Genomic DNA, 53,324 nt, shown 5'->3' on the forward strand with positions numbered 1-53,324 from the left:
AAAGACACGTTCAGTGGCCTGGGAAGGTATGACGAAAGCGGAACGGGGTTAGCATCGTTGATACAGGCAGCATGGCTGAGTGGGTTAGGCCTGAGTAACCAGTCCGATTACCGGACGTTGGTACACTTCCCTGAAAACCCGCTCTATTATCTGGATATCAACGCTGAAGATTATCGAACGATTTATGATCGACTGACGTTCAGGGTTAGCTACTTCGCCAAAGAGCGAACCAAATCGTATTGCAGGGAAGAACGGTCGTTTGGGTGTAGTCAGCGTTGATGAGTTCAATGATTCGAAACTGTGTTTCTGATCGTGAAGTAAAATGTTGGTATGTGTAAAAATGCTTACACATCCTTGTTATTGATGAATTCTGTTATGGCTGGTGTAAACAGGATTCATCTGACTGAAACGAACATTATCACCCAGTCGATCCTGCCTTCGGTGACATCAAGTCTTATTGTTACCAACGGTGCAAAAAACGAAAGCGTTACTAATTTTCCTGTGCATTATAAGTTGAGTGTCCTTCAATCGCGTATTGGAAAAACTACTCTTTAATGTGCAGTAATGGGGATCGAAGTCGATGATGCACTAGTGCTTTGGGGAGCAGAGGGAAGAGCAATGTTTACTCTCTATCGCGCTATATAATCGTCCCATATGTTAACTATTCGATTCAGAGCGAACGCAAGGACTTAATATCTAATTCCCCGTTGCAGGGGATAGGGAGTTAATGTGCGAATTAAATTCGTTGAAATTACGAATTTTCGAAAACTGAAGTGCATGCATTTAAACTTCGATAAAAAAACGACGATTCTTGTTGGCGCTAATAATAGTGGCAAAACTTCGGCAATGCTGGCACTACGCATTTTTCTACTTTCACCGAATAGTCTGGCACTACGTGATGTAACGATTGCCAACTGGACAAAAATTGATCTCTTGGGTGATGAGTGGGAGGTAGATAGGGAGCCAACAGTCGATCTGAATGCGCTTCTTCCTTCACTCGATGTATGGCTCGATGTACCGCTTAGCGAGATCCAACATGTTGTGAATATTCTCCCTACGCTGGATTGGTCCGGCGGCATGCTGGGTGTGCGGCTTTCTTATCGGGTTAAAGACCTAGACGAACTCAAAACTGAGTATCTCATACAGCGTTCAGCTGCGCGGGATGCATCAATATCTGGACCGGATGGTAAAAGAACCAAGATCGCGTTATGGCCGGGCAGTCTGACTGAGTTTCTAGACCGTAGGTTACGGGCACATCTTGAACTCGTGGCCTATCCTCTCGACCCAACTGCGGTAACGCTGCCAGGGCATGATGGCCTTGCGACACCACAAATACTGCCAGCGAATGTGCTTGCGTTCGACCATCCTCCATTTAAAAATCTTATCAAGATCGATGAAATTGCCGCACAGCGTGACTTCGCAGATGCTGGGAGCAAGGATGGTGGTGAAGATAAGAGCGAGACTGCTAATCGCAGATTCAAGCGCCGCCTATCAGACCAGCTTCGTTCTTATTACGATCGCCATCTCGACCCGTCGAAAACGCCTTCGGAAAAAGACTACGAGGCGCTGGGAGCGATCCAAGCTGCTGAGCGTAGTTTTGACGCCCGTCTGGAAGCCGGGTTCGCCGCAGCCTTCGAAGAACTCGAAGACTTGGGTTATCCCGGCATGAATAATCCCAAACTAAAAATCTCGACGCTTCTTCGTGCGACGGATGGGATGAAACATGGCTCCTCGGTACAGTATCAAGTTGCTGACCCCTTGGGCGATGGAACCAAGACGCTCAAACTCCCAGAAGACTATTCTGGGCTTGGTTATCAGAACTTGATCGCCATGGTGTTTATGCTGATGGGGTTCCGTGACGAATGGATGCGAGTCAAAAAGGCTGGCCTCCTCGAAGGTTCGGATGTGTCACATGAGATTCAGCCTCTGCACCTCGTGCTCGTTGAAGAGCCTGAGGCACATCTTCACGCTCAGGTTCAGCAGGTCTTCATTAACAAAGCATATGGTCTCCTCAGGAAACATGACGATCTTGGTGATATCGATACCTATTGCACTCAACTGATTGTTAGTACCCATTCGAGTCATGTCGCTCATGAAGCTGATTTCGCCAATTTGCGGTATTTCCGTCGTCGACCTGCTGCGAGTCAGGGAGAAACACCAACAACAACGGTCGCTAATCTTTCACATATTTTTGGTAACGGTGACGATACTAAGCGCTTTGTAAAGCGGTATCTCAAGGCTACGCATTGCGATCTGTTTTTTGCTGATGGAGTTATATTTGTTGAAGGGCAGGCTGAGCGCATCCTTGTACCTCATTTCATTCGTCATCATTTCCCTGAGCTATCAAGACGCTATATCACATTACTTGAACTCGGTGGCAGCCACGCGCATAAATTTCGCGATCTGGTTGATGTGCTCGGTGTTGCAACGTTGATTATCAGCGATCTTGACGCGACGATGGCAGTCAAGATAACCGACAAGAACGGTAAGAAAACGACGCGCTGGAGATCAGCTCGTCCCGAGAAGGGTAAAGAGCAACAGACAGCAAACTCTGTGCTGAAAGAGTGGCATCCCGGAAAGGTTTCGATCGACGAACTAATCGCATTGCCTCCAGAGGGACATGCATCGACGACGGGCAGTGGCTATGAACTTTACGTCGCTTACCAAAAGCCTGTTAAGGTTCCATGTGATGGGGATACTTTGATCATACCCCGGACATTTGAGGATGCCCTGATCATTGAAAACCTTGCCATGCTGGCGAATCTCGAAGGCTCAGTCACATCAAAAAAGATCCGTGAAATAGTGACACAAGATCTTGCGGGTGATGATCTTGAAAGTGAACTGTTCGATTTGCTAAAAACCGCTGAGAAGGCGGCGTTTGCGCTCGATTGTTTGATGCTCGAAGATCCCAAAGCATTGATACCACCTAGCTATATCGCTGCTGGTCTTAAATGGTTTGAAAGCGCTGTTGGTAACGATGTAGTGAATAACGAAATCAAGGCGGGGCCAGTTCATGATAACGATTGAGACGGCACCACATGATTTTGACGACGGAGCTGACACGCAAATTCGTGCTTGCCTAAATCCTTCCGCCCCTAGAAGTTTTTTCCTCTATGCAAGTGCTGGCTCTGGAAAAACACGTTCGTTGAAAAATGCGCTTGATGCGTTTCGCGCCGAACATGGCGCGTTGTTTCGACGTTGGGGCAAGAAAATTGCGGTGATCACGTATACGAATGCGGCAGCCGATGAGATAGCTGAACGTGTAGGTGAGGATTCTTTATTTCCGATTTCGACGATCCATAGTTTTTGCTGGCGGCATATTGAAACCTACCATAGGGATATCCAAGAATGGCTTCTCAACACGCTCCCGACCAATCTTGCTGAACTACGCGAGAAGCAAGCGAAAGGGCGTGCCGGTAAAGCATCTATGGATCGCGAACGCGCGATTGCTTCAATAATGCGACGCCTTGAATGGCTCAGTGTGCCAAGACGTTTCACCTACAACCCTAACGGCGACAATTATGGACAGGATTCACTATCGCATACTGAGGTGTTAAAGATAACGGCTTCGTTCATTGAGACAAAACCATCAATGCAGGCGGTTCTTGTCAATAAATATCCTTTTCTGCTTATCGATGAGAGCCAGGATACCAATAAGGGATTACTTGAAGCATTCTTTACGCTCGCAACTGCGAATAAAGGAAAATTCGGTCTGGGGTTGTTCGGTGATACCATGCAGCGGATCTTCCTTGACGGCCATCCCGAGTTGGAGCGCCTAGTACCAGCGGATTGGGCGCGTCCGGTCAAACGGTTGAACCATCGCTCGCCTCAGCGTGTCATTGCGCTAGGCAACGTATTGCGAGCACCGATTGATAGCCAAAGCCAGGTGGCGCGTGATGACAGCGAAGTTGGCTTTGTCCGTCTTTTCGTCGCCCCCAATGATATTTTAGACAAACCAGAATTTGAGCTGCATGTCCGTGAGCGGATGGCAACTCTATGCAACGATTCTGATTGGAGCAACGGAGCTGCGATCAAATCACTCACTCTAGAACACCACATGGCGGCATCAAGATGTGGTTTCCTTGACATGTTCCAAGCCTTGGATCGGGATTCTAGCTTGTCGACAGGACTACGAACCGGGGAGTTAGCTGGCATTAGGTTGTTCACTGAACGTGTTGCTCCACTTGTCGCTGCGGCGCGTGCCGATGACAGATTCGCGGTTATGGCCCATCTGCGGGCAACATCTCCGCTTCTTAAGCGTGCAGTCATTGCCAATAGCCCTACTCCAGAAGATCCGCTACAACCGATACGCTCTGCTGTGGATGCGCTGCTTGCCCTCAACACTGAACAATCCAGTACTACCTTCCTCTCAGTGTTGAAATGCATTGCTGAACACCAGTTATTCGAAATCCCATCGGCATTGCGCCCCTTTGTCCTCGGTGATCTCACAATGGAGGAGAACGAGCAGATCAACGATGATGATGAGTCAGATAGCGAAGAGGAGTCAGTAGGGCAGTCACCTTCGAGTCTTGAGGCTTGGAGAGAATTTTTAGAAACTCCGTACAACCAGACGATTCCATTCTCAGAATATGTCAGTGACCGTGGGCCGTTCGGAACCCACCAGGGCGTGAAAGGCCTTGAGTTTGAACGCGTGCTAGTGATCTTAGATGACAGCGATGCGCGTGGGTTTTTATTTTCATATGACAAACTATTTGAGGCCAAACCTTTATCGGATACGGATCGCAAACATCTTTCTGATGCAACGGATAGCGGAATCATACGCACACGCCGCCTCTTGTATGTCACGTGTACTCGCGCAAAAAAAAGCTTGGCTCTGGTCGCTTATACCGAAAATCCTGATGCTCTTATCGCTGCGGCGGTTCGTAACCACTGGTTCACTGTCGATGAGATTGAGCGATTGTGATAAACAGTCTTCAGCTTGCAGCGTCACTGGACTATAGAAATTTGAATGACTGAAACGGGACAAAATAGTCAATCATGGACAGTTGCGTTTGGTCGGTTGCTGCTGAAGTGATTTTTAGTGCTGTTCTGTGCCAGAAGTGGAAGTAACTAACATCAGTCTGTGTTGATCAACGTGGAGCAGGTCAGATGTTCGCAATCAGACTCCAGCCGCAGCCCCGAAACGCAACTTGCGATGGTCCGGCGGAGCTTATCGGCCCTTCGGCCCAGCCGGTAGGCACCGTAGGGCTGACGGCCCGGCTCCCCGCTGTAGCCGGGCCGTCAGTATGTTGAAACGGATGTCAGCGATGTGTAATAACCAGATTTTCTTTTACATGCGGGATGATCCATTACTCAAAACCAGCTCTGGATTGATGATAGTGACCAGGCGGATTGAAACTAACGACCTGTTTCATCGTGAATTGAGAAACATGCCAGTTATTCGTCCTCCCCTTCATCGAATTCTTCATCATGCCCATGGTAGAAATCGTCATCATTAGGCGTTTGCGAAGCCTTAATGACTTCTTCTGCACTTACATCTTGAAGAGTGCCTTCAATACTGTTCAGGTCTTCAACTACTTCCTGGAATTTTTCAACAACATCAGCCGCAGGTATTTTGCCTTCAGCGATGTCTTCCAGCAGCTGGATTGCGGTATCGATATTTGACTGTTCCTCCTTTACCCGGAGGGCTTCCTCGCCCAATGGAATATCATCCAGAGATACCCAACGATTGCTATCGGGGCCGATATCACGCTCTTCCTCCAGTCTGTCACGCGTCGTGTTGTTGATGCCTTCGGCAATATCTATGAACTCCTCTGCGGTCTGTTTCAACAACTGAGCCCGCTCCAGTTCATCACCAATTTCTTGTTGCGTTACGTCACACATATTTGTTCCCTCGAACATGATGCGGAGCGACATTGCTCCGGTAAAACAAGCATAGGGATAATGAATAAAATAAATCAAGTTATTTATTAATTTATAACAAGTTGATGTTTTTGTGATTTTTTTATGATTAAAAAATCAAAATAATTTTTAATATCTAATTTATTTTTAAATTTTAGTTTTTTACCATCATATTAGTGAATTATTCCTACATAAATATCTATTTAATGATTATTATGAACAACGGTAAACGAACGATTTGATGTAAAAAGGCGGTTTTTTCAAATTCTTTCTGAGCTGAAAGCTAAAAATCGATAACAAATATGTGATATGCATCACAAAAATGGACACTTCATGCACCTTTCTGAACATAAAAAAAATATCTTTTGCACGCTTCTCTCTGGTGCTATCTCTCCATTTCCGATCATTTACGATGCTGTTAGCGAGCAGGTTCTTCTCCTCATCCTCAAGGCCCGGCAGCTTAATAAAGATCCGAAATTTAGCCAGTGGTTTGCTGAGCAGCACATGGTGCTGACAAAACTGCGAGCTCTAAGCAAAAAAATTGAGGAAATTTATCAGAATAATAACTATCCTTATGATTTTAATGAAAAAAATACAGATAGTCTCATGAGTGCGCTCATTTTCATGAATCAGCTGTATGCAGGTTTTGATAAGGGCAACGTCAGCCTGAAGACTTGGAGGGAGATGAACCGGCATCCAACAGAGCAGGGGAGCCGCTTTGCTCAACACAGTAAACTCCTAGAGGAATTTATTCAGGACGACATGTTTGCTATTCTTGAGGACTTGAAAAATTGTTCCCCAATTCCACCTGAGGCTCGAAAAGGCTACTGCCATCAAGACCTTTCAATCGCACACTCATGCAGCAATGAGCTGCTTTCCCGGTTAAACCATTTTCATGAAATAGACTCGTTACCTATACTCGCTGAGGCAATTTACGACTTAATTACCGAGTTGCGTAATCACAATATTGCTATTCCCGCATGGCTCATCGAATTTGAAAAAGTATATACAAATTTCTTGCTACCGAATAAGAGGGAAACCCCCATTTTCCATGTCTACATAAAATTAATTAACGATGAGGGGCTTAACAACTTCATAGAAAGAATTGTTGAACAGTGTGAACCACATTATGCTGACTATCTGATAAACCAGTTTAAAGGCATCTATGCCTCTGAGATCATGCAGTGGTTGTCGCATGTTCAAATGTATTTTAAATACGCGCAATCAACACCGTTTATATGGAAATTCAATACAGTTAAGCATGGAATCAGCACCGTCTCAGAAGAGGAAGAGCAGCAAACGTTCCTGGCATGGGATAGCGATTATTGCCAAATTTCCATCAAGCGAGAGACTCTTTTGCAACTCATTCAATCTGCTACGTTGTATGATGCAGCCGACTCCCTAGCAGACTGCTTGATGAGCATTTATCGCTGTCCTGCCGAACAGATGCTAAGAAATAAAGGTGCTATTCCGGCTGTTACTGACACAGAATGTGAAGTCAAGAGTTCAGACGACTGGTTATTTAACACGACTTATCAAGGTAATTTCCTGAAGATAATACATAGTTTACAATCCTTTGAAGAATGGCATGAGAAAAATAAAACGTTGTTAATCAGTCGTAAAAATACACGTACAGAGCGTGTCAGTGTTGAGGTCCGACAGGCAGGATTAAAATCTTATGACCTATATATGGGCATCCCTGACGGCAACAAAATTAAAATTAAAGATGGTGTTTACGATCTTGTGAAAAAAGATCCTACTCTTCGCATTGAAGATACAATCAGTAACGTCTCACTTCAACGATATCACTCTCAAGTCAGAAAAATAATAGAAAAAGATATTGATAGTCTGTTGCTTCAACAGCAGAACTATAATTCTAAACATCCGTATAGTGGCTCATATCACTCTATAAAGCCTCTATGGGGAAAGAGTCCAAAACATGAAGAAAAATAAATGTACGGCTGGAAGCTAATCCTTGTTGGATTAGCTTCCAGTTGATTAAGGTATCGCAGTGTTAAAAATTCTTCACGATCTTATACAGTCAGTTCATGGTAGACATGCGTCATGCTGGCTATTGATCATCCTGGGTGTCAATTCCAGATAACGAGCTTTCTCCGACGATTTAGTTGTGACTTCTTAGATTTATTTTATGACAATAGTTAGTCCCATTCAAATTACCAAATTGTTATGAGCTATGACCGTTGATCTAGAAACCAGATGCTGCCACCTTTTTTGCAAATTATCAGTCATTTTTGGTTGGCGGATTGAATTGCACATTACTGCACGTAAAGGTGACATCAATGTTTTTACCTTCATTGTGTACAGTACATTTTTACTAACTATTTGATTAAGGCGTTTTAGTGCACTGTCCCGCTGTTCCCTACTTTCAAATGTCCATACGAACTCTTTATTTGCTTGGAAGAAATTGTCAGTAAGTCCTTTATTTCCAGCAAATCCCCTAGGATTAACACTCATATTAATGAACCGTATATTATTCCCCAAATCCTTCATGACGTCGGCTTCGATAATATTTCGAGTGGCAAAAATAATAGAGTAATACCGGTTTTTCATTATTTTTCCTCTCCCTGAATTGCAGATAAAAGTTGATCACTACTCAGCTTGCGAAACTTCGAGGCAGACTCGTGGCGGATCAGGCTATAGCTAGTATGACTGACTTGGAACATACACCAACCACGTGTAATCAATTCCGTTGAGAGCAACATTAAATAACCTTGATCAACAAAGTCGCGTTGAGCGAGCACTCCGATGCCTTTTAGTGACATCTGAAAACGAGTGATAACTTTTTGTCTGTTCAATTTTTCCATAGCAGTGCAAATCAATTCTGCTGTCTCTGAAGGGTCTATGGCCATGTTGCATTCCTGATTTCTTATCATGCAATCATACTATGTGATCTGCAGCCAACACGCAACAAAAAATACAATAATAAGTGTACATGAAACACTTATAACTGCATTAACCCAAAGGTAATTGTTATTGTCCGATCTATAGGTTGACCTGCTTCCTGTTGATTCACACAGAATGGTGCTAGCAATGTTCGCTGAACTCACAGCTCATAGCCGACAGTGAGATTTAGCCTTACTCTGTCGTAGATCAGTGTCCTGTTGAGTAATGTCTAATCCATCTGATATTTCAGTATTATATTCTGATATGAGTTTGGATATTTCTGCTACACAGAACCTCTCTAGTATGAAACCGGTAAAATTAGTGAGTGATATACACATCATGCAAAAGCCGGAATAATTCCGGCCAATCGTCCTCTTGCCTACTTCCGCTTACCCATCACCACAACCTTCTTCACATCTTCATGTTCCAGCCCATCAATAAAATCCCCATACCACTGCAACATCCCCCTTCGCTGCTCCAAATACTGCGCATGGTTATACGTTCCACGAATCGTGTTCTTATCCACATGGGCAAGCTGCAATTCGATCCAGGCGGTGTTATAGCCCTGTTCGTGTAGTATGGTGCTCATTGTGTGGCGAAAGCCGTGGCCTGTCGCTTTACCGTGATAACCAATTCGTTTCAGTACCTGATTAATACTGGCTTCACTCATTGGTTTGGTAATGTCGTTACGTCCAGGGAAAACCAGATTGTAGCGTCCGGTAACGGCGTAGAGCTGTTGCAGAGCATCGATCACTTGATCGGAAAGTGGAACGAGGTGAGGACGGCGCATTTTCATGCGTTCTTTCGGCACTTCCCAGAGCCCTTTTTCAAAATCAAACTCTTTCCATTCTGCTTGTCGTAATTCGATGGTGCGAACGCCGGTAAGCATCAGGATACGAGTTGCCAGTTGCGTGACCTTACTCCCCGAATACGTTGATAACGCGCGTAGAAAATCCGGCAGTTCATCTGGCAGAAGGTGAGGATAGTGTGTGGCTTTGGGTGGAGGAAGGGCGCTTGCCAGTTCTGATGCTGGGTTGTTCTCCGCTCGGCCAGTGACGATCGCGTAACGGAATACTTGATTACAGGCTTGGCGGATTTTACGCAATTTGTCGAGAACGCCGCGTTTTTCCAGTTTTCGCAGTGAGGTTAGCATTTCCAGCGGCTTGATCTCAGCAACAGGCCGCTTGCCGATATCAGGGAAGATGTCGTTCTCAAAGGCTTCCATCAGGTCTTCAGCGTAGCCCTTAGACCAGTTGGGGCGTTTGTATTCATGCCATTCCAATGCGATAGCTTTGAAGGTGTTATCGATGTTGATTTTCTTAGCCTGTCTTTCAACCTGCTTTTGTTCACTAGGATCGCCACCAGAAGCGACGATTTTTCGAGCCTCTTCCCGTTTTAATCTCGCTTCTGCAAGCGAGATATCAGGATATACGCCGATAGATAATTTTTTCTCTTTCCCTGCAACGCGGTACTTCAAACGCCAATATTTGGCTCCGTTCGGCTTTATCAGAAGATAAAGGCCTGCGCCGTCAGTGAGTTTGTATTCTTTATCTTGTGGCTTGGCGGTTTCTATCTGTCGAGCATTAAGTGGCATGATGGGGGCCCCTAATAGTCATTGAACAAGAAGAGCCCCCATAGAGGCCCCCAACATCGACTTGATTTCCGGTATGCTGGGTTGACCTCGGTCGAGCTCAGCGACAGAAAATCCTAGTGGTATCAATGAATATAACGGGGTTTTGTTGAATTCGGTAGAGTCTGGGAGAACTTAAAATGGTACGCCCTACAGGGCTCGAACCTGTGACCTACGGCTTAGAAGGCCGTTGCTCTATCCAACTGAGCTAAGGGCGCATTTCAAAAAAGAAATGGCTGTTGCTTGTCACAACAGTGGGCTGGATTATACCCACACATCCCAGTGAGTCAACGGGTTGGCGCTGGATTTACGCTATACGGTGAATCCCTGTACAACTTTTGTGACTATCGCTTTCTCTGGTGTGACTTTTTTGCACAATTGCGAGCCTCGTCCACATGAACTACACATAGCAATGAACATTTCAGTTTTATCTGCTAGATGCTTCCAGTAATTCTTTTCAAGTTATGATCGGGCGTATTCTGCATCCTGCGCTATTGGTACACTATGCCCGCATTCGTTGGGTTTTGGATGAGTGTGGGCTACTTTCACGTGCTAGGCTTATCGCTCAGTCATTTGTGGATCCGCTATTTTGTCGAACTTTGGAACCTTTTGATTTATGAACATTCTTTCATCCGCATTTTTGCGCGTTTGTCTGCTGGCGATGTTGCTGCTGCCTGTTGGATATGCATCGGCGGCGAGTGCGGATTCTGATCCTGACCCACAGCCCGCGCAGACCGATGCACCCGTAAAAATTAATGTTGATGCCGAGTTGATCAAGCTGCAAAAACAGTTAGATAACATCAAGCAGCAGGTTTCAGGCACAAATAACGACAGCAAATTTGGCGCGTTGAATGACACAACGCAGGAACTGGTCAATAACGCTAACGAGCTTGCTAATGCTGTGGCACCGCAGCGGGCTCAAATTCAGGCTCAGTTGGATGTATTAGGGCCAGCGCCAGAGTCCGGCTCCAGTATTAATGAAACCAGCGAAGTGACGCGTAAGCGAAACAGTCTGAATACGCAAAAAGCAAAAATGGATGCGCAGATCGAGCAGATTCAGGCTTTACGCACTGGGGTGGCCAATTTGTCCGCGCAAATTGTTACTCTGCGCCGTAGTGCGTTGAAAACGCAGCTGGCATTGAATTCCGGCAGTATTCTGGGAGGGCGCTTCTGGGCACCGCTTGTGGCTCCGCAGGCTGAAGATGTCCGTCGCCTGAGCACCTTTCAGGATCAATTAAGTGATGCCTTTACGGTGGTCTGGGAGCCGGACTGGCGTTACGGTTCTGCACTCCTGATTTTGATCGCCATGGCCATGAGTTCGGCGGGGCGTCGGTATCTCGAGAAATGTCTGGCCTGGGCGGGAATTCACTGGCTGCCGGAAGGGCGTCTGCGGCGGAGTTTTTTAGCCACTGCGTCAGTTATTTCAACCGTGGTCACGATCGGTATCGCGGTGAATCTGATCGACTTTACGTTTACGCGTCATGGTGAGGCTTCAGAACGTGTCGTGTCGTTCCTTGATGCGCTGGTGCGGCAGGCAATTTTCTGTTCGATGATCGCTGGGTTGGGGCGCGCATTCCTTTCGAATCAGCGCCCTTCATGGCGCTTGCCCGCGATTGCTAACCCTGTCGCAAAAGCGATGAAGCCGTTTCCCGTGGTTTCTGCTGGCATTATTCTGATCTTCGGTTTTATTGAACAAGTCACGGCGACGGTAGGGACATCGGTCGCGGCAACCATTATGGTGAACGGCTTATCTGCACTGTTCCTGGCCTTTACTGCGGGGACGATAACGCTGAAAAGCGATCAGATCCGTCGGCAGATGGTGCACTCAGGGGAACAACCGGAAGCGCGTTCGACATTATCTGGCATTATTCATCTTGCGGTATTGGCGACAGCGTTTGCTATTTTGGTGTCGCTGGTCATCGGTTATATCTCACTGGCTCGCTTCCTGGCGTTCGAACTGGTGTGGATCGGCATGGTGTTCTCCTGCCTGTATTTGTTCTCAACGTTTATTACCGATATCTGCGAAAGCCTCTTTTCTCCCAACAATGCCTGCGGCAAGCGAATGAAAAATTCGCTTAATCTGGACGATCGGCATTTGGCTCAGGCCACATTGATTCTGTCGGCCGGTAGTAAAGTCCTGTTAATTTTAATGGCAGCCGTCGCCTTACTTAACGGAACGTTTGGTACGACGACCCCGCTGGAACTCGTGCAAAAAGCCGTTGAAATCTGGGGTGGGAAAGGGCTGGAAACCTTGAGCATCGTGCCGGCGCATCTGGTCAATGCTGTTCTCTTTCTGGTGGTGGGGGTTTATGTTTTACGCTCATCAAAACGCTGGCTGGAAGATGAATTCCTTCCTAAAACAACGTTAGAACGCGGGATCCGGGCGTCGCTGGTGACGCTGTTCAGCAATATCGGCTACATTCTGATTATCCTGCTGACTCTGGCGACATTAGGGATTGAATGGAACAAGCTGGCATGGATTGTCAGCGCGCTGTCGGTGGGTATCGGTTTTGGTTTACAGGAGATCGTGAAGAACTTTATCTCTGGCCTGATTTTGTTGACGGAGCGCCCGGTGAAAGTAGGCGACTCGGTCAGTATCAGCGGGGTTGAAGGGGATATCCGACGGATTAATGTGCGTGCAACGGAAATTCAGCTGGGCGATCGTTCGACGGTGATCGTGCCTAACTCCCAATTTATTTCGCAGAATGTGCGCAATATTACGATGGGGAACCCGTTTGGGGTTGCCACGCTGGCGCTGACGTTCCCGCTGGATATCGACCCTGAAGAAGTTCGGACGCTTTTGCTGGATGCTTACATCAGCCATGAGGCGATTCTGGAAACACCCGCACCGTCAGTGAAGTTTAGTCAGTTAAACCCAACGGGCATGGTGCTGAGTGTCACCGGCTATGTCAGCAGCCCGAGAATGGTATCGGAAGCGAAGAGCGATCTGCTGTTTGAGATTATCAAGCGGCTACGGGCCTCAAACATTCCGCTGGCCGTACCGCAGAAGATGGTGCTGGAAAACTCAGGGCTTGCGCTGCCTGATAGCATTTCGGGTGAGGATAAATAATGTGCTCAGCCATCCGTTATCCGGCAGTGAACGGGTAACGGATGAACATCGAAGCCGTGCTTACAGGATGTGAAGTGCGGCTATCTTTCCTGTTGTTTGATCATATCGAGATAAATTTCACGCAACCGCTGAGTAATTTTTCCAGGCTTGCCGTCGCCGATCGTTTTTCCATCCAGCATCACGACGGGGAGAACAAGCATGGTGGCTGAACTGACAAAAATCTCTTTGGCGTGATACGCCTCTTCCGGCGTAAAAAAGCGTTCCTCCAGCGCAATGCCATCCTTTTCTGCCAGCTTGAGCAGTGACTGACGCGTAATGCCGTGCAGAATAGCGTTGCTCAATGGGCGGGTCACAACCGTGTTGTCATGCAGGACGATATAGCAGTTGCAGGAGCTGCCTTCGGTAATGAAACCTTCTTCAACAAAGAAAGCATCGTCGGCCTGATTGGCATGGGCATACTCTTTTGCCAGGCTGGCGGCGAGCAGGCTGACGGTTTTGATGTCCCGACGCTGCCAGCGAATATCCTCGGTGGTGACAACGTGCAGGCCCGTTGTGGCTTTCGGGTTACCGACCAGCGAACGTGCCTGAGTGAATAAAACCAGCGTGGATTTGACGTCGGCAGAAGGGAAATAGAAGTCACGATCGCCGGCATTGCCGCGGCTAAGCTGTAAATAGATCGCGCCTTCTTTCAGATCATTTTTATTGATCAGCTCATCGTGAATCTCTTTGAGCGCCTCAGGAGTGACAGGCAACGTGAGCGATAGCTCACGGCAAGAGCGTTGCAGACGAGTGATATGATCGGCGAAATCAACCAGCTTGCCATCGATGACCGCCGTCACTTCATAGACAGCATCGGCAAATAGGAAACCACGGTCAAATACAGAAATTTTTGCTTCATTTTCTTCTAAATACTGTCCATCAACATAAACAAGACGTTGCATCACAACACTCCTTAATAGTTGCTCAATGCAGGTTAACGCGCGTCATCCCCACAATAATGCGTTGGGCGGTAATATTTCGCTACCGTTATAGTGCAGCCTGTTAGTGCGATCGCGCTGCAAGAGCAGCGGGCCATCCAAATCGACCACTGCGGCACCTTGCGCCACGACAAAAGCGGGTGCCATCGAAAGCGATGTACTCACCATGCAGCCGACCATAATTTTTAAGCCTTGCGCCTGTGCGTATTTTCGCAGGCGCAGAGCTTCAGTTAGTCCGCCAGTTTTATCCAGCTTGATGTTGATCATGTCATAGCGGCCGACCAGAGCAGCCAGCGACTGACTGTCATAGCAGGACTCATCGGCACAGACAGGAATCGGGCGGGGCAAGTCTGCCAGCACATCGTCTTTGCCTGCTGGGAAAGGTTGCTCGATCATCGTTACGCCAAGCGCGGCGAGTTTAGGAACCAGTGCCAGATAGCGCTCGATATCCCATCCTTCATTGGCGTCCACAATCAGACGTGCCAATGGCGCACCTTCGCGCACGGCAGCAACTCTGGCCAGATCGTCTGCGTCTGCCAGTTTTAGTTTGAGAAGAGGGCGAGTGGCATGATGTATTGCGGCGTGGCGCATGCGGTCTGGCGTATCCAGCGATAGCGTATAGGCCGTTTCCAACGCCGTAGGCGAAGGAAGATCCAAACGCTGCCAAATGCGCTGCTGATGTTGTTTGCACTCCAAATCCCAGAATGCGCAATCGAGCGCATTGCGTGCCGCGCCAGCAGGCAGGATGGTTTGCAGCGTCTCCCGATCTAAACCGTTACGAAAGTCGCTATGCAGTGAGGCAATCTGTTCCATCACGCTGTCGAGGGACTCGCCGTAGCGTGAATAAGGAACGCATTCGCCGTAGCCTGCCACGTTGCCGGACTGGAGCGCTACCACAACGACATCCGCCTGACGCTTGCTGCCGCGTGAAATGGTAAAGGCGCCTTCTATTGGCCAACTCTCAGTGAAATATCGCATCTCAGTCATAAGCTTACTCTCGGATTAACTATCCTGTGTCTCATTGGCATAAATGTCTTATTTACAAGGCCTGAGCGGGTCATCAAGTGTAATGCTTCTTCCTGTGTGTATTCTTCATTTTTCGCGATTTTAGCCAGAAATTGATGAGGCTTAATTCCGGGCTGGAAAAATTTATGAGCACGGTATCGACAGGACGAATTATCTGAGATAGCTTGAATAAGCTCATCACACTTCAGGTCGCCTGTACCCTTGTAGTTAACGAAAGCTGTCGTCAACGAAAACGGGTTCCTGCTATTTGAATGATGTTGAGTAGAGTGCCTCTACAGGCACTGCGTCGCTCGGATGGTCCGGGCGCTCACGTTAATTCGAGGATGTTATGGCTGATTCTACTTCTCCGCGCCGTTTTACGCGCATCGATCGTCTTCCCCCGTATGTATTTAATATTACTGCTGAATTAAAAATGGCTGCGCGTCGTCGCGGCGAAGACATTATTGATTTCAGCATGGGTAACCCTGACGGCCCGACCCCTCCTCATATCGTGGAAAAACTCTGTACGGTTGCACAACGCGAAGATACTCACGGGTATTCGACATCCCGAGGCATTCCGCGCTTACGTCGTGCTATCTCCCGCTGGTACGCCGATCGCTATGAGGTTGATATCGATCCTGAAAGCGAAGCTATCGTCACGATTGGCTCCAAAGAGGGGCTGGCGCACCTGATGCTGGCAACGTTGGATCATGGCGATACGGTGCTGGTGCCTAACCCCAGTTACCCGATTCACATTTATGGTGCGGTGATTGCTGGAGCGCAGGTGCGTTCTGTGCCGCTGGTAGACGGTGTCGATTTCTTTAATGAATTAGAGCGCGCTATCCGCGAGAGTATTCCTAAGCCGAAAATGATGATTCTCGGTTTTCCGTCGAACCCGACAGCACAGTGTGTCGAGCTGGATTTCTTTGAACGCGTTGTGGCGTTGGCGAAACAGTACGGCGTGTTGGTGATCCACGATCTGGCTTATGCCGATATCGTGTATGACGGCTGGAAAGCGCCGTCGATCATGCAGGTTCCCGGCGCGAAGGACATCGCGGTAGAATTCTTCACGTTGTCAAAAAGCTACAACATGGCGGGCTGGCGCATCGGCTTTATGGTCGGTAACCCGGAGTTGGTCAACGCGCTGGCGCGAATTAAGAGCTACCACGATTACGGCACGTTTACGCCGTTGCAGGTGGCGGCGATTGCTGCATTGGAAGGCGATCAGCAATGTGTGCGGGACATCGCCGAGCAGTATCGCCAGCGCCGTAACGTTTTGGTGCGTGGTCTGCACGAGGCAGGCTGGATGGTTGATGAGCCAAAAGCGTCAATGTACGTCTGGGCGAAAATTCCTGAAGCCTATGCGCATTTGGGGTCGCTGGAGTTTGCCAAGCGACTGCTGTCGGAAGCGAAGGTTTGCGTCTCCCCCGGTATTGGCTTTGGCGATTATGGCGATACCCATGTGCGGTTCGCCTTAATTGAGAATCAGGATCGTATTCGGCAAGCGGTGCGCGGTATTAAGGCCATGTTCCGTGCTGACGGTCTCTTACCGACCACCAAATCCTTACCCGGCAAGGGCACGGCTGCCTGATGTCCACCGCTCCCGGTTGTCTGACCGGGAGCACATAAACATGCCGTGACAGCGGCTTATCATTTGCTAGAATGCCTACCGTTAATCTCAATCAGGATGAGTTTGTCATGTCATTATCACTGTCTAAAATTTCTGCGTTAACGCTGCTTTGCGTCACGCTGGCCGGGTGCCAACAAACAGGAACGTCTGCCCAAAAAGGAACGGTGGCAGGTCAGTCTTCTGCGGTAACGGTTTCTCCTAACGATCAAATGAATCAACTGGCGTCGCTGGTGGCGGCTACCCGCTATCTCAAATCGAAGTGTAACCGCAGCGATCTGCCCGATGATGCGACAGTTGCTAATGTCGCGTTGGCTGTAGCAAAACAGCGAGGCTGGAATGTCGCGAGCTATCAGGCTTTACCGCAGCGCAGTGAAAGCCTGTATCAAGGGTTATTGAAAGACAGTACGCCAAAAGAGGCGCAGTGTTCGGAATTTAACCGTACGTTGACGCCGTTTATTGATGCCATTCGCAGCCGAGGCTAAGGCGTAGCGTTTCCACTTTCATCGTCGGCGGAACGTTCATTCTCGTTGAATTTTCCGCCCGGCCAATCTTCCAGTGCTTCCAGAATAAACACTTCACCTTCTACGCTAAAAATGGTCATATCCTGCTGAATTTGCTCTATGGTCAGCCCTTCTATTGGCGAATCCCCTTCGCGGAATTGCAGGCCGTTGAGCGTGATGCTGCGCTTGGTTTCATCCGACGTATAAACATGTGCGCTGTAGGTCAGTGGTGGAATCTCACCGTTGCTGATGGCGGGTAACGACAGTGTGGTCCTTTTCTCTGGGGGAACTGGCGTATCGGTATGGGGCGCTTCTTGATGAGGCGTTGCTGTGGGAACGGCTGGCGTTTGCTCTTCTACCGTAGGCAAGGTAGCAGCTTGAGCAGCCAAAGTGAGCTCAGGAGAAGCGGGGCTCCCCCAGCGCTGGTGGCTGAACCAGCCGAGAGCGATAAAAAGCAGAGCATAAATAACCATCAGATAACCGGGCATCGGGTATCTGGCAAGCAGTGCTGGCTGTGAGTGTGTCGTTGCGTCCGGTGCGTTGTCCACGCGCTCATCCTTAAGTGTTTAGGGGGTACTTAGGTCGTGTAGCACCACATCATAAACCAAAGTCGGGTGCGTAGGATGGTGCCGTCTGCCTTATTTTGCAAAAAATAGAAAGAGCCAGAAAACTGAATCTCTCGGTTATGTGACAGTTCCTCCATTTTGATTAAAAACTATTACAGTCATAATAATCACAGATGGAATCTTGATGCGGGTCGCAAAAAAAACGTGTGAATTTGCTTTAATGAAACCATGTTTTACCATTGTAGGTATAACGTTTCTTTTTGGTGTTCGATAATCAATCAGCGTGGGGTGGTGCCATCATCATTTAATTAACAGTCCCGAGTGCTGAATGGGCAGTATTATTATGTGGTTTTTTACTACAGAGAGTGTGCTGCTTTTTTATCAATAAGGGACGTGTCAATCTGCCACGACATTAAGAATAAAAGTACTTTTAAAGTATGCGATTAATATCGCAGGGTTTTGTGCGGATTTATTTTGTTATTTTAATAATTAAAAAATACTGAGGGATGAAATGTTTAGAATGGTTATTGGGACTGGTCGTTTACGCACCTGTGCGGTAGCTATTGCCTTTTCCGGGCTCGTGCTTTCCGGGTGTGATAATAGTCAGCAGCCCGTGGAAGAAGCGGCTCCGCCAGATTTGCAGGTGAAAACGGCACCGTTTGGCTGGGCTGCACAATATCATAATACGGATGGTAAGTTTTATGCGACGACGGGGGGCGAGGGTGCGCATGAAAATAGCATTTATGTCGTCACCAGCCGTCAGGAATTAAAAGACGCATTAAATAATATCCGCAGCCCTCGTTATATCGCCGGTGATGCCGATGCGGAATTGAAGGCGAAGTTAGAGCCCAAAATTATCTACTGGCAAGGCACGGTTCGCGGCGATGATTTAGGTAATGGACGCTATGCGGATGCTGAATATTACAAAACCAAGCCGAATAAAACGACGTTTGATTTTGATTTATACGTCAAAGCGTTCGACCAGGATTATATGGCGCAGTTGAAAGCGACGGCGGATGCTGGCGGCAGCGATGCGGCGGCGGCTAGCGCTGAACTTAGCCTGCTTAAAAAGCAAAATGGTCAACGCTCGCAGTATGCCAACAACCAGAAGGCGCAGATTCAATTTCAGGTCCCGCCGAATACCACGATTTTAGGTGTGGGTAGCGAAGCGAAACTGGTAGAAGGCTATTTATCCCTCAACACCTTAAGTCACACGTTCGGCAAAACGGATAACAGCAATATCATTATCCGTAATATTACGTTTCAGGCACCGCGTGACTTTGCTCCGGCTTGGGATGCTGGCGACGGTGATAAAGGGAACTGGAATGCGCGTTATGATTCCGTGTCGATTAACGCCAGCAAAAATGTCTGGGTCGATCACTGTACCTTTACGGATGGTGAACATCCTGACTATCAGGAACCGGTGCTGTTTGGCAAGCATATCCAGCGCCACGACGGCTTGCTGGATATCGAAGACGGTGCTGACTACCTGACGATTTCCTACAACATTTTCGCCCAACATGACAAAACGGTATTAATTGGCTCCGGCGATGGTGATAAAGGGGAATACCGAATCACTTTTGAAGGGAATTTATGGGACAACAGCGTGCAGCGTTCACCGCGTGTACGCTTTGGTCAGGTGCATTTGCTCAATAACTACCATCGCGGGGCAACGGATACGAATTACCCCATTCTCTATGCCATTGGGATGGGCTTCGATTCATCCATTCTTTCCGAAAGTAACGTGTTTAATTTCCAGGGCGGTGGTGCGGATGAAAATCTGATCATCGGTGCCTACAAGGGAAGCAAATTTAAAGACAACGGCTCCTGGTTCAATGGCAATCCGGCAAGCAATTTGAATCAAATCGCAGTAGACAAATGCAGTGCATTGCAAGAAGCCGAGAAGGCCGCCGCCACGAGTTCTGGGAAAGCCGTACCGGCATGGGCGCTGGAAACCTGCACCAATGAATTGGAATGGAGTCCGCCTTATACATATAGCGCTGGGAAATCCATCGCCGCCGTTGAGAAATACGTTCTGGACAATGCTGGTGCGGGGAAATTGGATATTTCTCTGCCGTAGAACGTCTGTTCCAACGCATTATTTTTATCTGTAAACCCTCTGCCGATAGGTTTCGCTCTGTGGCAACGATCCTGCCGCAGGGCGAAATACATCGGAAAATAATAGTAAAAATACAGGAAATGCTATGACTGACTTTTTACCTCGTACCCGTCTTACGCTCTGCGCAACATTGGTCCTGAGCGGCCTGATTGCCGGATGCAGCGATAGCGACTCAACGCCGGATGTCGGTATTGATCGTTCCGCCGCGCCACAAAATCTTAAAGTGCCGACGTTGGCTTATGATGACAGCAGCGTGGTACTTGCCTGGGAAAAACCGACCAAACCAGCCGCTGGCATTAAGGATTACCGTGTCTACATGAATGGAACCTTGCTGGGCGGAACCATTGATAACCAGAACACCCATTCGCCGGCCAAGCCGTATATCGATAACTTCTACAATTCGATCGATACTGATAACTGGCATGTCCGCGTCAGCTTCCATAATTTCAAGGTGGCTAATCTGTCACCGGAAACGGAATACCGTTTCACGGTGCGTGCGCTTTATGACGACGGCAAAGAATCCGTTGATAGTGAAACCGTCGTGCAGAAAACGACGGCGACGCCAGCTTCACTGAATGTGACCAACTATGGTGCGAAAGGGGATGGCGTAACCAACGACACGGTGGCGATTCAGAAGGCGATTGATGACTGTACGCCAGCCGCGTATCCGAAAGGATGTAAGGTCGTGGTTGAGGGGGGAACGTTTAAAACCGGCGCGCTGTTCCTGCACAGTGATATGACGTTTGAAGTCGCGAAAGGTGCCATATTGCTGGGATCGGCAAACGGTGATGATTACCCGCTCGCTCGCGGCTACTATCTCTACCCTTACAGCTCACCTAAGTTGCCGAAGCGTCCGCCTTCTCTGATTAACATATTGGAAGCGGACGATCAGGGCAGTAGCCATGCAGGCACTTTTAAAAATATTCGTATCGTCGGGCAGGGGACAATTGATGGTAACGGCTGGACGCGTGGCATTAAAGCGGGTGATACAAACGTTATTGAAATTGATGAATTAAAAAATGAGTTGCCACTCTACCGTGCAAGCAAAGCCGCCAATGTTGGTAGTGACGGTATTCTGGCAAAAGATCAAACGGCAAAAGCTGTTGCTGACGGAATGCCGCTGGATGAGGCGTACAAAAACCGGCGATCCAGCCTGATGACGCTGCGCGGCGTAAGCAACATGTATTTGGAAGGGTTGACGATTCTGAACCCGGCTTACCACGGTGTGATGGTGCTGGAATCCGAGAATGTGGCCATGAATGCGTTGGTACATACGACGTATGATGCCAATAATGCGGATGGTATTGAATTCGGCAACAGCCAGAACGTCATGGTATTCAATAACTTTTTTGACACAGGTGATGACAGCGTAAACTTTGCGGCGGGATACGGTGCCGAAGTCACTACGCTCGGGCAAAAAGCGCAGAGCGGTGCCTGGATCTTCAATAACTACTTCCGCCGTGGGCATGGTGCGGTGGTCACGGGTAGCCATACCGGTGCCTGGATTGAAAAAATTGTTGCTGAAGATAACGTAATGAATAAGACGGATGTTGGCCTGCGCATGAAGAGTCGCCCCTATTATGGTGGCGGCTCGCGTGACGTGGTATTCCGTAATAACGCGATGCGTGATATTGTCAACGAGCCGTTTGTGTTCACGATTAAATATAAAGCGGACGTGAACGATACCCAGCCTGCCGCTGAGCCCGCACAGTTCCGTGATGTGACCGTTTCCAACGTCACGGTTGATGGTACAGCGAAGAAAAACAGCATCCTGGTCGATGGGATGACCGTGGCTGAAATGGCTGATGCGTATAAGTTCTCTTTTGGACGCGATGCCTATCACCAAGGCTTGCATTTTGAGAATGTAAAATTCAAAAATGTAAAAGCGACGGACATTACGTTCCTGAAGAACAGTGAATTTAAAAATGTCATTTTTGAGAATGTACCGGGAGCCTGGAATTTCGGTCATATTGAAAACATCAGGCTCGAAGACCGTGTAAATAAGGATGCCGCGCTGACGACCAGCGGTGATGAAACCATCACCCGGGAAGCCGCAACGGAATAAGGCATTTTCCCCACGCCAATCGGCGTGGGGAGTATTATGGATGATTATCTATGGCACGATTGCAAGCTTTCAAAGATCCGTCTTTTCATTCGTTGGTTGCCACTTTTCGGTCACTGCCAGCTCCGCTGATCCGACGTATTGTGTTGGGGCTGATTTTGCTGCTGATTTGTCAGCAGTTGGCTGTATTGACCTGGCGCTTTCTCCTACCCGAAGACTCACGCATTGTTGGCGTGTCGGTCACGCCTGCCCAGGCGAAAGAAAAGCCCGCAACGCCGGGTGATTTTACCTTATTCGGCCATGCCCCCGATGCAGATGCGTCTGCGGTTAACGACGCTGCATTATCCGGCGATATTCCGCTAACCTCGTTAAATATCAGCCTGACTGGGGTGTTGGCGAGTGGAGACGCCAAGCGTTCGATTGCCATTATCGCTAAAGATAGTCAGCAATACAGTCGCAATGTCGGCGATGCCATTCCGGGCTATGAAGCCAAAATTGTGACTATCTCTGCCGATCGTGTCGTGCTCCAGTATCAGGGGCGCTATGAGGCATTGCATTTGTATCAGGAAGAAAACACTGCCGACACGCCACAGTCTTCTGGCGCATTGAGTCAGGTGAAAGAAAAGATACAAAAAGATCCCTTCACGGCACAGGACTACCTCACTATTTCTCCTGTCACGGAAGAAGAAGTACTGAAAGGATATCAGTTAAACCCCGGCAAAAATCCCGATCTTTTTTACCGCGCAGGCTTGCAGGATAACGATCTCGCCGTGTCATTAAACGGCATGGATTTACGCGATGCGGATCAGGCACAGCAGGCGATGGCGCAGCTGGCAGGGATGAGCAAATTTAATTTGACCGTCGAGCGTGATGGTCAACAGCAGAATATATATCTGGCATTGGATGGAGACCACTAATTTGTTTAGCAAGGGACAGGGATTTTTTAAGCGTCAGGTTTTTTCGAAGAACAAAAACCAATGGCTTGGTCAACTACGCCGCAAGAGTATGTTGTTGCTCAGCGGGAGCGTTTTGTTGATGGCGTCATCATTGGCGTGGAGCGCCGAATTTTCCGCCAGTTTTAAGGGCACGGATATTCAGGAGTTTATTAATACCGTCAGCAAGAATTTGAATAAGACGGTCATTATCGATCCGTCGGTCAGCGGAACGATTACCGTACGCAGCTATGACATGATGAATGAAGAACAGTATTACCAGTTCTTCCTAAGCGTGCTGGATGTTTATGGATTCACCGTGATTCCGATGGATAACAACGTCCTGAAAATTATTCGCTCGAAGGATGCGAAATCGACGTCGATGCCGCTGGCGACGGATGAACAGCCGGGCATTGGCGATGAGGTGGTGACGCGCGTCGTGCCAGTCAACAACGTCGCTGCCCGTGATTTGGCACCGCTGCTGCGTCAGTTGAATGACAACGCCGGAGCTGGGAGCGTGGTACATTACGAACCGTCGAACGTGCTGCTGATGACTGGGCGCGCGGGTGTGATCAAGCGGCTGATGACGATTGTCGAACGGGTTGATCAGACCGGTGACCGGAATGTGACCAGCGTGCCGCTGTCTTACGCTTCTTCCACGGAAGTGGTGAAGATGGTGAATGAACTGAACAAGATGGATGAAAAATCTGCCTTGCCAGGTATGCTGACCGCTAATGTGGTGGCTGATGAACGAACCAACTCGGTGCTAGTGCGCGGAGAGCCGAATTCACGCCAGCGCGTGATTGATATGATCAAGCAGCTCGATCGCCAGCAGGCAGTGCAGGGCAATACCAAAGTCATCTATCTCAAATACGCCAAGGCTACCGATCTGGTCGAAGTGCTCACGGGCGTAGGCGACAGTATCCAAACCGACCAACAAAACGCGCTGCCCGCGCTGCGCAAAGACATCTCGATTAAAGCACACGAACAAACCAACTCGCTGATTGTGAATGCGGCACCTGACATCATGCGTGACTTGGAACAGGTGATTGCACAACTGGATATCCGTCGTCCGCAGGTATTGGTCGAAGCGATCATCGCGGAAGTACAAGATGCCGATGGGATGAATCTCGGCGTACAGTGGGCCAATAAAAATGCAGGGGTAACACAGTTCACCAATACAGGATTACCGATCACGACAATGATGGCGGGAGCGGACCAGTTTCGGCGTGATGGAACGCTTGGCACGGCAGCGACGAGTGCACTTGGCAGCTTCAACGGCATTGCCGCGGGCTTCTATCAGGGCAATTGGGGCATGCTGATGACGGCGCTGTCCAGCAATAGCAAGAACGATATTCTGGCGACGCCCAGTATTGTGACGCTGGATAATATGGAAGCGACGTTTAATGTCGGTCAGGAAGTGCCCGTATTGGCGGGTTCGCAGACGACATCCGGTGACAACGTTTTCCAAACGGTAGAGCGTAAAACGGTCGGTATCAAGCTGAAGGTGAAGCCGCAAATCAACGAAGGTGACTCCGTCTTGCTGGAAATCGAGCAGGAAGTCTCCAGCGTGGCAGATTCTGCCTCCAGCAGCAGCGCCGAATTAGGCGCAACATTCAATACACGTACTGTCAATAACGCAGTTCTGGTCAGTAGTGGTGAAACCGTCGTGGTGGGTGGGTTATTGGATAAAAGTACGCGTGAGTCCTCAAGTAAAGTCCCCCTGTTGGGCGATATTCCCATTTTGGGATACTTGTTCCGTTCTAATAGTCAGGAAACGTCAAAGCGTAACCTGATGCTGTTTATCCGTCCTTCTATTATCCGCGATCGTAGCCAATACCAGAGTGCCTCTGCCAGTAAGTATCACTCATTTAACGCTGAAGAAGAGAAGCAGCGAAACGTGAGTAACGGTGAGGGAGGTCTTCTGGATAATGACTTGCTGCGCTTGCCGGAAGGTGGGAACGCCTATACGTTCCGTCAGGTGCAGTCCTCTATTGTAGCGTTCTATCCGGCGGACGGGAAATGAGCGACATTGCCTCCCAGATGATAGAACTACGCCCCATATTGCCTTTCGCCTATGCGCGATCGCAGCAAATTTTGCTGTTGCAGGGGGAAAATGAGGCGAACCTTCAGACTATTTGTGTCTCACAGACGCTGCCAGCCGCTTTGCTGGAAGCGCGTCGAATTGCGGGCTGCTCGCTCAGGATCGAGCGAGTCACGGATGAAGAATTTGAGCGGCAGTTAGTCATTAGCTATCAGCGTGACTCGGAAGAAGCGCGCCGTATGATGGAGGACATCGGTAATGAGATGGACTTCTATACGCTGGTGGAAGAATTGCCAGATAGCGACGATCTGCTCGATGCCGATGACGACGCGCCGATTATCCGCCTCATCAACGCGATGTTGACCGAAGCGATTAAGAATAAAGCGTCGGATATTCATATCGAAACCTATGAGCGCTATTTGCTGATCCGTTTCCGTGTTGACGGTGTACTGCGTGAGATCTTGCGTCCACAGCGTAAGCTGGCTTCGCTGCTGGTATCGCGTATCAAAGTCATGGCAAAGCTGGATATTGCGGAAAAACGTATCCCACAGGATGGGCGCATGGCGCTGCGAGTGGGGGGACGGGCGATTGACGTGCGTGTGTCCACATTGCCGTCGAACTACGGTGAGCGCGTTGTGCTGCGTTTGCTGGATAAAAACAGCGTTAAGCTCGATCTTGAATTGTTGGGCATGTCGGAACGCAATCGACAGTTGCTGGACGGCCTGATCCATCGCCCACATGGCATTATTCTGGTAACCGGCCCGACGGGGTCGGGGAAGAGTACCACGCTTTACGCCGCGCTCAGTCGCCTGAATGCCTCGGAACGTAACATCATGACGGTGGAAGATCCCATCGAGTATGAACTGGAGGGCATCGGGCAAACGCAGGTCAACACCAAGGTGGATATGACGTTTGCCCGCGGGCTGCGTGCCATTCTGCGTCAGGATCCGGATGTCGTGCTGGTGGGGGAAATTCGTGATGGTGAAACGGCGCAGATTGCCGTGCAGGCCTCGCTGACCGGTCACCTTGTGTTATCCACACTGCATACCAATAGTGCGCTGGGCGCACTGTCCCGTTTGCAGGATATGGGCGTCGAGCCTTTCCTGCTGTCAACTTCTCTGCTGGGCGTACTCGCGCAGCGTCTGGTCAGGACGCTGTGTTCTGACTGTAGCCAGCCACAGCTGGTCGATCCGGTTCAGGCTGAACAGATGGGGATCGCGCTCGGTACGCTGCTGCATAACCCCGTTGGCTGTCCGCAGTGTAGCTTTACCGGCTACCGAGGACGTATCGGCATTCATGAGCTGGTGCTGATTAATGACGACGTCCGTGCCGCGATCCACCGCAGTGACGGTGAAATGGCGATTGCGCAGATTCTGGGGGGAAGTCGAACCACCATCCGTCAGGATGGGCTGGATAAGGTACTGGCGGGGCTCACGACCTGGGAAGAAGTGATCCGCGTAACCAAAGAGGAATGATATGGCACAGTACCACTATCAGGCGCTGGATGCGCAGGGGAAAAAATGCCGTGGCACTCAGGAGGCCGATTCTGCCAGACAGGCGCGTCAGCTATTACGGGAGCGCGGGCTGGTGCCGCTGTCGGTTGATGAAAACCGAGGCGACCAGCAGAAATCCAGTTCTACAGGACTCTCCCTGCGCCGCAAAATTCGGCTCAGCACCTCAGATTTGGCGCTATTGACTCGCCAGTTGGCTACGCTGGTGGCGGCGTCGTTGCCGCTGGAAGAAGCGCTGGATGCGGTGGCAAAACAGAGCGAAAAGCCACAGCTGAGCCAGTTGATGGCGGCGGTACGCAGCAAGGTCATGGAAGGGCACTCGCTGGCCGATGCCATGAAATGCTTCCCCGGCAGCTTTGAACGGCTGTACTGCGCGATGGTCGCCGCAGGCGAGACGTCTGGTCACCTTGATGCCGTGTTGAACCGATTAGCGGACTACACCGAGCAGCGCCAGCAGATGCGCAGCCGCATTCAGCAGGCGATGATTTACCCTTGCGTATTAACCGTGGTCGCGATTGCCGTGGTCAGCATTTTGCTGTCTGTCGTGGTGCCGAAAGTCGTCGAGCAATTTATTCATATGAAGCAAGCGCTGCCGCTTTCAACCCGCGTGTTGATGGGGATGAGTGATGCCGTGCGCACGTTTGGGCCGTGGATGCTGCTGGCATTGCTGGCGGGATTTATGGCGTTTCGCGTGATGCTGCGACAGGAAAAGCGGCGCGTCAGTTTTCATCGACGCCTGCTGCATTTACCGCTGATCGGACGCATAGCGCGTGGCTTGAATACGGCTCGTTACGCGCGGACGCTCAGTATTCTTAACGCCAGTGCGGTGCCGCTGTTACAGGCGATGCGCATTAGCGGCGATGTCATGAGCAATGACTATGCCCGCTATCGGCTCTCTCTGGCGACGGATGCGGTACGAGAGGGCGTTAGCCTGCACAAAGCGCTGGAACAGACGGCGCTCTTCCCTCCAATGATGCGCCATATGATCGCCAGCGGTGAACGCAGCGGCGAGCTGGACAGCATGCTGGAACGGGCGGCGGATAATCAGGATCGGGAATTTAGTTCGCAGATGACGCTGGCGCTGGGGCTATTTGAGCCTCTACTGGTGGTCAGCATGGCGGCGGTGGTGTTGTTTATCGTACTCGCGATTTTACAACCGATTCTGCAACTGAATACGTTAATGAGTTCGTAAGAGAACCAACAATTGAATGAGGAAAAGTAAGGATGCAACAGTCTCAGCGTGGTTATGGTCAGAGCGGTTATCGTCAGCGTGGTTTTACCCTGTTGGAAATTATGGTGGTCATCGTCATTCTCGGCGTACTGGCGAGTCTGGTGGTGCCTAATCTGATGGGGAATAAGGAAAAGGCGGATCGACAAAAAGCCGTCAGCGATATTGTGTCTCTGGAAAGTGCACTCGACATGTACAAGCTGGATAACAACCGCTATCCGTCCACAGAGCAGGGGCTGAAGGCGCTGGTGACGAAGCCGACGGTACAGCCGGAACCGCGTAACTACCCAGCCGATGGCTATATTCGCCGCCTGCCGCAGGATCCGTGGGGCACGGACTATCAACTGCTGAACCCCGGCCAGCACGGCAAACTGGATATCTTCTCTCTGGGGCCAGATGGCATGCCGGGAACGGAAGATGATATCGGCAACTGGAATCTTGATAAAAAATAAAGACATGTGGCGATATGCCAGTCTTTATAGATGATGCTGGCTGTTGTGGATGACAGCGGTGGATGATTGCTGTGGGTAGTTGCTATCGATGGCGGCGGGAAAAGGACGGCAAAAGCGCAATGAAGCGGTTAACGAGGAAGCAGCAGGGGTTCACCCTGCTGGAAATGATGCTAGTCGTGTTACTGGCGGGCATCGCGGCTAGCATGGTCGTCATGGCGTTTCCTCCCGAGCGCCAGAATGACAGCGCCTGGCAGTTGGCTCGTTTTCAGGCGCAACTGGAGTTTGCCGCTGAAAGCAGTCAGGTTAATGAATACATGTTGGGTGTTCGTATCCATCCCGATCGCTGGCAGTTTTATCAACTCCAGCGACCCGCTGCATCGGAAGGGACGCCGATCCCAAGCGGCGATCGCTGGCAGGGTTACAAGTGGCAGCCGTGGCAACCGCATCGGGTGAGCGCATCGGCATCGCTGCCCGAGGCATTACGACTTGAGTTACTGCAAGCCGATGGGAAAAAAGTGGATAAAACGCAGAGTGGTGACGATCCCGATATCCTGATTTTGCCCGGTGGCGAAATCACGCCTTTCCGTCTGCTCGTCAAGTCTGAAAACAAAGCGCTCTCGAATTGGCTCCAGGTGGATAGTAACGGACGGTTTGTGACGTCGATGAGTCAGGGTAAGAAACGATGAGACGACAGAAAGGGATGACGTTGGTGGAGGTGCTGGTCGCGCTGAGTGTTTTTGCGTTGGCGGGCATTGCCGTTTTACAAACGACAGCCAGACAGGCAAGCAGCCTGAGCCGACTGGAAGAGAAGACATTTGCAGGCTGGGTGGCGGAAAACCAGCAGGTTCAACTGCGGCTGGAACAGCGTTGGCCGGAAGCGTCGTGGGTGAAAGGAGAAACGCAGTTCGCCGGCCAGCGCTGGCATTGGCGCTGGCAAGGCGTAGAGACTGGCGACCCTCAAACTAAAGCGCTGGATGTGGAAGTGCGACGTAATAAAGATGCTTTTGCCGCTGATGCTTCTCTGCGCACCTATGTGGTGAAGCAATAATGTTTAGTAAAACAAGGATGTGTAGCCAAACAAGAAGCGCACAAGAGCACGAGCGACAGAAAAGCCAGCAGGGATTTACGCTGCTGGAAATGATTCTGGCGATCGCTATTTTTGCGGCGCTGAGCCTCAGTGCGTTTCAGGTGCTGAATGGTGTGATGCGTAATGATGAAATTTCACAACGTAAGGCCGAGCGTCTGGCCGAAATACAGCGCGCATTTTCACAAATGGACAACGATTTCTCCCAGATGATCGCACGCGGCAGCAGAGGAAGTACCTCGATGTTTTACGCCGGTCGCGATCAGTTAAAAAGTGATGACTGGGGCGTCAGCTTTATGCGCAATGGCTGGCAGAACCCGTTTGGTATTCTGCCGCGCTCTGAACTTCAGCCTGTGGCCTATCGGCTGCGGGAACACACGCTGGAACGGTTAACGCACGTGACTCCCGACCCAATTGAAGGGCTCGATCCCGGCGTAAAACCGCTTCTCACGCAGGTCGACGGCTTCCGCCTGCGCTTTTTCAGCAATAAAACCTGGCGCGATCGCTGGGACAACAGTACGCAATTGCCACAAGGGATTGAAGTGGTGCTGACCTTAAGGGATTACGGAGAAATGTCGCGTATATTTTTGATTACCACCGGACCGGTTAAATGAGGTCGCGTCAGCGCGGCGCAGCGCTGTTGGTGGTGCTTCTGATTCTGGCATTAATGGTGACGATTGCCGCAGTGATTACGGAACGCACGGGTAAAGCGTTTTTGCGCACCGAAAGTCACTTGAGCCGCCAGCAGGCGAAGTGGTACGCATTAGGGGCGGAAACGCTAAGCGGGCAGATACTACAGCGTGATGCGCGGAATATGCCGGGGCGCACGTTTGTCGGACAGAACTGGTCGCAGCCGGGGCAGCGTTTCCCGGTGGATGGCGGGGAGATCACTGGCCAGATTAGCGATGCGCGTACCTGTTTTAATGTGAATGCGATCAATCAAGGCGTGGATAACGAAAGCACGCTGGTGAAGACGCCTTATCCGGCGCAGGTTTTCCGTTTGCTATTGAAAAATCTGGGTGAGGAAACGGATCGTGCAGAAAAAATTACTGCGGCGGTGCGTGACTGGATTGATGCAGATAACTATCCGTCGGCGAACGGTGCGGAAGACGACGTCTATGCTGCGCTGCCAGTGCCTTATCGTACCGCTAATCAGAGAATGAGTGAAATCAGCGAATTACGTGCAGTGTATGGCATCGACAGCGATCTCTATCGTCGGCTATTGCCTTATGTTTGTGCGCTGCCGGTGGATGCGATGTCCATTAATATCAACACGCTAACCGAATTTGATGCCCCGCTGTTATCCGCTGTGTTCCTGAACGAAATGACAATGTCGCAGGCAAAAGCATTGGTACAGCAGCGGCCACGTATGGGGTGGGCAAGTATTGAAGTTCTGCAACAAACTGGGCTATTGCCCCCGAATAGTAAAAATACCGCGCAGCGAGTGCTGGCAGTAAAAAGTGAATGGTTCTTTGTAAAACTCCAGGTGCGTGTCGGCGACAGTGATTTCCATCAACGTAGCTTGCTTCATCTGAGTGGACAAAAGATAGAGGTCGTGCAGCGGCAATATGGAGGATATAGGACGGTGAATCCATGAAAATAGCGGGAAAATGGAAGCGAAAAGCCGCAAAAACCCCATTAAATCGAGGAACGATCGCTCGGCATCCGTGCCTCATTGTTCGTCTTCCGGTAGAAGAACAGGGAGAGATCGAATGGCAGGTGCGTTCATACAATGGGGAAAGTTTACTGAGTCAGGGGCGCGGTAGCATAGAGCAGGTTCGTCAGGCACTGGCAGCCTATCCGTCCGTGGCATTTACCCGCGTTCTGGTTCCGGCCACTGACGTAACGTTTTATACCCTGACGTTGCCCCGACAGGCGCGGCGTCAACTGACGCAAGTTGTGCCGTTTATGCTGGAAGACCAACTGGCGACGGAAATTGAAAAGCTGCATTTTGCCGTGCTGGAAATTCATGGCGACGACGGCACGGTTGCCGTGGTGGAAAAAAACCGGATGCAGCGTTGGCTGGCACAGTGCGATGCGCTGGAGCTCAGCGTCGATATGTTATTGCCCGATGCCCGCGTATTGCCGAAACATCAAGATGGCTGGAGTGCGTTGCAGCATGATGACATGTGGCTGTTTCGCCAGCCGACGGGTCATGCCATGGCGGCGGAGTCCTCTTGGTGCGGTGATCTGCTGAAAGCCTCTATGCCGCTGCCTGCGATATACAGCTACAGCGCGTCATCGGTTGGCGGTGAGCTAGCGCAATACGAATGGCAGGAAGAGGGCGAGTGGAAGGTACAGCCGGAAACAGATCTCTTCACGCTGGCGGCAACGGCGCAGCTACCTGCTTCGGCCGATCTGCGGCAAGGCGATTATGCGCCGGAGAAAGCCTGGCAAAACACCCTGCTGCCGTGGCGTGGCGTCGGGATCGCGTTTGCCTGTTACCTCTTGCTGGTTGTGGCGGATGCTGGCTGGGCGCACTACCAGCTTTATCAACAGTCTGAGCATTGGCGGCAGGAAAGCGTGCGCACCTATCAGCAGATTTTCCCTTCCGAAACGAATGTCGTTAACCCGCGCGCGCAGATGCAGCAGCACCTGCAACGTACGGCAGCCGGAGGCGCAGGGAAAGCGCTGCTGGATCAATTGAACCCCTTACAGCAGCTCATGACACAGAATAGCGCGATCAAAATTCAGTCGCTGTCTTACGACGGCGCTGCGGGCGAATTCCGGCTGGCGTTGCAGGGCACGTCATATCAGGAACTCGAGCAGTTTCAGCAGCAGGCTGCCGCTTATTATCAGGTACAGGCGGGAGAGATGCGGCAGGAAAACGATCGGGTTGAAGGCCGGTTAACATTAAGGAGCCAGCAATGAATGAATTACGGCAACGCTGGCAGGCGATGAGCCCGCGTGAGCGCCAGCTTATGGTGGTGTGTGCGGCGGTGCTTCTGCTCTGTGTGGTGTATTACGCTATCCTCCAGCCGTGGCAGGAGCGGGAAGATCTGTGGGAGCGCACCATTTCCCGCGAGCAGCAGACCGTCAACTGGATGCAGAAGCAAGCTTCATTGATTCCGCAGGGAAATCAGGCGCCGGGGGACAATAGTCAGCGAGACGTCAGTCTGCCGATTTTGATTTCACAAAGTACCAAGCGTTACGGACTAAACGTTGTGCGTTTGCAGCCACAGGGCAGCCAGGCATCGGTGACGCTGGGGCAAAGTGATTTTAATAGTCTGCTGCGTTGGCTTGGCGAATTGGAACAGAAAAACGGCGTGAAAGTGATGTCGCTGGATGTGAATGCCGTCGAGCAAAGCCCCGGAATGGTGGATGTCACCAGACTGATGCTGGAACGGGCGGATGAAGCTTAAGTCCGGTATCGGCGCAGGTATCGCTCTGGTTCTGGCCTATGGGCTGTTCCTTGCGTGCTATGCGCCTGCCCGTCTGCTTACGGCTGTGCCGCTGCCCGCAGGAATGGTGGTCGCAGAGGCCGCCGGAACGTTATGGCAGGGGAGCCTGCAACGGTTTAGCTGGCGCGCGTTAATGCTGGACGATGTGCACTGGAACATCACGTTCTCGGATTTTATGCCCGCGCTGGAAATTGCGTTTAAAAACCCAGAAGGCATTGCAGGCCGTGGGATCATTCGCGGTTGGCAGCAGCCGCAGTTTTATCAATGGCAGCTTTCTGTACCGGCGGGCTATTTATTCAGCCATATGCGTTTTATTGTGCCAATCGGGGCAGAAGGAAACGTACAGCTCAATCTACAAGAGGCGACGGTGGACCGTTCGGGCTGCCAATCGCTGGATGCCAACGTAACCTGGCCGGGTGCACGGGTGAAAACGCCGCTGGGTGGACTGGTACTCGCTACGCCTCAGGCCACGTTACGCTGCCAGCAAGGCGCGCTAGAAGCGAGCCTGCGGCAGACCTCCTCACATCTGCAATTGTCTGGCAAAGGCAGCATCACCCCGAAAGGCGAATATCGTTTTACGGGGCAGCTTAGCAGCGGAAATGACTTACCCGCGACGATGAAAAAACTGCTGGCAACCACCGGTAAAGCCGATGAACAGGGTGCCAGAACGCTGAATTTTCAGGGGCGCTTGCTGTAATAGCGGTCAGCGCTGTCGGTGCCGCGTAGTCGAGCGCAAAAATAAACCGCTCATTCATACCGTTTCTTTATCAACAATCAGGGACTAACGTGGACGATTTAAGGGAATTCGCACAGCTGTTTCCGGCGTGGTGGTTTGGGGCGCTGGGCGTGTTGGGGTTGATTGTTGGCAGTTTTCTGAACGTGGTGATTTACCGCTTGCCGATTATGCTGGAGCGTCGCTGGCGGCAGGACATCGAGCTTGAAACGGGCGTGGCCGATTCCGATCCTGATACGCGCTACAACCTGTGGTGGCCGCCTTCGTCTTGCCCGCACTGCCAGCAGGCTATTGCGGTAAAAGATAATATCCCGCTATTCAGCTGGCTGTGGCTGCGCGGCCGCTCCCGCTGCTGCCATCAATCGGTCTCTGTGCAATATCCGTTAGTGGAAGTCATCACCATGCTGGCTTTTCTGGCGGCAGGTTTGCTCTGGTTGCCCGGTATGGCGCTGTGGGGGGCGTTGATCCTGCTGTCCTTCCTGTTGGTGCTGACCGTTATTGATATAAAAACGCTGCTGCTGCCGGATGTGCTTACGCTGTCGCTTCTGTGGATGGGGTTGCTGTTTAATCTGTCGGGGACATTTGTCTCATTGAATGATGCCGTAGTCGGCGCGATGGCCGGTTATTTATCTCTGTGGCTACTTTATTGGGCATTCAAATACGCAACGGGCAAAGAAGCGCTGGGGTACGGTGATTTTAAGTTGCTGGCTGCGCTGGGGGCTTGGCTTGGCTGGCAGGCATTGCCCAATCTGGTTTTGGTGGCGGCGCTGAGTGGGCTGGTCGTGACTCTCATCTGGCGCGGGTTGCGTAAAGAGGATACGGCTAAACCGCTGGCCTTTGGCCCCTGGCTGGCAATCGGCGGGGTGTTCGGCGTGATAATGAACGGATTCAATCTGTAGAGAATGGCAAAGGCAATACGAATTATCGGCTGAATAACCGTCGGCTGAACATAGATCGGCAGGCATAAAAATAGGCTGAGGGTATAAATACCATCAGCCTTTTTTATCTTTATCTGTGTGTGCCCTTCAATGGATAAATCTTTGCCGGGCAAATGACAGGTTATTCTACCATCAGCATAAAGGTACTCACCCAAACGACTAAACAGAATGAGATACCCATAAAAAAATACTTCACCGATTTATTCTCCAGCAGAAACCACGCCAGCAACGATCCCGATTGTGCGTTTTATTATGGAAGGAAATAATTACGCTGCCGGTGATGTCACCGAAGGGTAATCTTTCCCGTTGTCATCACCAGAGTCACACCAGTTATGACGGGATCGGCGCTAAATCTACGCCCAGTGAGGGGGGGAATTCAAGGGGTCCAGAAACTATATTTTCAAAATAGCATTAAAAAGCGTTGAGCCGTTTCAGAGGCTAAAAAAAACGGGGAGATACGAGTAAAAATAGCCCCTCAATCTCCCCGATTATTGACGCTGTTATCGTCGGTTTTGCGCCTGCTGGATAGGCTTTCATTTTTAGGCCGTAGGCCTAATCCCGCCACCCCATCGCGGGCGCGACATGTTTCAGGATTGATTCGATCACATGCGCATTGTAATCCACGCCCAGCTGGTTCGGCACCGTTAGTAATAGCGTATCCGCTTCAGCAATCGCTTCATCCTGTTTTAACTGTTCGATGAGCGCGTCCGGCTCGGCGGCATAGCTGCGGCCGAAAATCGCGCGCGTGTTTTCATCCAGAAAACCTACCTTGTCACTATCGTTACTGCTTCCGCCGAAATAGGCGCGATCGCGGTGATCCATCAATGCAAAAATACTACGGCTGACGGAGACGCGTGGTGCGCGCGTATGACCCGCCTCAGCCCAAGCGGCACGATAGGCACGAATTTGCTGTGCCTGTTGGATATGAAAAGGTTCGCCCGTTTCATCATCTTTTAACGTGGAGCTTTGCAGGTTCATGCCTAGCTTCGCTGCCCATACTGCCGTGGCATTCGATCCGGCACCCCACCAGATTCGTTCACGTAACCCATCTGAATAAGGCTCCAGACGCAAAAGTCCCGGTGGATTCGGGAACATGGGCTGTGGATTCGGTTTTGCAAAGCCTTCGCCACGCAGCACATCCAACAGCACTTCGGTATGACGCCGCGCCATGTCTGCTTCCGATTCCCCTTCTGTCGGCTGGTAGCCAAAGTAGCGCCAGCCATCGATCACCTGTTCTGGCGAGCCACGGCTGATGCCGAGCTGCAAGCGTCCGCCAGCGATCAGATCGGCGGCGCCGGCATTTTCAGCCATGTGCAGCGGATTTTCATAGCGCATGTCGATGACGCCGGTGCCAATCTCAATGCTTTTGGTTTTTGCCCCAATCGCGGCTAGCAGCGGGAAAGGTGACCCCAACTGGCGGGCAAAGTGGTGCACTCTGAAATAGGCGCCGTCAGCACCCAGCTCTTCAGCGGCAACGGCAAGGTCGATAGATTGCAGTAATGCGTCAGCCGCTGAACGTGTGCCAGACTGCTGTGACGGTGACCAGTGGCCGAATGATAAAAAGCCGATTTTCTTCATAGGGTATTTATCCTTATATTCAGGCAAAAATTTAGTACATTCGCCCTGTACAGCAAAGTGCTACAGATTCAGTAATAGAATCACTCTACGTGATTAATACTGAGAATAAATATGATTTTTTTAACGTAATAATTCAGTTTATCTGACTAATCGTTCGCAGAATAAATATCCGGTTGAGCTGGTGATTTTTTGATTTTCTCTCGTAATAAACCGTCTGTTATTTAGGTAAAAGCACTACCCACGCTTATCTACCCCAAAATCGGTATCCAAATATTATTATGAGCGAGATCAGTATTTTCTTTGTCGCTAACGCTGTATCATTTTATATATAGCGAAAATCAGGATACCAACATGATAAAGAAATTTGGCTACACGCTGTGGATTGCCGGGCTGTTTTTAGTGTTTTCCAATGCCTGGGCGGCGCGTCAGGTGACCGACCAACTCGGGCGCAATGTAACGATTCCCGACCACGTTAATCGCGTGGTGGTGTTGCAGCATCAAACCTTAAATCTGCTGGTGCAATTGGATGCACAAGAGAGCGTCGTGGGGGTGCTTTCCAGTTGGAAGAAACAGTTGGGCGAGCATTATGTGCGGCTGGCTCCGCGTCTGGTGGATTTGCCAATGCCGGGCGATCTCACGCAGGTCAATATTGAAAGCCTGCTGAAGCTGTCGCCGCAGGTGGTTTTTGTCGCTAACTATGCGCCGCCGGAAATGATTGCGCAGATTGAGCGGACAGGCATTCCGGTCGTGGCGATCTCGCTGCGTCAGGATCAGCCGGGAGAAGCCGACAAAATCAATCCTACGATGAGTGATGAAAACACGGCGTATAACGAAGGGCTTAAGGCAGGGATTCGGCTGATTGGTGACGTCGTTGAGCGTCAAAAACAGGCGGAAGCGCTGATCGACTATACATTTACGCAGCGGCAAAACGTGAGTGCGCGTCTGGAGTCGATTCCAGAAGAAAAGCGAATCCGCGTGTATATGGCTAACCCAGACCTGACAACCTACGGTTCAGGGAAATATACCGGTCTGATGATGTCACACGCAGGGGCGCTGAATGTGGCGGCAGCTTCGATAAAAGGCTTTAGACAGGTATCGATTGAAAATGTGCTTGCCTGGAACCCACAGGTGATTTTCGTGCAGGATCGCTACCCGGATGTTGTGACGCAGATCGTCAACGATCCGGCCTGGCAGGCGATTGATGCGGTGAAACAGCATCGCGTGTATCTGATGCCGGAATACGCCAAAGCCTGGGGTTACCCGATGCCGGAAGCGTTAGCGATTGGTGAACTGTGGATGGCGAAAAAGCTATACCCTGAACGCTTCGCCGATATCGATATGCAAAAAGCGGCCGATGCGTATTACCAACGCTTTTACCGTATGGACTATCGTGCGGATGCCTCTGCGGCACAATGAGTTATCGCACCTACCGGATCACGCTGCTGACGGTGGTGGTGTCCACGCTGTTAATTGCCGTGTGCTCATTGGGGATAGGGCGTTTTAGCTTATCCCCGTGGCGCATCATCCAGATCCTTATCGAGCCGCTGTCTGGCAACGATCTGCTGTTCGGAAAAGCCCCCTTGCTTGGCGATATTGAACGGCAAGTGGTGTGGAGTGTGCGCTTACCCCGCGTGTTATTAGCCTGGTGTGCGGGCGCGGCGCTGGCGCTGAGCGGGGCTACGCTGCAAGGCGTTTTCCGTAACCCGCTGGTCGATCCGCATATCATCGGTGTTTCTGCTGGCGCGGCCTTCGGCGGCACGTTGGCGATTCTATTAAGCTGGACGCCGCTGCTTTTGCTGCTGTCTGCGTTTACGTTCGGCATGCTGGCGCTCTTGCTGATTTTCATGATGGCTGCCGCATTTGGTAAACAGAACGTGCTGATCCTGATTCTGGCGGGCGTCATCCTCAGTGGCTTCTTCGGTGCGTTGGTCAGCCTGATGCAATATCTGGCGGATACCGAAGAGAAGTTGCCGAGTATCGTTTTCTGGCTGTTGGGCAGCTTTGCTACCGCACACTGGAACTCGCTGATGACCATGGCGGTGCCGCTAGGCCTTGCAGGCGGACTACTGCTGCGGCTGCGTTGGCACATCAACGTGTTGTCGATGGGTGAGCAGGACGCGCGTGCGCTGGGTGTCGCTGTACAGCCCTTGCGCTGGCTGATTTTGAGTTTGTGTGCTGCGATAGTCGCCGCTCAGGTGGCGGTCAGCGGCAGTATTGGCTGGATTGGGTTGGTGATTCCTCATGTCGCACGCATGCTGGTGGGGGCCGATCATCGTCGCCTGCTGCCAGTGTCGCTGTGGTTGGGTGGGGGATTTATGGTGCTGGTGGACGATCTGGCGCGCAATCTCACTGAGGCGGAGATTCCGCTGGGCATTCTGACCGCGCTACTTGGCGCACCGCTTTTTGCCGTGCTGTTGTATAAAACACAGCGACAGGGTAGAGGACGCTAGCATGCCGACCATCAGGCTATCAACGAAAGAACTGGTGTACGGCTACCCGCGGGGACAGGGCTTTTTTTCACCGCTGAATTTGCGCTGTCAGGAAGGGGAAATTACGGCGATTCTGGGCGCGAACGGCAGAGGGAAAACGACGCTTTTGAATACGCTGATGGGGCATTTGTCGCCGCTTTCCGGGACGATCCAGCGCGATGGACACATTGGCTTTGTGCCGCAGATATTTACGCCGCCGTTTTCTTATAGCGTTCTGGATATAGTGCTGATGGGGCGTGCGGCGCGTGTCCGGCTGTTCGCCATGCCTTCTGCGCATGACATCACCGTGGCTCAGAATGCACTGACCATGCTGGGAATCGCATCCCTTGCTGAATGTGAATTTAGTGCGTTGTCCGGCGGGCAGCGACAGCTCGTGCTAATCGCGCGTGCGTTGGCCTCGGAGTGTCAGGTGTTGATTCTGGACGAACCGACGGCGGCGCTTGATGTGCAAAACCAGGCGCAGGTGCTGCGGTTATTGAAGCATCTGGCTAAAACGCAGCACTTGAGCATTCTTCTGACCACGCACGATCCCTCTCACGCGCTGGCCATTGCCGATCGAGCGCTGCTTCTGATGGATAATCAGCACTATCTTTATGGCCTCTGTGATGAGGTTGTGACGGAGGATAACCTGTCGCGGTTATACGGCATTCCGATGCGGCAGGTCTGCGTGGACATCGCGCCGCAGCCGTATTATGCGCTGATACCGATATTGACTATGACGGAGCCACTATGACCGATCCCCTTCGCCTGTATGCGGCTGGCAGCCTGCGCCTTGCATTTGCTCCGCTGCTGGCGACGTTCAGCGAACGTTATGCGATAGACGTGATGCCGACTTTCGGCCCGGCGGGGCTGCTGAGTGAAAAAATGATGCACGGCGATGTGGTGGATATTTTCGCCTCGGCGAATTGCGCGCACCCTTTACGCTTGAAAGCGCTGGGACTGGCGGAGGAAACCACCGTATTTACGCGCAACCACCTGTGTATTGTGATGCGTAACGTACCGGAACTGACCACGCAATCCTGGCTGATGGCGCTGCGCGACCCGCGTTTTGTGCTGTCAACCTCAACGCCCGGCAGCGATCCCGGTGGGGATTATGCATTTCAATTCTTTGATCGCATCGAACGTCTGCATCGGGGATGGGGAAATCAACTGCGCGACAAAGCGAAACCGCTGGTGGGTGGAGCGCTTGACCATGCCATCCCAGCAGGTATGACGGCGGGAAGTTACCTGATTCGGACCGGGCAGAGCGATATGCACGTTGGCTACGCCAGCTATCTTCCGTTACTGCTCAATCAACCGGATCTGCATGTGGTTCATTTACCCGATCCCTATCGTATTGATGCCGAGTACATGCTGGCTGTTATGAAGCCTGCCCGGCGTGAAGCGCGGCTGCTGGCAAACTATCTTTTATCACCTGAAGGACAAGGCTTTCTGGTGAGCAAAGGATTTGCCTCGCTGTTTTAGTCGCAGAACGGGAGGTAAATCGGTCAATGATGACGAACTCTGCTATGATTGCGGCATATCTGCGCCGCTTTTTAGCACGGCGTCACCTTCCGTTATCTCGTCCTTGGTAGAGTAATCACTGTGAGTACAACCTCTTTTTCTTCCCTCGCGCTGCCCGCAGAGCAGTTATCTAATCTTAATGAACTGGGCTATACCGACATGACGCCAGTCCAGGCGGCAACGTTGCCAGCCGTTCTGAGCGGTGCAGACGTGCGGGCCAAGGCGAAAACCGGTAGCGGCAAAACGGCGGCATTTGGCATTGGGCTGCTGGATCGCATTGTCGTGAGCGACTTTACCACGCAGGCGCTGGTGCTGTGCCCGACGCGTGAGCTGGCCGATCAGGTCAGCAAAGAGCTGCGTCGTCTGGCGCGTTTTGCACAAAACATTAAAATTCTGACACTGTGCGGCGGCCAACCGATGGGTCAGCAGCTCGATTCGCTGGTTCACGCCCCGCATATTGTCGTCGGGACGCCGGGACGTATTCAGGACCATTTACGCAAGCAGTCGCTGTCTCTGGATAGCCTGAAAGTGCTGGTGCTGGACGAAGCGGATCGCATGCTGGACATGGGCTTTACTGATGCGATTGATGATGTGATTTCCTACACGCCGTCCGATCGTCAAACCCTGTTATTTTCCGCTACCTATCCGGAAGAGATCGAACAGATCAGCGCACGCGTTCAGCGTCAACCGCAACGTTTCGAGGTTGCAGACGGTGTAGAAGAGTCGGCTATTGAACAACGTTTCTATGAGACAACGAAAGATCAGCGCCTGCCGCTGTTGATTGCCATTTTGGGCCATTATCAGCCTGCGTCCTGCGTGGTGTTCTGTAACACGAAGCGTGATTGCCAGAGCGTATTTGACGCGCTGGACATGCGTGGGATTAGCGTATCCGCGCTGCATGGCGATCTGGAGCAGCGCGATCGCGATCAGGTTCTGGTGCGTTTTGCTAACCGTAGTTGCCGTGTCCTGGTGGCAACCGACGTTGCGGCTCGCGGCCTCGATATCAAAGAGCTGGAGCTGGTGGTGAATTTTGAGCTGGCTTTCGACCCTGAAGTTCACGTTCACCGCATTGGCAGAACGGGCCGCGCGGGTACGAAGGGTCTGGCGGTGAGTCTGTGTACACCACAGGAAATGAACCGAGCTAATCTGATTGAAGATTATCTCGGTATGCGCATTAAATGGACACCGTCGGATGAGATTAGCCGCAGTGGCGAGGTTGCGCTCGAACCTGAGATGATGACGCTGTGCATTGATGGTGGCAGAAAAGCCAAAATCCGTCCCGGCGATATCCTCGGTGCGTTAACCGGCGATGCAGGGTTAACGGCAGCGGAAGTGGGGAAAATTGATATGTTTCCGATGCATGCCTATGTGGCAATCCGTAAAGCCAGCGCCAAACGTGCGTTGCAGCAGCTCCAGAAAGGTAAAATCAAAGGAAAAAGCTGCAAGGCCAGATTGTTAAAGTAATCGGTGCCTGATATATCAGGCTGGGTAGGATGACAAACGCGAGCAAAGCCATAGGAACGATGTGTTCTATACGCCAAAGAAAGGGAATGCTAGTGGCGCGCCTGCCGAACCGATGCGCTTTGAGATTGACGATCGTATTCAGGCTGCACCGCTGTCGGTTCCGACGCTGACATTTGCCAGTCATAACGATCCGTTAATGAGCTTCACTCGCGCCCAATACTGGGTGCATGCGTGGGACAGTGAACGGGTTGATGTTGGTGAAGCAGGGTACATTAATGCAGAAGCGGGATTTGGTCCCTGGGAATATGGTCTGACAAGATTAACTGAGTTTTCAGAGGCGTTCATTGATACTCGTTAATCGGACAGTTTCCATCAAGTAGTCATATTACATTATTAAGATAACGTTATATTTTTCTTTAATGCCAGGACAATGAATAGAGTTGTCTTGGCATCTATTTTTTATTAAGCCAGCTCTTCTTGATCGCCTGAACCATGCAGCATTTCCTGAATCTGCTGATAAACCTCGGCAGCAGACAAATTGCTATATGACGTTTTGCTCTCAAAATGTAATACCTGTTCGCCACCAGAACTATGAAGCGCTCCCATGAGTGCCAGATCTTCTTGTGTGATGCGTTGCCCTGTAAAGGCATCAAACATTTCAGAATTACCATCTGGGTATTTAACCACGGAAATGAGCTTGCCGTTGTACAAAGGAATACCCGTCATTGCCAGTGAGTATTCGGTGGCGGCTTTCTGCTGTGTCTTAATCTGCTCAGGTGGAGGGGCATCTTTTTCTTCAGTAGCACGTTTCTTTTGAGAAGACAGCGTGACCTTCGTGCTCTCGTTTGAGCTCGGCATATTTTGAGAGTCGGAGTTCGTTGATGTATCGGTTTTATTCCCCGAACTGATGGCTGCCACGACAGTCGGGTTGGCGGCCGCGCCAATAGGGGGCATGGTCGCTGGGGTAGTCGTATTCACGAGTTGAATATCTGGAATCACCACAGTATAACTCCTTCTTATATCTATTTAATGCTGGTAATGGTTTTTTACCAGTGAGTTACTTCAGTGTGTTAAACCACATACGTTAATGCCACAATCGTTGAAATGCAGGTCACCAACACAAACAGGTTAATTATCTTCCTTGGAAGAGGCATCAATCTGCTGAGTATAATTTCCTATTATTCAACATGATGACGTTAAAGAAATGGTTCAGTCAGAACACGGTTAATCTAAAACAGTATTTATGCCAAACACTATTTATGCAAAATGCAATTGCATTAAAAAAACACCCTATCACAAAGGGTATCGGCTATTTTTTTTGCTTCATTAATATCCAAAAGGCATAAAATTTAACTTTTTGATTACCAATCGTGCGATTTTATGTGACCAAACATCTTAATTTTTAAAAAATAGAAAATGATCATAGCATTAGCATGATTCAGTGAAACTACTTACTATGCATGTGCTCTACAAGTGTGGGAGAACGCGATACACTGCTTTCCTTATCTTTGTCCTGTTAAGAAGCGCTATGCCCAGTATTAAACTGACTGTTAACTATTTGTATCGGCAATCAGGCGAAGCGCGTGAAGCTTCACAGGCGACAGCCCGCGTGTTTGTCGGTGACGATCTGATCGCGACTGAGGCGATTACTGGTATGACGGAAAGCCCAGTCACTAAGTATTTGCACCACTCAGGGCCTGAAGATCAGCCTGTCCGTGTTGAGTGGGATTGCCAGGACGTAGCAGCGATGACGGTTTCTGTGGTGGAAATTTGCCCCTGCTGCCATCATTATTAGCCTCATATGTTGAGGCCGTGCGCCATCTTTGAGCAATTCAGCTTCATGATTGACACACTAAATAGCGCGAGTGGTAGAAAACCAACGCACATGCGGTTTGAAATATGACGGGTAGACAAGGTGAATGTATGAAATTAGCGGTATCAACCTTAATAGCCTGTGGACTGTGGACGGCAACATGTGAAGTGCATGCTGGTTGGTATGTTGTGAGCAATTATGAAGGTCATATAGGGCCTTATCCGGTACATTTTTCATTGCAGAAATACAGCTCGGACCAAGATAAAAATCTTCTTGGGAGCTACTTTTACGATAAATACCGAGCGCCAATTCCTTTGTATGGACGGCTCTCGGAAACGTCGCTTGAGATCTGCGAAATCCATACCCCCCAGGACTACGATAAATACATCGTTCAGGGCGTTAAGTCCGGCATCGATATGACGCACTGTCCCTTTAAATTAGCCCAGGTAGGGGAAGAACTCCGTGGCGAGTGGTCAAACGGAAAAGCACGTTATGATGTTAGCTTGCGGCGCGTGGCATCTTTTGACGATCGCGAGCAGCCCGCAAAGCTAGAAGGGCAGGTTGACATTCCTTTCTGGGGGCAAACGGCGACTCATAGTTTCGTTGGAGTGTACCAAAACAGCGATATGGGGATAGTCGTTGAGGGAATCAAGGCAATCAACAAGAAGAGCGGCAACGTCGATCAACTTCTCAAGCCTGATTTTCAGCAATGCCAGTTTGGTTTTTTCATGACGCCAATTTATATGAATATTGAGAACGGTGTAGATAATCACAGCATCACGCTGAACTGCTATTCCCACGGTAGAGGTGATATTCTACTGGAATATCGTTTTGATACGGTAAACCAGCATTATGATGTGGCCAGTGAATAATCGGCAGCCTTAGGCCTGAATCAGAGATAATGATGATTCATCTGAAATCCTACCTTGCTAGGATTTTATGTATAGTTCGAAAATTATTTCGCAGGCTAAGTAAATATATTTATTTATTTTTTGTCTATCGATGTTACAGGGCGGGATTTCATTTTTGTTGATAAACCTGCCAAAGATAACCTTACTACAAAAACCTTCTGATCACCCTGCATATTATCGCTTACACGCTATGTTGTCTTTTTGCTTTCATGCTGTTCACCCAACTCGGCTCAATTGAACAGTACCATATATGCCGTGCTTTCCGAGTCTCTGTGTACCTTTGCCCTCTGCTCATAGAGCGCTTATTCTAACGTAAAACGTACGAATCTCTATCGATAGAAAAATAATTATTAAATAATAAATAATTAGTTAAAGTATGAATTTAATAAGGCCATTATTTGTAAGTGTTACTACGGGCGATAAATTTTATCGAATTGTAAATAAACCTTCTCTATAGGTCATTTTACTGATTGATAATATAAATCCCCAGTTACTACAATGAGTTGTTCTTTTGTGATGGGGGATGTTTTTTATTTTATTGCCAATAATACTGTGTTCTACTAGACTCTGTTTTAATTAGATAAAAACACCCTAATTAACTAATGTTATAACATCTTCTAAACCGATAGTGTTAGTAGACGCTATTTTTTAAATTAACTAACTCTAAAGAGTAAAATTAAAATATATAAACTCAATTTAGTGATGGTTTTTTAAAATTAAAGTAGCCTGCCACGAAATAATTGCATGCGTAACAGTATTGGTTGATGCGATTTTTACGATTAACGTTATATTTTTATATAACTAATTAATTTATGGGAACGTAATAATTATAAAACCCTAAGAATGCCTATGCGTGAGAGAAATTAATTTTATGATGGGCTGTTTATGGGGGAATCTATTATATAATATTATTATCTAAAAAAACCACATTAACTAGTTAATGGCTAATTAGATTGTTTGGTTATTTTTGTGTTTTTTTTTTAGTTATTGAATGTAAATCATCGGTTATTTTTCACATTTTACTTTGATTTTACTATCAAGATAGTAAAGGGATAGTTTTGAATGGAAAGATATTAATTCATTCACTGTAAGCAATTTATAATTATCTGATTAGGATTTAAAAATAGAAATCAACCTGAAAATTTACGGAGATATTTTATGAGTTCAAACAATTCCATACCTAAGAGAATACCAGCGCCAATAGTTAAAGAAGCAATTAATGGTGGTATTCTTCTTAAAGATAAACAAGTAACTGTCGTTGTTCCAGCATTTGCGAATCTTAAACACTATGATCTACTAACTATCAATTGGGTTGGCCTTACAGAGGGACAAAAGGGGAAAAGTTATCCCCTCCCCATAACTAAAAATTTGGCAGGAAAAGAATATGTGTACACTATTCCTCTGGCTAAAATAAAAGATAAGCACGATCACTACATTAAAATATGGTATTCATTTCACCAAGTTGGATCTCATCAAACTTTCACTTCTCTCACATTGGAATTACGCACTCTTGTCTACCCTGTCCCCGCAACTAAAGAGCTGAGCGTGGATACTTGCGATGCCGCAGAACCAGAAGAGTTGGATTTGGCTATTTCTGGCAATCGAACATTGGACGAGATCGCTTACGCCAAAATTCATCCAGGAATTGGTGTAGGGCGAGTGGGAAATAGTCAAAATGAATTTTATATTGGCCCTGAGTATGCAAACGAGCCACCGCCAGCGTTTGGCGCAACACGAGATAGCACTGGCGCAATTAAACGCCAAGCCGCTCGATTTAGAGTCTATGGTTACAATAAGCAAGGTGTAGCAATTGCAGAGTTGACCCCAGATATTGCAGATATCAAGTGGGGCGTTGAACTCGCAAATAAGAAATCAGCCTGGTACCAATTTGATTTAGCGATGGACATACCTGAAGCAAGACCGGTTAAACGTCGCAACCCGCTAATCGCTGGGGCGCAGCGTAAAAGTCTTGAAATAAGACCTTCGGTTAAAACCATTAGTGGCACGAACAGTGATGGTGTTCAATTTGATGACGGTAACTTTAAAGGTGTGCCGGTAAATCTTGGAGAACTACGCACTGACGCACAGGGGCGCTTATTGGTTCTGGGTGGACATGGTAAAGCAGCATCACCGAGTGGTGCACCTCTGTTGGTTATTAATGCTCAAGGAAAAGAGGAAAATTTTAATAATTCAGTTGACTGGTACGATGACATTTCGGATGGTCCCGTGTCGGCTCAAGTCAGCATAAAAGGAAAAAATATACCAGTAACCGATGCCTGGGTAATTATTGGGCCGCCAGATTACGCACCAGGCATTGTTCCATTTCGTTCGCTCTACGATATGATCAAAGCGACGTCAATTGAAGCTGGCCTGGTTTCACCTAGAAAAAAAACGTCCTATACCAAGGATATTTTGCCACTGTTGCTGAATCTTGCCAATCTGCAATGGGTCAATGTGGGTTTTGCACAAATATTTGGCCTTGAAGGTTCATTTGAGATCAATGCGGGGTTATTAACGTCATTACGTAAACCGGATTGTTATTTCAAACGTTTTGACGTTTACGCGAAATTTCGCTCGCCGGATGATGTAAGTTTTGACGGTGGGAATGAGTTGAAGTGGCCTCAATTGTATGGCGATGGACTTGATTCTATACCATTTAAAGATGTCGGAGGGTTGCTTCCTGTATCACCACATAGCTATGAACATCTTGCCAATTTTGTATTGTCGGATTTTGTGGACGATCTCGTGTACGACGAGTCTTTAAGCCCAGGTGCTTTCCCCCATGCTGCCTATGCCCAACCCGTGGATAAACTGCCGGTCGCAGAACGACCAGCCACTCTGGATGAGGGCCCACTATCTTATTGCTGCGCAGATGCATTTCATCCAGGATGTGAACTGACCTGGAATATGCGTCATGCTTCACTTTATAGCGAATTCATGCGTATTAAACGGCGTAGACCTCATGAGCAGGAAAAGGATTATGGTGATGTTCTGACACCAGAACAAGCTCTGGCTGCTGATGGCCCTCTGCACGCTCAGGGTGCTGGTGATTTGACGCGCTGGATGGCAATGCCATGGCAAGGAGACACGGCTCGGTGCCGTTCAGGTTATGACAAAGAATTCCACCCTTACTTACCCTCTTTCTGGCCTGCCAAAGTGCCAAATGAAGTGCTTAGTGAAGAAACCTATAACTACCTCTTAAATGACGCAGTAAGCGTAGAAGATCGAACCAATGCATTTAACCATCGTGACTACTGGCAGCGTGCATTTTTACTGGAAGGTTTGAGTAATGAATCTGTAATGCAAGCCACCATCGACCGCTTCGATGAATTAGGTATCGTACAACGTCGGCCTATCCCACCTATATTCACATGGTGGTTTGATCACATGTTTGTTGAGCAACTCAAGCCAGGTATGCCGCCACTTCATGCCGCTGCTTCGGCTTTTAGCGCACGTGTTGATGGAGCTACTGTTGATCACAAAGCGGCGTTACTGAAACAAATGGGATGGACTGAAGAAGAATGGGAAAAATTCCGTCGCACACGATAATACCTGTAACATGTGATGTACTCGTTATAGGGGCGGGGCCAGCTGGCTCCGTTGCATCCCGTTTGTTGTCTCTTGCGGGAATTCGAGTTGTATTATTGGATAACGTCAATATTACTCGACAAAAAATAGGAGAAAGTTTGCCGGGTGCAGCCCGGCCTATGCTTCACCGTCTGGGGTTAATCCCCTGGGTTGAAAAAAGTGCGCCACTTACGAATAGCGGAAATTTATCCTGCTGGGGTGGAGAGCAGTTGACCGCGACAGATTTCATTCGCGATCCATATGGTTGTGGATGGCATCTTGATCGGCAGCGCTTCGACCAAAATCTTCGAGATGCGGCTGAAGACGCCGGCGCGTTGATAGTTAATGCGCGCCTATCCTCTCTCTCCGAAACTCATGATGGCATGAAAGCTCAGGTCGGCGAACAGACAATTACTGCAAATTGGGTCATTGATGCCAGTGGTAAATCAGGTACCATCGCAAGTACGTTAGGTAACTCAAGGCTGAAAGATCCACCTTTATTTGCACTGTATACATGGTGCAGTAATGGCAATGTTGATACACGAAGCGTTGTTGAAGCGGCCCCAACAGGATGGTGGTATACCGCAGGATTACCTGATGGACACAGGGTTGTAGCCTTCTTCACGCTGCCGAGTGAGGCAAAAAACATGTGGCGTGAAAAGCAGAGTTTTACGTCTGTATTGCAGAGTACGACACATGTACAGCATTGGTGTCCTCCAGAACTGACGTCCTCAAGTAGGTTGCAGATAATCGATGCAACAGCAAGCTATCTTCATAATGTTTTTGGCTCACGCTGGATAGCCGTTGGAGATGCAGCACTTTCATTGGATCCGTTGTCTTCTCAGGGAATATATAACGCAATTTATACTGGACTGCGTGGCGCAGAAGCTGTTCAAGCTGTCTTAGTTAATAATGATCGTTCTTTACTTGTTCAATATGGTGACCGTATTGCGTCTATACGTGCTGCTTTTCGGGATGAAGTCAGTCGTTATTATCAGCAAGAAAAACGATGGGTAGAAAAACCCTTTTGGAAAGCGCATCAGAGTGAAAGGTTATAATGATTTTTTGATAAATTAATTATGTTATCTATGCTGTGAATTTTCATGATAATAAAATAATGCATGATTTATTTATTCAGCAGATGGGTTGTTTTTATTGTTAATTTTACCTGGTTATTTATAAAAAATAATTTTCATAACTTTCATGATATATAATGAGGTGTAAGCATGAGTGAAAATCCTTCTGATGAATCTAAAAACGAAGCTTCACGTTCAGTTGAACTTCGGAATAGTTCAGCATCTGAGGAAATTCGTCGGATGTTTGTCGATGAAACACAGGTTGGTCGTATTGTTAACCTAAAACAGACCCCAGCAAAGAGAGCTGCTTTCTCCAAACAGCATGGTGTTGCACACGGTATTTTTAGAGTGGAAAATGACCTTCAGGAAAGATATCGAGTAGGTATTTTTAAGCCTGGAGCTGAATATAAAGCTTGGGTACGTTATTCAAGTGATACGAATCAAAACAATCCAGATAAAAATACCACCATGGGCATTGGCATTAAGCTTTTTGGCGTGCCGGGTAAAAAAGCACTTGAAGAAGACGCCAATGCAACTACTCTTGACTTCATTTTGCAAAACACGCAAGTGTTTTTTGCTGCCTATGCAGAGGAAATGGTTGATTTCAAAGCCGCAGCAATGAGTGGAGCCTTGATTGCATGGCTTGAAGCAAATCCTGAGGCAGCTAAAATTCTTGACGAAATGGAAAGCCGGACTGTTGAAAGTGTGTTGACAGAGCCACTATGGAGCTGTGTCCCGTTTAAATTTGGAGAAAATGATTTTTGTAAGTTCAAACTTGCCGTTCAATCAGTTGCAAACCCCAACAACCCTCCAGAATATGACGCACCTGACTATCTGGCGAGGGACATGCAAGAACGGCTGATGAACGGAGAAGCCAGGCTAAATTTTTATGTTCAATTGAGAACGAAAAATGCTACGCAATCTGTTAGCAGTGCTCGTAGTCTATGGAAAGAAAATGAGGCTATACCGATGAAGGTTGCGACTCTCACTTTCCCAAAACAAAATATTGTGGCCAGAGGACAGGCTGATTACGGAGAATCACTGTCTTTTAATATCTGGCGAACATTGCCGGAAATGATCCCTCTAGGGAGTATTGCTGAAGCACGAAAAGTGATTTACCGTTCGTCTGCTCAGGTTCGAAGAAATGTCAATGGCCAAGCAATTGGTGAACCCAACCAGCCACGACTTCAGGAAATGCCTGTTTATAGCTCTTTTCGCCCAACATTACAAACACCTTGGGCAGTGGGAACAACAGGTAACATTGTTGAAAATTTTCAAGGGTATGCGGAGACGATTATTCCTGAATTCAGCTTTTCACATTTCGGGGAATTGACTATCAGTACTCGCGATATGAGTCCTCAGACCGTGCAGGTGTTAAAAGCAGAAAATGACATCAATGGCGTCTTGAGTGGAATGATTGTTCAAGTTAACAATAACATTAAAAATGTGGGGATTTTGCGAATTTTATTAGAAAAAAATTCGGCTAAAAATATTAAATTTGGATTAGTTTCGAATTCTTTTTCAACAGAAGACAAAGGTCAGTTGACAATCAAGGCATTTGATAGCCCAGGTGCTAATGCGAAACTTGTTGCCGATCAGGTTATAATATCAGAAGAAAACGCCGTAGTATATATAGAAGCTAGGGGGGAAGAAACCATTTCGTTGCTGACATTCCATTACACAAACAAAATTAAAATTTTCCAAATGGATAATTTTGTTATTTCTTATCCAGAAGTTCCAATAGTTGATGCTAGTACGAACTTTGATGTCATAAATGGGGAGAATATCACTCAAAATGAAATCAGTGATCTTTTTAGATTTTATGATACCATTGTAATAAATATAATGAATTCTAGCTGGGCTAGCGAAGTTCATGTGCCAAAAGCAATTAATTCCAATAAAAATAAGACATTAAAAATATGTAACATGGCAAATGATAATGTTGAGGTTTTCGTGGATTTGAAAGCAGGAAATCTTGGAGCTTCATCATTTATCTTGGCAAAAGATAAAGCAATTAATATTAAATCAACAGGAGCTGAGTGGAATATTATATCCTAAATCATTCGAGTTTCAGGGGAAAACGTTAACGTTTTGAACAACGCAAAGCGTTGGCCCTTTAGATTGAGGCTCATTATGGGCTTCGTAATTCGGCAAGGGCTGGTCAAATTCGGCGAGAACGAATTTGACCAGCCAACTTACATGCAACTTGAAGTATGACGAAGTATATAAATGCTAATGTCAATGAAAGATTTCTACCAATTACACTCATCATAAATAGCATTAGGTATAAAACATAATGCATTAATTAAATGTTATAAAAATCAATTAATGAAAAATTTTTATAAAGACCGATTTTAAATTTAATCAGATCTACATTTTTATGGGTTTGATATCTAACTTACCATTTCAACATTTATACCGAGGAAACGATACTCGCTCATACAGTGCGGCAGGACTGAATTAAAGATAATGATTATTTTCATTAATCTCTACTCTGCTATGGTTTTTCTATATAAATTCCATGAATTATTTTACAGGTAAATATATTTTTTTTTATTATTAAAAATAAAAGATTTTCACTTTTCCTTATTTTTTGTTAAAAATAACCCTGTCTTCATTTTTTATAAACACTGTTTTTGTTTTTCTGTGTCTACTAATGTTATAAGCCCAGAAGGGGCTATTTTTTGCTAAAGGAGTGAAAATGCTTTCAGGAAAGAAAACGATTATGGCGACATCCATATTTTGTGTCGCTTTTTTTGCGCATGCGGATAATTTCCCTAAATTGGATCAAGCGCTACCGTCAGGTATTAATGCGGTTGCGATTGCCCCCATCTTTGATTTCGATAGCGATAGCTGTTTGCCCAGCGCGGGGTTTAGCCGCAGCGGAATACAAAACGGCGGTTTGAAACCGACAGGAAATCTCACCGCCGGATGCCGGTGGACTACATTCTTAGATATGTCGAATACGCTCCATCGTTATACCTGTATCGATCGTGATGGTGCTCGCTACTGCGGCAGCTTTTATTCGCTCTATTTCTTAAAAGATCAGGTGCTAGGTGGTTTGAAAACGGGTCATCGGCACGATTGGGAGCACGTTGCAATCTGGACGAAAAACGGCGTGGTGACGCACGGTAGCTTCAGCGCACACGGCAAACTGACGACGGAAGCGGCAGTGAATATCGATAAGCAGGGCGGTCACTTAAAATTTGTGTATCACAAAGATGGAGTGTTAACGCACGCTTTCCGGTTTGCCAAAACGAATGAACAGGCAGAAAACCCCTACGGCAACTTTGTGACGCCAGATATTGTCAGCTGGTACGCGATGTCAGGTGACGGTATCAGCAATGAAGAGTTGCGTAACCAGTTAAATGCGTTTGACTATGGTTCAGCCTCGATTCCCCTAAAAGACAGTAATTTCCTGACGAACCTGAATAATGGCCGACCTGCCGGCTATCCAGAATTTACAGCTGCCAGCTTAACGGCTTCGAAATAATCACCAATAAGGGGTCCGCTTGGAAAACGGAAATTATCCCACGTTAAGCCTGTTTTTTAGGCAGTGATAATTTGACAGGCTGCTTTGAGCGAAGAGCGGAAGTCCGCAGTTGTTTTCACATCTGATGATAGCCACTTTCTTTCGAGCCAGTAGGTGCTCCACGTCTGCTAGTGAATACTCAGGGCATGAGATTAACTGCTGGCTATATTTCTTTCGAAGAGCGTGGCGATATTTATGATTAGTATTCAGTTTCTGTCGGCAGGCCGCGTACTTAAGTAGCCAATCCTGCGTGATATATAAAACACTTCCAGTAAATTATGTCTTAATTACAATGCTATTTCAGTAAATATGTCAGATCTCTACACTGGACTCAACACCTAAACGAGGAGTACAGAATGAAACTGACTAAAATTGCTTTACTGGCCGCAGCCCTGGCATCTGTCGCGTCTGTTAATGCGTTTGCGAATGACGTGGTTTCCCTAAAATTCAGCGATGGTCGCCCGGATGTGAAAGGCGTTGAAGCGGTGAATGCTGTTCTTAACCCGATTGGCATCAACGTGACCACCCTTGATATTCCTGAAACGGCAAAACCTGTCCTGAAACTATCTGAGAGCCGGGCGGTGACTAAAGCCGAACAGGATCTCCTGATTAAGGAATTTCACCTGAATCAGGAGCAGCTCCTTGAGCAGGTCAGCATGGCAGGCCGTACGCCGGCAGTTAAAGGCGGTGGCGTGTTAACGGAAGAAACCGGCTTTGGTCCATACCCGAAAGTGTATGACTGA

General features: G+C 48.9%; 44 protein-coding genes, 1 tRNA gene and 1 pseudogene. 35 read left to right on the forward strand and 11 right to left on the reverse strand.

Going from position 1 to position 53,324, the window contains the following annotated elements; genetic code table 11:
- The 3 genes from K7X24_RS20060 to K7X24_RS20070 form a co-directional block, all read left to right on the forward strand.
- Positions 1-279: inovirus-type Gp2 protein (locus K7X24_RS20060; RefSeq protein ID WP_224558057.1), on the forward strand; the 279-nt coding region annotated here is incomplete at its 5' end.
- Between the two features lie 450 nt (positions 280-729).
- Positions 730-3,027: an AAA family ATPase gene (locus K7X24_RS20065; RefSeq protein WP_224558058.1), complete on the forward strand. Its 2,298-nt coding sequence runs from the start codon at positions 730-732 to the stop codon at positions 3,025-3,027.
- A complete protein-coding gene (locus K7X24_RS20070; RefSeq protein WP_224558059.1) occupies positions 3,014-4,924 on the forward strand; it encodes a UvrD-helicase domain-containing protein in 1,911 nt (636 codons plus the stop codon). The genes K7X24_RS20065 and K7X24_RS20070 overlap by 14 nt, the downstream gene beginning before the upstream one ends.
- A 473-nt stretch (positions 4,925-5,397) precedes the next feature.
- On the opposite strand, the gene K7X24_RS20075 is transcribed toward K7X24_RS20070, so the two are convergent.
- Positions 5,398-5,844, reverse strand: a complete 447-nt coding sequence (locus K7X24_RS20075; RefSeq protein ID WP_224558060.1) for a hypothetical protein — start codon at positions 5,842-5,844, stop codon at positions 5,398-5,400.
- Positions 5,845-6,195: 351 nt separating this feature from the next.
- On the opposite strand from K7X24_RS20075, the gene K7X24_RS20080 reads away from it, so the two are divergent.
- Positions 6,196-7,815 carry a hypothetical protein gene (locus K7X24_RS20080; RefSeq protein ID WP_224558061.1) on the forward strand — a complete coding sequence of 540 codons (1,620 nt, stop codon included), beginning with the start codon at positions 6,196-6,198 and terminating at the stop codon, positions 7,813-7,815.
- 216 nt (positions 7,816-8,031) lie between these two features.
- Here K7X24_RS20080 and K7X24_RS20085 read toward each other — a convergent pair whose 3' ends face one another.
- From K7X24_RS20085 to K7X24_RS20100, 4 genes are all read right to left on the reverse strand, one after another.
- A complete protein-coding gene (locus K7X24_RS20085) occupies positions 8,032-8,433 on the reverse strand; it encodes a hypothetical protein (protein WP_224558062.1) in 402 nt (133 codons plus the stop codon).
- The gene (locus tag K7X24_RS20090; RefSeq protein WP_224558063.1) at positions 8,433-8,732 is read right to left on the reverse strand and encodes a hypothetical protein; all 300 of its coding nucleotides are present in this window, start codon (positions 8,730-8,732) and stop codon (positions 8,433-8,435) included. The genes K7X24_RS20085 and K7X24_RS20090 overlap by 1 nt, the downstream gene beginning before the upstream one ends.
- A 413-nt stretch (positions 8,733-9,145) precedes the next feature.
- Positions 9,146-10,360 (reverse strand): tyrosine-type recombinase/integrase, encoded by a 1,215-nt coding sequence (locus K7X24_RS20095; protein WP_224558064.1) that lies wholly within the window; start codon positions 10,358-10,360, stop codon positions 9,146-9,148.
- A 177-nt stretch (positions 10,361-10,537) separates the two neighbouring features.
- Positions 10,538-10,614: transfer RNA gene (locus tag K7X24_RS20100), tRNA-Arg, on the reverse strand.
- A 398-nt stretch (positions 10,615-11,012) separates the two neighbouring features.
- On the opposite strand from K7X24_RS20100, the gene K7X24_RS20105 reads away from it, so the two are divergent.
- Entirely contained in the window at positions 11,013-13,466 is a 2,454-nt protein-coding gene (locus K7X24_RS20105; protein ID WP_224558065.1) for a DUF3772 domain-containing protein, read from the forward strand.
- Positions 13,467-13,546: 80 nt separating this feature from the next.
- Here K7X24_RS20105 and K7X24_RS20110 read toward each other — a convergent pair whose 3' ends face one another.
- Both K7X24_RS20110 and dgcA read right to left on the reverse strand, forming a co-directional pair.
- The gene (locus tag K7X24_RS20110) at positions 13,547-14,407 is read right to left on the reverse strand and encodes a D-amino-acid transaminase (protein ID WP_180775505.1); all 861 of its coding nucleotides are present in this window, start codon (positions 14,405-14,407) and stop codon (positions 13,547-13,549) included.
- 42 nt (positions 14,408-14,449) lie between these two features.
- Positions 14,450-15,430 (reverse strand): N-acetyl-D-Glu racemase DgcA, encoded by a 981-nt coding sequence (dgcA, locus tag K7X24_RS20115; protein ID WP_224558066.1) that lies wholly within the window; start codon positions 15,428-15,430, stop codon positions 14,450-14,452.
- Positions 15,431-15,797: 367 nt separating this feature from the next.
- On the opposite strand from dgcA, the gene alaC reads away from it, so the two are divergent.
- Entirely contained in the window at positions 15,798-17,039 is a 1,242-nt protein-coding gene (gene alaC, locus K7X24_RS20120) for an alanine transaminase (protein WP_103862245.1), read from the forward strand.
- Positions 17,040-17,146: 107 nt separating this feature from the next.
- Entirely contained in the window at positions 17,147-17,560 is a 414-nt protein-coding gene (gspS, locus tag K7X24_RS20125; RefSeq protein ID WP_103862244.1) for a type II secretion system pilot lipoprotein GspS, read from the forward strand.
- On the opposite strand, the gene gspB is transcribed toward gspS, so the two are convergent.
- A complete protein-coding gene (gene gspB, locus K7X24_RS20130; RefSeq protein WP_224558067.1) occupies positions 17,557-18,126 on the reverse strand; it encodes a type II secretion system assembly factor GspB in 570 nt (189 codons plus the stop codon). The two genes, gspS and gspB, sit on opposite strands and share 4 nt — an antisense overlap.
- A gap of 538 nt (positions 18,127-18,664) precedes the next feature.
- On the opposite strand from gspB, the gene K7X24_RS20135 reads away from it, so the two are divergent.
- The 15 genes from K7X24_RS20135 (at position 18,665) to K7X24_RS20205 (ending at position 34,609) form a co-directional block, all read left to right on the forward strand.
- Positions 18,665-20,224: a polysaccharide lyase family 1 protein gene (locus K7X24_RS20135; protein WP_224558068.1), complete on the forward strand. Its 1,560-nt coding sequence runs from the start codon at positions 18,665-18,667 to the stop codon at positions 20,222-20,224.
- Between the two features lie 124 nt (positions 20,225-20,348).
- The gene (locus K7X24_RS20140) at positions 20,349-22,328 is read left to right on the forward strand and encodes a glycosyl hydrolase family 28 protein (protein WP_224558069.1); all 1,980 of its coding nucleotides are present in this window, start codon (positions 20,349-20,351) and stop codon (positions 22,326-22,328) included.
- Positions 22,329-22,378: 50 nt separating this feature from the next.
- Entirely contained in the window at positions 22,379-23,242 is an 864-nt protein-coding gene (gene gspC / locus K7X24_RS20145) for a type II secretion system protein GspC (RefSeq protein ID WP_224558070.1), read from the forward strand.
- Positions 23,243-23,360: 118 nt separating this feature from the next.
- Positions 23,361-25,283 carry a type II secretion system secretin GspD gene (gene gspD, locus K7X24_RS20150; protein WP_052012069.1) on the forward strand — a complete coding sequence of 641 codons (1,923 nt, stop codon included), beginning with the start codon at positions 23,361-23,363 and terminating at the stop codon, positions 25,281-25,283.
- Positions 25,280-26,776, forward strand: coding sequence for a type II secretion system ATPase GspE (gene gspE, locus K7X24_RS20155; protein ID WP_224558071.1), 1,497 nt, complete (start codon positions 25,280-25,282; stop codon positions 26,774-26,776). Before gspD ends, gspE begins: the two co-directional genes overlap by 4 nt.
- Position 26,777: 1 nt before the next feature.
- Positions 26,778-28,004 carry a type II secretion system inner membrane protein GspF gene (gene gspF / locus K7X24_RS20160; protein ID WP_224558072.1) on the forward strand — a complete coding sequence of 409 codons (1,227 nt, stop codon included), beginning with the start codon at positions 26,778-26,780 and terminating at the stop codon, positions 28,002-28,004.
- 32 nt (positions 28,005-28,036) lie between these two features.
- Positions 28,037-28,492: a type II secretion system major pseudopilin GspG gene (gspG, locus tag K7X24_RS20165; RefSeq protein WP_103862236.1), complete on the forward strand. Its 456-nt coding sequence runs from the start codon at positions 28,037-28,039 to the stop codon at positions 28,490-28,492.
- Positions 28,493-28,611: 119 nt separating this feature from the next.
- Positions 28,612-29,178 (forward strand): type II secretion system minor pseudopilin GspH, encoded by a 567-nt coding sequence (gene gspH / locus K7X24_RS20170; RefSeq protein WP_224558073.1) that lies wholly within the window; start codon positions 28,612-28,614, stop codon positions 29,176-29,178.
- Positions 29,175-29,540 (forward strand): type II secretion system minor pseudopilin GspI, encoded by a 366-nt coding sequence (gene gspI / locus K7X24_RS20175; protein ID WP_044208462.1) that lies wholly within the window; start codon positions 29,175-29,177, stop codon positions 29,538-29,540. The genes gspH and gspI overlap by 4 nt, the downstream gene beginning before the upstream one ends.
- On the forward strand, positions 29,540-30,190 hold the full coding sequence (gene gspJ / locus K7X24_RS20180; RefSeq protein ID WP_224558074.1) for a type II secretion system minor pseudopilin GspJ: 651 nt from the start codon (positions 29,540-29,542) through the stop codon (positions 30,188-30,190). The genes gspI and gspJ overlap by 1 nt, the downstream gene beginning before the upstream one ends.
- A complete protein-coding gene (gene gspK, locus K7X24_RS20185; protein ID WP_224558075.1) occupies positions 30,187-31,173 on the forward strand; it encodes a type II secretion system minor pseudopilin GspK in 987 nt (328 codons plus the stop codon). Before gspJ ends, gspK begins: the two co-directional genes overlap by 4 nt.
- Positions 31,170-32,447, forward strand: coding sequence for a type II secretion system protein GspL (gene gspL, locus K7X24_RS20190; protein ID WP_224558076.1), 1,278 nt, complete (start codon positions 31,170-31,172; stop codon positions 32,445-32,447). Before gspK ends, gspL begins: the two co-directional genes overlap by 4 nt.
- A complete protein-coding gene (gene gspM / locus K7X24_RS20195) occupies positions 32,444-32,938 on the forward strand; it encodes a type II secretion system protein GspM (protein ID WP_103862232.1) in 495 nt (164 codons plus the stop codon). Before gspL ends, gspM begins: the two co-directional genes overlap by 4 nt.
- The gene (locus tag K7X24_RS20200) at positions 32,928-33,674 is read left to right on the forward strand and encodes a type II secretion system protein N (RefSeq protein ID WP_224558077.1); all 747 of its coding nucleotides are present in this window, start codon (positions 32,928-32,930) and stop codon (positions 33,672-33,674) included. The genes gspM and K7X24_RS20200 overlap by 11 nt, the downstream gene beginning before the upstream one ends.
- An 89-nt stretch (positions 33,675-33,763) precedes the next feature.
- The gene (locus K7X24_RS20205) at positions 33,764-34,609 is read left to right on the forward strand and encodes a prepilin peptidase (RefSeq protein ID WP_010302946.1); all 846 of its coding nucleotides are present in this window, start codon (positions 33,764-33,766) and stop codon (positions 34,607-34,609) included.
- A gap of 160 nt (positions 34,610-34,769) precedes the next feature.
- Here the strand turns inward: K7X24_RS20205 and ypdK are convergent, their stop codons facing one another.
- Positions 34,770-34,844: a membrane protein YpdK gene (gene ypdK / locus K7X24_RS22115; protein ID WP_099606229.1), complete on the reverse strand. Its 75-nt coding sequence runs from the start codon at positions 34,842-34,844 to the stop codon at positions 34,770-34,772.
- A 356-nt stretch (positions 34,845-35,200) separates the two neighbouring features.
- Complete coding sequence (locus tag K7X24_RS20215; RefSeq protein ID WP_224558078.1) at positions 35,201-36,226, reverse strand: LLM class flavin-dependent oxidoreductase; 1,026 nt, start codon at positions 36,224-36,226, stop codon at positions 35,201-35,203.
- A 351-nt stretch (positions 36,227-36,577) separates the two neighbouring features.
- Here K7X24_RS20215 and K7X24_RS20220 point away from each other — a divergent pair, with 351 nt between their 5' ends.
- From K7X24_RS20220 to K7X24_RS20245, 6 genes and pseudogenes are all read left to right on the forward strand, one after another.
- Positions 36,578-37,642 (forward strand): ABC transporter substrate-binding protein, encoded by a 1,065-nt coding sequence (locus K7X24_RS20220; RefSeq protein WP_224558079.1) that lies wholly within the window; start codon positions 36,578-36,580, stop codon positions 37,640-37,642.
- Positions 37,639-38,676, forward strand: a complete 1,038-nt coding sequence (locus K7X24_RS20225; RefSeq protein ID WP_224558080.1) for a FecCD family ABC transporter permease — start codon at positions 37,639-37,641, stop codon at positions 38,674-38,676. The genes K7X24_RS20220 and K7X24_RS20225 overlap by 4 nt, the downstream gene beginning before the upstream one ends.
- 1 nt (position 38,677) lies before the next feature.
- Positions 38,678-39,448: an ABC transporter ATP-binding protein gene (locus K7X24_RS20230; protein ID WP_224558081.1), complete on the forward strand. Its 771-nt coding sequence runs from the start codon at positions 38,678-38,680 to the stop codon at positions 39,446-39,448.
- Positions 39,445-40,179, forward strand: coding sequence for a molybdate ABC transporter substrate-binding protein (locus K7X24_RS20235; protein WP_224558082.1), 735 nt, complete (start codon positions 39,445-39,447; stop codon positions 40,177-40,179). Before K7X24_RS20230 ends, K7X24_RS20235 begins: the two co-directional genes overlap by 4 nt.
- Before the next feature lie 120 nt (positions 40,180-40,299).
- A complete protein-coding gene (gene dbpA, locus K7X24_RS20240) occupies positions 40,300-41,682 on the forward strand; it encodes an ATP-dependent RNA helicase DbpA (RefSeq protein WP_103160341.1) in 1,383 nt (460 codons plus the stop codon).
- A gap of 97 nt (positions 41,683-41,779) precedes the next feature.
- Positions 41,780-42,040 (forward strand): annotated as a pseudogene (locus K7X24_RS20245) (alpha/beta hydrolase); the annotation flags it as partial.
- A 104-nt stretch (positions 42,041-42,144) separates the two neighbouring features.
- Here K7X24_RS20245 and K7X24_RS20250 read toward each other — a convergent pair.
- The gene (locus K7X24_RS20250; protein WP_224558083.1) at positions 42,145-42,684 is read right to left on the reverse strand and encodes a hypothetical protein; all 540 of its coding nucleotides are present in this window, start codon (positions 42,682-42,684) and stop codon (positions 42,145-42,147) included.
- Positions 42,685-43,210: 526 nt separating this feature from the next.
- Between K7X24_RS20250 and K7X24_RS20255 the strand changes: the two genes are divergently transcribed.
- The 7 genes from K7X24_RS20255 (at position 43,211) to K7X24_RS20285 (ending at position 53,324) form a co-directional block, all read left to right on the forward strand.
- Positions 43,211-43,477 carry a hypothetical protein gene (locus K7X24_RS20255; protein WP_224558084.1) on the forward strand — a complete coding sequence of 89 codons (267 nt, stop codon included), beginning with the start codon at positions 43,211-43,213 and terminating at the stop codon, positions 43,475-43,477.
- Between the two features lie 128 nt (positions 43,478-43,605).
- The gene (locus K7X24_RS20260) at positions 43,606-44,367 is read left to right on the forward strand and encodes a hypothetical protein (RefSeq protein ID WP_224558085.1); all 762 of its coding nucleotides are present in this window, start codon (positions 43,606-43,608) and stop codon (positions 44,365-44,367) included.
- Between the two features lie 1,197 nt (positions 44,368-45,564).
- Entirely contained in the window at positions 45,565-47,955 is a 2,391-nt protein-coding gene (locus K7X24_RS20265; RefSeq protein WP_224558086.1) for a LodA/GoxA family CTQ-dependent oxidase, read from the forward strand.
- Positions 47,928-49,031: a tryptophan 7-halogenase gene (locus K7X24_RS20270; protein WP_224558087.1), complete on the forward strand. Its 1,104-nt coding sequence runs from the start codon at positions 47,928-47,930 to the stop codon at positions 49,029-49,031. The genes K7X24_RS20265 and K7X24_RS20270 overlap by 28 nt, the downstream gene beginning before the upstream one ends.
- A 168-nt stretch (positions 49,032-49,199) precedes the next feature.
- Positions 49,200-51,107 carry a hypothetical protein gene (locus K7X24_RS20275; protein WP_224558088.1) on the forward strand — a complete coding sequence of 636 codons (1,908 nt, stop codon included), beginning with the start codon at positions 49,200-49,202 and terminating at the stop codon, positions 51,105-51,107.
- A 643-nt stretch (positions 51,108-51,750) separates the two neighbouring features.
- Complete coding sequence (locus K7X24_RS20280; RefSeq protein ID WP_224558089.1) at positions 51,751-52,542, forward strand: NPP1 family protein; 792 nt, start codon at positions 51,751-51,753, stop codon at positions 52,540-52,542.
- Positions 52,543-52,937: 395 nt separating this feature from the next.
- Entirely contained in the window at positions 52,938-53,324 is a 387-nt protein-coding gene (locus K7X24_RS20285) for a hypothetical protein (protein ID WP_224558090.1), read from the forward strand.

This window comes from Pectobacterium versatile, assembly GCF_020166435.1.
GTDB classification, from domain to species: domain Bacteria; phylum Pseudomonadota; class Gammaproteobacteria; order Enterobacterales; family Enterobacteriaceae; genus Pectobacterium; species Pectobacterium versatile.

Coding starts and splice junctions, on each gene's coding strand:
- K7X24_RS20070 (WP_224558059.1), top strand. CDS start 3,014: ATGATAACGATTGAGACGGCACCACATGATTTTGACGACGGAGCTGAC.
- K7X24_RS20075 (WP_224558060.1), bottom strand. CDS start 5,844: ATGTGTGACGTAACGCAACAAGAAATTGGTGATGAACTGGAGCGGGCT.
- K7X24_RS20080 (WP_224558061.1), top strand. CDS start 6,196: ATGCACCTTTCTGAACATAAAAAAAATATCTTTTGCACGCTTCTCTCT.
- K7X24_RS20085 (WP_224558062.1), bottom strand. CDS start 8,433: ATGAAAAACCGGTATTACTCTATTATTTTTGCCACTCGAAATATTATC.
- K7X24_RS20090 (WP_224558063.1), bottom strand. CDS start 8,732: ATGGCCATAGACCCTTCAGAGACAGCAGAATTGATTTGCACTGCTATG.
- K7X24_RS20095 (WP_224558064.1), bottom strand. CDS start 10,360: ATGCCACTTAATGCTCGACAGATAGAAACCGCCAAGCCACAAGATAAA.
- K7X24_RS20105 (WP_224558065.1), top strand. CDS start 11,013: ATGAACATTCTTTCATCCGCATTTTTGCGCGTTTGTCTGCTGGCGATG.
- K7X24_RS20110 (WP_180775505.1), bottom strand. CDS start 14,407: ATGCAACGTCTTGTTTATGTTGATGGACAGTATTTAGAAGAAAATGAA.
- dgcA (WP_224558066.1), bottom strand. CDS start 15,430: ATGACTGAGATGCGATATTTCACTGAGAGTTGGCCAATAGAAGGCGCC.
- alaC (WP_103862245.1), top strand. CDS start 15,798: ATGGCTGATTCTACTTCTCCGCGCCGTTTTACGCGCATCGATCGTCTT.
- gspS (WP_103862244.1), top strand. CDS start 17,147: ATGTCATTATCACTGTCTAAAATTTCTGCGTTAACGCTGCTTTGCGTC.
- K7X24_RS20135 (WP_224558068.1), top strand. CDS start 18,665: ATGGTTATTGGGACTGGTCGTTTACGCACCTGTGCGGTAGCTATTGCC.
- K7X24_RS20140 (WP_224558069.1), top strand. CDS start 20,349: ATGACTGACTTTTTACCTCGTACCCGTCTTACGCTCTGCGCAACATTG.
- gspC (WP_224558070.1), top strand. CDS start 22,379: ATGGCACGATTGCAAGCTTTCAAAGATCCGTCTTTTCATTCGTTGGTT.
- gspD (WP_052012069.1), top strand. CDS start 23,361: ATGGCGTCATCATTGGCGTGGAGCGCCGAATTTTCCGCCAGTTTTAAG.
- gspE (WP_224558071.1), top strand. CDS start 25,280: ATGAGCGACATTGCCTCCCAGATGATAGAACTACGCCCCATATTGCCT.
- gspF (WP_224558072.1), top strand. CDS start 26,778: ATGGCACAGTACCACTATCAGGCGCTGGATGCGCAGGGGAAAAAATGC.
- gspG (WP_103862236.1), top strand. CDS start 28,037: ATGCAACAGTCTCAGCGTGGTTATGGTCAGAGCGGTTATCGTCAGCGT.
- gspH (WP_224558073.1), top strand. CDS start 28,612: ATGAAGCGGTTAACGAGGAAGCAGCAGGGGTTCACCCTGCTGGAAATG.
- gspI (WP_044208462.1), top strand. CDS start 29,175: ATGAGACGACAGAAAGGGATGACGTTGGTGGAGGTGCTGGTCGCGCTG.
- gspJ (WP_224558074.1), top strand. CDS start 29,540: ATGTTTAGTAAAACAAGGATGTGTAGCCAAACAAGAAGCGCACAAGAG.
- gspK (WP_224558075.1), top strand. CDS start 30,187: ATGAGGTCGCGTCAGCGCGGCGCAGCGCTGTTGGTGGTGCTTCTGATT.
- gspL (WP_224558076.1), top strand. CDS start 31,170: ATGAAAATAGCGGGAAAATGGAAGCGAAAAGCCGCAAAAACCCCATTA.
- gspM (WP_103862232.1), top strand. CDS start 32,444: ATGAATGAATTACGGCAACGCTGGCAGGCGATGAGCCCGCGTGAGCGC.
- K7X24_RS20200 (WP_224558077.1), top strand. CDS start 32,928: ATGAAGCTTAAGTCCGGTATCGGCGCAGGTATCGCTCTGGTTCTGGCC.
- K7X24_RS20215 (WP_224558078.1), bottom strand. CDS start 36,226: ATGAAGAAAATCGGCTTTTTATCATTCGGCCACTGGTCACCGTCACAG.
- K7X24_RS20220 (WP_224558079.1), top strand. CDS start 36,578: ATGATAAAGAAATTTGGCTACACGCTGTGGATTGCCGGGCTGTTTTTA.
- K7X24_RS20225 (WP_224558080.1), top strand. CDS start 37,639: ATGAGTTATCGCACCTACCGGATCACGCTGCTGACGGTGGTGGTGTCC.
- K7X24_RS20230 (WP_224558081.1), top strand. CDS start 38,678: ATGCCGACCATCAGGCTATCAACGAAAGAACTGGTGTACGGCTACCCG.
- K7X24_RS20235 (WP_224558082.1), top strand. CDS start 39,445: ATGACCGATCCCCTTCGCCTGTATGCGGCTGGCAGCCTGCGCCTTGCA.
- K7X24_RS20255 (WP_224558084.1), top strand. CDS start 43,211: ATGCCCAGTATTAAACTGACTGTTAACTATTTGTATCGGCAATCAGGC.
- K7X24_RS20260 (WP_224558085.1), top strand. CDS start 43,606: ATGAAATTAGCGGTATCAACCTTAATAGCCTGTGGACTGTGGACGGCA.
- K7X24_RS20265 (WP_224558086.1), top strand. CDS start 45,565: ATGAGTTCAAACAATTCCATACCTAAGAGAATACCAGCGCCAATAGTT.
- K7X24_RS20270 (WP_224558087.1), top strand. CDS start 47,928: ATGGGAAAAATTCCGTCGCACACGATAATACCTGTAACATGTGATGTA.
- K7X24_RS20275 (WP_224558088.1), top strand. CDS start 49,200: ATGAGTGAAAATCCTTCTGATGAATCTAAAAACGAAGCTTCACGTTCA.
- K7X24_RS20280 (WP_224558089.1), top strand. CDS start 51,751: ATGCTTTCAGGAAAGAAAACGATTATGGCGACATCCATATTTTGTGTC.
- K7X24_RS20285 (WP_224558090.1), top strand. CDS start 52,938: ATGAAACTGACTAAAATTGCTTTACTGGCCGCAGCCCTGGCATCTGTC.